A 41,431-nucleotide genomic window follows, 5' to 3' on the forward strand; every position below is an offset into this window, starting at 1 on the left:
GCTAAGTACTTATGGTTGGTTTATAGTGGGATTTTTGATAATAAGGTTGAAACAAATTTAACTGAGGTTAATAAAAATAATTTAGTTAAAAGTAATGATGTAATTTTAAATGCTGTTACACCTATAGAGTTAAATGTTGATAATAATCTAAATTATAAAAAAATAATTAATAATATTAATGTTGAAGAAGAGGGAGTTTACTTTATTGATGTAGATAGTTCTAGATATGCAACTGACATAAAATTAGTTGGGAACAATATAAGTTTAGATATCTCAAGAAATCAGCTAGGAAAAGTTCAGTCATTTTATCTAGAAAAAGGTCATTATCAGCTTGTCATTAACAAAAATATTTCTGAAGAAATCAAACAAAAAATAACTATTCATTCGGAAAAAATAATTGATGAGTTACAACTAAGTAAAAATATTTCTGTCGAATTGCCCGAGGTACAGAGCAATAAATACTTTTTAAATGTTGAAAAAAATAAAAAATATACGATTTCTTTTGATCAAGCATTATCTACTGATTTGGATGTCACCGTATGGGATGGCTTGGGTAATGTACTCGCATATGGTAGTAAAAATACAATTAAATTAGACTTTTATACGTCTTACCATGAAAAGGTTTATATTGGATTTACAAACTATGGAATAGGCATTCAAGACTTATCTGTAAATATCATAGATACCGTATCTCCAGTGGTCGCTCCTGTAGTGGCTCAACCTATCCAATTGAATAAGGCAAATAATATTTCTGCTCAACAAGTCGTAGAAAATTTGGCTTTTGAATTTCAAGTAGATCAATCAGATACCTATGCATTTACTTTCACTAAACTACCATTTAATTATGGAAAAATTATTGATCTTGATAAAGGCATTGTTTTTGAAGGTGGTATAAATACTACTGGGTTTATGCAATGGTTAATCAAAGGAAATTATCGTATTGAATTTTATGGAATTAAACAACCAGAAAACTTTACTTTTAGTGTTATAAATCAAACATCAAATTTAGTGGAGAACACTGTAAATACAGTTGATTTCGCTAATCAACCTACCTTTATATATAATTTTAGCACTCAACAAGAAAAAAATTATTATATTAAAGCTCAGAATGCCACAAGTTGGGATGGTTTAAATTATCGACTTTATAATCTAAAAGGTCAACTAATACAAAATGGTATTTTAAATAGTAATATTGTTGATTTAGTGTTAAATGAGTATTTTACTAATTATAAATTAATTATTTACACTGTTAGTAGTAGCGCTATCATTAATAATTTCCAGTTCTCTTTAGTAGGACAAGCTACTTCAGCGATACCAGTTGTTTTAGAGTTGGATTCAGTAGTTGAATTTTATAAGCAAAATCAAACTAGAAGTGTACAGTTTAATGTTGAGTCAATTGGTTTGGTTGAGTTTTTACCAAATGAAACTGAATATACTTATCAATTACTTGATGAAAATGGAAAAGATATTGCCCAACAACTTTATTGGTATGGAAATAAAAAAGCATATTTTTTAAATTCTGGTCAATATACGTTAAAAATAACAAATACACAGCTTATTACTGATCAGCTTCGGAAGCTTAATTTTAAAATATCTAAAGTTAAACCTGTACAAGATATTAGCGAAAGTATAGATGCTACCGTAAACTATACCAATAGTATCCCAGATAAAATTTTAAAATTAAATTTAGTGAAAGGCCAAGAATACGATTTAAATACAATTTTTGGTTATTCGTATTCTAGTAGTAGTGAAAGCTATTTTTATAGCTCAAGACTAAAATACTATTTATTTAATAAAGGTGGAAGTTTAGTTTATACATTGGATGGAAATAAGGGGGCGAATTTAAAAGTTGATATAAGTGGAGATTACTATTTAGTAACTTCAGGCCAAGAATATTCATATGCTAATAATTGGCAGTTAAGAGGTTACAATAATAAAGTTCAATTCTCATTGAAAAATAAACAAGCAATAAATAATTATAGTGTTGGTGATTTTGTTAGTGATTCAGTTAATTATGTAGATAATAACCAAAAAACATACCGATTTACTATTACAGAGAAAACTCAAATAAATTTGGCGACCTTGGGTAATGGTATAGATTTTATTTTTAAACCAACTTACTCAACTAATATATTGTGGAGTTTAAGTGCAGGTAATACTTATGGAAATAAAATACTTACTTTGGATGCAGGTAGCTATGATTTAGTTGTTCTTAATAGTTTTAACTATTCAAATACAGCACGCCAATTTAACTTCACTATTACTGATTTAAAACAGGCAATTGAACTACCTTTAGATCAACTTGTGACTAAAACTGTAAATCAAAGTGCTGAAACAACGGTTTGGAAAATTACTGGTCAAGCTGGTCAAAATTGGGTTATCGATCCACGTAATAGTAATAATCTAGCTCAATATGCAGCTTGGTATTTATATGATGATTTAGGTAATAATATTACTTTCAGTAACCAGTATTATAACTATGATTATGCTGTGAAAGTTAACCTAAAAAAAGATGGTATTTATTATTTATCACTTCATGGATCTAATGAGTCACAGCGTCAACAAGCCAGATCTACAACAATTCGAATTAGTACACCACAAACAATTACTCAAGAGATCCAGCTTAACCAGTCTATAGCAGGTACTTTATCTGAAGCAGGTGAAGTACATCGTTATAAATTACATTTGGAACAAACTCAAACAATAATTTTAGACTCTATTTCGGGTAACGTCGGTTATGCATATCTAAAAGATGTAACTGGTCAACAAAGAGGAATTAGCTTAACTTCAAATCAATATCAGGTAATTTCTTTACCGGCTGGGGATCATGTATTTGAGTTTTATTCAGATCGAACAGCATTAGGTAGTTATCAACTTAAGTTATTGTCATTGCAAGATAATTCACAAATTTTAAATAGTAGTGAAGCCGTATCTGCAAAGTTGGCAGTAAATCAAAAATTAGCAATTTATGTATTAGATTTTGAAGTTGGTAAAAAATATAATATTGATTTTTATAATTCAAGTAATTTGTATTATTCTATTTTTGATGGGTCGGGAAGTATTTTAGTTAATAATAGTTATTCTGATAATACTGCGCCTTCATTTATTGCTAATGCTGAAAAGTTATATTTATTAGTAAAAAGAACAGATAATTCCGTAGTAGAAAAAAATATTACTGCTCAGATTTATCCTGTAGAGAATACAACTACTTCTATAGTTTTTGATCAACTTACGTTAGGTACATTGTATACATCAGATAGCACTCATTCTTATCAGTTTGATTTAGAAAAAGATGGTTGGTTTAGCTTAAAAGATTTAAGACTTGGTCAGTCTTCAATGTATCTAAAGTTATTTGGACCAAATAATAATCTACTTTCACAGTACAATAATTTAACGACAAGCCAAGTCGCAAAGATTTATTTGAAAGCTGGGCAGTACCGTTTAGAAATTAGCTCAAATAACGATAATGATAGCGCTTATCAATTTTATGCCAATTATATTTTTGATGATAATTCTGGAAGCTTAAGTTCTAATATTTCTGAAGCAAGAGAGTTATTTATTGATGGTAAAAAGACACTTCTTGTTGATCAACCCGTTTCAACGGAGCGTTATTATCGTGTTATGCTTAATCAGGATGATCAATTCTTTGTAAGACTTGAAAATAGTGAAATAGCACTTTTAGGAAAAAATGGTGAACAATTAAATGTAGTAAATCAGGAAGGTAGTTTTTCTATAACCTCTACTGATATTTATTATGTAAAAATTACCAGCCAACAAGAATTAGTTCAAAGAGAGCTATATTTTGAACGCAAAAATAGTAAACTAACGACGGTTTCAGATGCAGGTGAAACTCTAAGAACAGCTCAAGAAATATTTGTACCTCAAGGTGCGTTGTATACAATAGAAACATATATAGGTGATGGTGCCAATACAAATAAAGATGTGGATATGTATCAAGTCATGCTTATAGCTGGCGATACTTTGGCAATTAACGCTTATACTAACTATAGTTTTCTTACGCGTATTTTTAATGCAAATGGTCAACAAGTATATAGTACCCAATATGGAGATGCGTATAATAATTATCGTTATATTGTTCCAACTACGGGTGTTTACTATATTGGTCTAAGTGCATCTTCAAATAATAATTATAACGCAAAGGATAATTCTAATCTTATTGCAGGTACAGTTGGGAAAAACTCTATCCAGATTGCACGTCGTTTGGGAGCTTTAAATCCTATTGTAAACTTTGTATTACCTCAGGTTTTTACTAAAGATATAGTTTATGAAAATACATGGAATGGCACAGTTTTAAATGGTATTAATGATCAGGACCTATTTTATTTTGAAGTTAAAGAAGATGGTTTGTATTACTTGGATCGAATTAACTCATCTTATCAAAATTTCTATAATGGTACATTTAAAACTATTAGCTTAAAAGATGGTAGTCAGGTTTTATCTGGTTCTAATGGTTTAGTATTTTTAAAAGCAGGTGGTTATGTTGTAAGAGGTAATTTAACTAGCTATTCATCAAGTACAGTGAGTCTAAAATGGATTAATATTTCAGAAAATAAGACTCTTATTGATATTGGACAGTCGGTTACAACTTCTAATAGTTTAACGCGTCAGGCTAATAATATTTATGAATTTAATGTAGAGAAATCAGGTTATATTCAGTTTAATAGTCTTTTGTATTCTGGAAATATCCTAAATTATAAAATATATAATCATTTTGGACAATTAGTTACATCTATTAATAATTCGGCTAATGTTGATTCTAATGCTATTTATCTAAGTGGTGCTGGTTATTATTATATAGTTTTTGATTCTAATGGAAGTTATTATGATGAAGTTGATGGATTTAACTATGCGGGGCAGGTAACTTTTCAAATAGATTGGTTAGGCGACAAGAATTCTACTAATATTCATACTTTTAATATAAATGAAGTAACAAGTGGAATTTTAACTGCTAGTAATCAAAGCCATTTATATAGTTTAAAACTTGATAAAAGTACTACACTTTATTTTGATCAGTTAAATTATATTAATAATAGTGGTGTTACTCTACAAATTATTAATCAAGCTGGTACTACAATTGGAAACTATAGTTTAAATTCTTATTATAATCCAATTATATTGGGTGCTGGTAATTATCAACTTAGAATTTTTACACAAGAATTTAGCACTAAAAATTACGGATTTAAATTACTTGACCTTACTCAAACAAAAAAAATTGAGAGTGGAAAAGTCATAGAAAATCGTTTAACTCCTCTAGGTGAGAAACAGGTGTATCAAATAGAGGCTAATACAGGTGATCGAATTTTCATTGATTTTGAAGATGTAATTGCACCATCTTATGGATACTACAATGGGCAATGGAGATATAATTACTCTACTAATTTAATAGTTATTGATCCTTATGGGCGGTCTCAGGTAATTTCTCGATCAGATTTGAATAATTTAGGATCAGAATTTGTTGCTACTGTTTCTGGAAAATATACGATTTTATTAGATGAATCGGATGCTCGTGATATCGAATTACCTTACCGTATGACAGTTTATGTTCATGCGCCGTCTCAACCGCTTATTATTGACCTTAACAACACTGAAAGAAAAGCGGATTTGAATGTAACCAATATCGTAATAGAACCTTATCAAGAACAAAATATTCAATCTGGTAGTTTATTGGAAATACAGTGGACGCTCAGCAATTTAGGTCAGCAAGCGTCTTTCGGAGATTTTACTGATCGAGTTCTGATTAAGCGTAAATCAACAGGTGAAATTTTAGCGCAGAGCCTTATACCTTATATAGAGCAAGAATCAGGGGCTTTATTACCTCAGCAAAGTGTATTAAGAAAATCTTATATTCGTATACCTGAAGGTAAATTAGGTGCTGGGGAATTTGAAGTAATTATTGACAGTGATTATTTTAATTCGCAAAAAGAGACTGTCCAGACAAAACAAAATAATCATCTTAGTTCTATTTTTAATAGTACGTTACGTGATTATCCAAACCTCGTTGTTGATCAGCTTGCATTAACGCCAAATGCAAATTGGCAGGCAGGAGATTTAGTAACCCTAAACTGGATCACGAAAAATATAGGACAAAGTACTGCTAAAGGTTCTTGGGTTGAGCATGTAGAAGTGACTAACTTAACTACAGGTGCGGTTATTACTCGTCAAGATATTACTTACAACTCTCAGAATCTTGAAAATGGGGAATTTGCTTCTCGACAAATAGCATTTAATTGGCCATCAGAAAATAATTCAATTGGAAGATTTGTCGTTACTGTTAAAGTTGATGCGCTGAATACGATTGCTGAATACGATGGAACTGGTTCTTTAGAGTTTGATAATAAAGCTCAGCTAGAGGTAGTTGCTGGTCCTGATTTGATTGTTAAAAATTTAAAAATTGAACAACAACAATTGCAAGCAGGTGATCAGGTTACATTAAATTGGCAAGATGTTAACCAAGGTAGTGTTGTAACGCCAAAAAACTACCAAGATCGTATTATTGTTAGAGAGAAAAATACTGATGGTTCAGCTGGAAAAATTGTCCTTAATTTTGCAGTTGCCTTTACTGGCAAAGAAGCAGAGCCATTGTTAGCAGGTGAAACAAGAAATCGCCATTTCAGTTTTAATTTACCAGAAGGAATTTCTGGGGTTGGTCAATTTATTTTAGAGGTTATTGCTGATAGCAATATTGTAGGTCAAGGTGCTATTTATGAAGTCAATAATCAAGCTGATGCAGAAGCCAATAATAGTCTAAGTACACAATTTTCTTCTACAGCACAAACTTATGCAGATTTGAAAGTCTCAAATATTGTGGTACCCACAGAAGTTGCTTCTGGGGCATTTACACAAATTCAATGGAATGTCACGAATCAGGGGAATAGAGCTGCCTCAGGTCAATGGGTTGATCGAGTAATTTTGAGTCGTGATGCAATTATAGGTAATGCAGATGATATTGTACTTGCTAACTTTAATAGAGTTAAGGAATTAGCTATAGGTGAAACTTATCAGCAGAATATATCTGTAAAAATTCCTTCTCGCTTAGAAGGTCAATATTCTATTGCTATCATTAGTGATATTAATCAAAGTATTAAAGAGCCTGATACGAGAGCTAATAATCAGTTAATCTCAAATACGATAAATGTTATTAAGACATTTACTGATCTTATTCCTGAAATTTTAATATCTCCTAATAATTTAAGTATCAATGAGTCTGGAAGAGTAACTTGGAAAGTAACCAATAAAGGAAACTTACCTACGGATACTAATCGTTGGGTAGATACAATTTATATTTCGTCTAAGCCGATATTAGATTCTACGGCTGTCGCTTTAGGGTCAGTCACTCACTTAGGATATTTGGGATTAAATGAGTCATATGAAGCATATTTAGATATTCAGTCTTCATTAGCAGCTGGAAATTACTATCTATTTGTGAAAACAGATAGTTTTGGTTCAACTTATGAACCTGAGCATACAGAAAATAATATTGCGAAAACTGCAATTACTCTAGAAGCGGAAAAACTTCCAGATATTCAAGTATCTGATATTTCAGTCGAGACACAATGGCAGTCTGGAAATCAGGTTCAATTGATTTATACATTGACTAACGTGGGTACAGCTGACTTTACAGGTTTTGTATATGATCATCTCCGTTTAGTAAATATCACAAACCCTACCCAAACTTATGTATTAGCAACACCTTCTTTTAATCGCAGCATTCAAAAAGGAGGAAGTATTAAACAGCAAATAACGATAAATGTACCTGCGCTTAGTTTAGGAACTTGGTGTTTAGAAGTTATTTCTGATGCTAATAATTATGTTCGTGAGCTAGATTTAGTAAGCCATCAAGGTACACAAAACATTGAAATTGTGAGCCCAGATCTTGTTGTTGGTAATGTAAAAACAACAGGGCTTTTACAAGGTGGACAAAATATTGATATTTCATGGACAACGTATAATCAGGGAACTACAAAAGCTGCTCAGGTTAAAGATATCGTTTATTTATCACTTGATGATGTGATTGATTATAAAGATATTAAAATTGGCGAAGTAGTTCACTCAGCAATAGAGAGTCAGCAATCTATTTCATCTATTTTAAATTATAAAATTCCTGAAAGTTTATCTGGACGTTGGCGTTTACTTATTGTTACTGATGCTGACAATAAAAACTTTGAATACAATGCTGAACAAAATAATCAGTATCAACAAAGTCTAGAGATTGCTAAAGCAGAATATGCAGACTTGATCGTAAGCAATATTAAGGCTCCAACCCAAGTTATTGGTGATCCTGCTTCTTTAAGTGTTGAGTGGACCGTGTCTAACATTGGAACAGGCACTGGATTAAACACGACATGGACAGATACCGTTATTTATTCTACTGACGATATTATCGGTAACTCAGATGATATTGTTTTAGGCAAAGTTGTACATGATGGAGCTTTGGAAAAAAACAATAGTTATACCTCGTCTATTCAGTATCGTTTTGGTCCTAATTTTACTAGACATGGTCACGTTTTTGTTCAAACAGATAGCTTAAAGCAAGTTTGGGAAAATGATCTCGAATCGAATAATACAGTGGAATTCGATCATCTTGTTGATGTAATGCCAAAAGCTTATGCTGATTTACAATTAACTTCGTTATCAATTGATAATGCAGAAAATTTGATGAGTGGATCATCAACAACTGTTCGATGGGCAGTAAGTAATAACGGTATTGGTATTACAGACAAAGATTTATGGTTAGACCGTGTATGGCTAAGCAGTCAGGCAGATGGGAAAGGGCAATCATGGGATCTTGGATCAGTTCAACATTTAGGTTACTTGGCAGCTAATCAGAGTTATGAACACTCACTTACAGTTACACTACCAGATGGTTTGTCAGGAAATTATTATTTAAACGTCGGTACGAATGTTAGTTCTAGTGTATTTGAGTTTATTCATAATGATAATAACCAAAAAACTGGTTTAGTTATTCCAGTACAACTTGCTGAATATCCTGACCTTGTTGTAACAAGTATTACTTTACCTGATACGGCAACTGAAAGTTCAGAAGTTGAGTTTACATGGACTGTTAATAACCAAGGTCCAAAGAATGCAAAGGGTAGTTGGACGGATAGTCTTCGCCTGATTTCTCTCGATGGCAGTAAACCAGCAATTTCTTTAGGTAGTTATACTTATACTCAAGGTTTAGAGTCAGGTAAGACTTATAGCCGCACTGAAAAAGTTCGCCTGCCTTCTCGTATGGAGGGAGCGTGGCGTTTAGAAGTTGTCACTAATGCTGAACTAGGTAAAAATTCAGCGAGTCAAATTTATGAGTATGCTACCGCACGTCAAAATAATAGCTTGGTTTCAGATGATATTTTAAGTATAAACCTAAATCCAAAACCAGATTTACGAGTTACAGCAATTGAAGCACCAGATAAAGTTATTGCTGGTGGTAAAGCAAGTGTAAAATTTACAGTAAGTAATATGGGTCCTTTAGTGACGAATACTCAATGGAGTGACTCAGTATACTTATCGCTTGATGGAACTCTCAGTTCAGATGATATTTTAGTAGGCCGTTATAGCAGTGGAGCAGCTTTAGCGCCTACTCAGAGTTATACAACTATTACTGATGAATTTACTGTACCTTTACGTTATAGAGGTGATGTTTACATTATTGCGGTAGCAGACTCTGGTAATGTTTTAGATGAATATCCAAATGAAAACAATAATATTCGAGTAGAAAAACTTTATATTGAACCTATACCTTTTGCTGATTTGGTGACAAGTGATGTAGTTGCACCAGATCAAGCAAGTCACGGTAGTAAAATTACAGTTGACTACAAGGTAACAAATAAGGGATCGGCAAAAACTCAAGGCGATCAGAGCAATATTAATAGTTGGGTAGATAGTGTTTGGTTAACTGTAGATAAACGTCAACCTAATCCATCAAAAGGTGACATTAAGTTAGGTGATATTCGCCATACTGGTCATCTTGAGGTCGGTGAAGATTATCTAGGGCAAGTCACAGTAACTATACCTGAGGGAATATATTCAGGTAAGTACTATATTACTGTCTGGAGCGATACTTACGATGCAATTTTAGAAGATACGCTTGCGACGAATATCAATCCTGATGATCCGAATCAGGTTGATAACAATAATTTTAAAGCCAGAGCTATTGATATTTTAGGTTTTGCACCTCCAGATCTCTCTGTAATTGATATTCAGGCACCTCGAGAGGCAGTTGCTGGAGGAAGCTATCAATTTAGTTATACGGTTAAGAATCTTGCAGATGAGTTTGACGGTTCTTGGACTGATGAAGTTTGGTTAGCTGACCAAGCTGATTTATCTAAAGCTACAATAAAATGGAAGTTAGGTGAGTTTTCTCAAAAGAGAAAATTAGGTTATAACGAAACTTACACTGTTGAGCAGACGGTTCCATTATTAGCGCCATCGGTGACAGGTCTTCACTTGGTTGTACAAACTAATGTAACTGATTTAAAAGACTCTAATGGCAAATCAAAAATAGAAAAAAACAAACAGAATAATACATTTGCTGTTACTTCACAGGTGACAGCATCTGCTTCAGATTTGGCTATTACTCAGGTTGTAGTCGATCAACAGGTATTTTCAGGTGAAGCTATTAATGTTACTTGGACTGTAGAAAATAAGGGTGCAGATGTTTGGGCTGGTACAAGATCATGGAATGATTATATTGTTATCAGTGCTTATCCAGAATATATCCCACAGTATTCAACTCTAATAGGTGCTGTGCAGCATTCTAATACACAAGGTCTAAAAACAGGCAAGAGTTATACTGCAACTGGCCAATTTAAGGTACCGGTCGGTTACGATGGGCAATATTATATTTTTGTATTAAGTGACGCTAAATTAGATTTAGATCAACCCTATTTTAACAGAGATGTTTTAGAAGGTACTTATAACGAAATTGCTTCAGGGCTTTATCAAGAAACCGTATTTGAGAAGAATATTACACAGAACAATGTGTCTGGAGCTTCATTAAATATTGTTTATCGCGAACCCGATCTGGTTATTAAAGATATTCAGATTTCTAATCCGAATCCAAATGCTGGTGATACTGTTACAGTTAGCTGGACAGTTAAAAATGAAGGGAGTCGTGATACACGTGTATCCTCTTGGTTTGATGGTATCTATCTATCAAATGATAAAACTATTGATAAGTCAGATTATCCAGTAGTTGATCGTGGTAATGAATCCGAAGTTAGCCTGAAAGTTAAGCAAACACTTATTCGAAATGCAGAAGGCAAAGTAGATGTTCTAAAAATTGGTGAGAGTTATACTCAAGCGGCTACCTTTACCATACCATCGGCAATCGGTGGGGATTTTAATATTATTGTTAAAGCAGATACTAACTATGTTTTTGGATATTCTGCATCTTCAAGTATTCGAAAATCACTACATACACTTGATAAGTTATCTAAGTATGATCAAGGAGCTGTTTTAGAGTTTAAAGACGAAGCGAATAATGAAAAATCAATTGCTTTAACAATTAATTATGTTAGTCCACCTGATTTACAAGTTGTAGACGTTACTAGCCCAACGAGTGTCATTTCGGGGCAAAAGGTTGATATTACGTATAAAGTCAAAAATCTTGGAGGACGAACGCCTTCAGATCAAGGTGCTTGGACTGATCTCATTTATTTATCTACTGACCGAGTATTAGATTTAAGTAAAGATAAACTTTTAGGTTTCGTGGATCATAGTGGTGGATTGGCTGAAAATGCTGAATATTCAGCTTCTATTCAAGCAAAAATTCCTACAGAACTAAAAGGGACATACTATGTATTTGTGGTAACAGACCCCGCTTATTATCGAGGTGGAGCAACAGGTAAAGTTTTAGAGTTTGAAAATGATTTAAATAATACGCTTACGTCTGAACAGCCATTATTAATCATTCAACCTGATCCAGTCGATTTACAGGTCACTGATGTTTTATTGCCTAAGCAAGTAAAAACAGGTGAAAAAGTTCGTATTGAATACACTGTAAAAAATGTAGCTGATTACCAAGCTCATGGTCAGTGGTCAGATGCGGTATATCTGTCTAGAAATAATAGCTGGGATAACCAGGATATTTTGTTGGGAAGATTTACACGTCAAGGTGGTTTAGATGCTCATCAACAATATACTGGCTTTGTTGATGCACTTTTACCAATGATTCAGGATGGGCAATGGTACATTGTTGTTCGCCCAGATATTTATAACGAAGTATATGAAGGCGATATTGTTTATACCGAAACAGGTTTAAATATTGCCCCTGCTGAAGCGAATAATGAAACCGTTTCAGCCACTACTTTTAGCGTAACAGTTCCTAACTTACTGTTGAATACTAGCACTGACTTGGTATTAAGTAGTGGTGATCAGTATCTTTACAAACTTCAGGTTGGACAGGGTGAAACACTTCGTGTTCGTCTAGACTCTAGTGCATTGAAAGGTTCTACGGAGCTGTATATCCGTTACGAAGCCGTACCGAGTGCAGGACAATATGATTATGCTTATACCGTACCTAATTCTCCTGATCAGGAGTTGATGGTTCCAACTACACAGGCGGGTACTTATTATATTCTTGTAAAAGCGAGCAACTCTCCTAAAGATACTGTTGCAACAATCCTTGCGGAAACTTTGCCATTATCTATCACTAAAGTGACGCCAGATCAGGGTGGTACAGGTACAGATACAGATGACTATCGTTGGGTAACCATGGATATTTATGGTGCTCAATTTGCTGCTGGCGCCTTAGTCAAGCTCAGCCGTCCTGGTGTTTATGAAGTCGAACCAGAGCGTTGGCAAGTTTTAGATGCTACACATATCCGTGCAATATTTGATTTACGCCAAATACCACATGGCTTATATGACATTATAGTGACTAATCCAAATGGTGACCGAGTTGTTGAGCCATATCACTACTTAGTTGAACGTGCGATTGAACCAGATGTCACTATTGGTTTAGGTGGGTTAAGCCAAATCGCCCCAGGTGAAACAGGTATTTACAGTGTTTCTCTTCAAAGTTTAACCAATGTTGATACACCCTATGTCCGTCTAGATATTGCTGCTGTGGAGATGGGTTATAACGAATCACTGATTGAAGGATTAAATTTACCTTTCTTAATTTTTGGTTCAAATGTAGGGGGGCAGCCGTCAGGTATAGTCGTTGGCGATCAGGCAAATACACAGCAATACGGTGTTACTCCAACTGATAAAAGTAAAATTAATCAAATTCCTTGGGCAAGCCTAGATGGAACATTAAATACTGCTGGAATTAACTTAGCACCTGGCTATGCTTTTGATGTTAATGCTGCTGGCTATACTGGATTTACCTTTAATATTAAAACTTATCCAGGTTTGGCAGAATGGCTAAAAATGGATTTTGAAGGGTTACGTGAGCAACTCTATATCATACATCCAGAGTGGAGATCACAAGGTCTATTAGATGGAGGAGTTTTAGATCTAAATAAAATTCGACGCGGGCTTGCAGAACGTTTCTTAGATACAGAAAACCGTCTGACTGAGACAGAAATGCTCGCATTAGACTTTCGTTTTAATATTGCTGCAGCGGCAACACCGATTACCCGCAATGAATTTATTCAAGATCAAATCAAACATGCATTAAAAATGCGTAATGCGATTTTACAAGATAAGTCTGCTAGTACAAATTTGAAAGCATTAGCAGCAGATGAAACTCAATGGGCACAGGGTTGGTTAGCTGCTTTAGAAGATGCAGGCTTATTACGACCTGAAAATCAGGCGCCTGCTATTAAAGAAAGTATTCAAGTCCTTAGTCTTACTGCAAATTTAGCAACTGGCATTTTATTATCGAAAGCTGGTGAAAGTTACCAAACGAAAGCAAGCGTATTATCTTTCTTTGAGCAAATGCAAAAATGGTATGGTGATACTTCTAAATGGGCTGGTGATCCAAATGCGTTAAAGGCTCAGATTGATTATTATGAACTGCGCCAAGATGATTTAGGTAATTCAGCCACGAGTCCTGTTCCAAAAAATATTACTCAAGAAGATCTTATCTTAAATAATGAGAGCAATACGCATTTTATCAACTTTAATATTTTCGCTGGAGACAAGGCTCAATCAGAGTACTTACGTCATTTAGGATTATTGGATGAGAAGTTTCGTCCAATAGGTGCACAGGCGCTTGCTTTGAGTCAATATCTTCAGCAAATGGCTGCTGTAAATACTGATGTGGTACATGTACAAGGCCCATCAGTAATGCCACATACTGATGGTAAGAGCTATGTCCCAGGTGAGACAGCATTACCATTTAAACTGAATTTCCAAAATACAACCGAGCAGTCACTTCATGAAATCCGTTTAGTTACAGCGATTGATGAGCAGCTAGATCCATCTAGCCTACGTTTAACGGATATGAAAATTGGTGATATTAATATTCATGTGCCAGAAAATCGTAATAGTTTTAGTAGCGACTTTGATTTTACAGGTAGCTTGGGCTTTATTTTACGAGTCAGTGCAGGTGTTGATACTGCAAGCCATATCGTTACATGGTTGATTCAAGCGATTGATCCAAATACAGGTGAAGTCTCAACGCAAAATTTACATCGTTTATTAAAATTGAGTGAAAATAACAAAGGTTTTGTTGGTTATACCATTCAAGCAGCGGAGACGGCAAAATCTAATGAAGAAATTATCACGCAAGCTCGTATATACCTAAATAATACACCACCTGTTGATAGTCAAAGTTCAACGTATATTCTAGATAATCAACATCCTGTTACTACAGTACAGGTTATATCTGAGCAAAGCACAGTTGAAAATCAAGTGCATTACAAAGTCAAATGGTCTGCACAAGATGATGTAAGCGGCATTAAACATGTGACATTGTATGTTGCAGAAAATGGCAGAGACTTTAAGATTTGGCAGAAGCAGCTGACACAAGCCAATGGTGAGCTGCTATTTGTAGGACAAACAGATACCCAATACGAATTTTTAGCAGTTGCTACAGATGTGGCGGGTAATCAGGAAATTGCTAAAGTATCTAATGCAGTAATTCCAGATGATGGTTCACGTCAACAACTACTAACTCAAATTGGTAGTAATGAGGCATTGCAACAAACTGCTCAAATCCCTCAAGCAACGCAAGATCGTAGTTATTTAAATAACACTATTTTTGCAGAGGCTCAAAAAGGTCTAGTGGGTCAAACTGATAAAAATCAAAACACCGATTTAAATATAGTTTTATCTCCATTTACTTTAAATGCATTTGCTAGTGGTTTTAATGCTAGCCAAGGTGAAGTAGGCGCACTCGCCATGGTTGAGTTGCCTGACTATCGTATTTTAGTCAGTGCTGGGCAATATCGTAATCAGCTGTTTATTTATGGGGAGCATGGAGGAACCCAACAAAAACCTCTCTATACTTTTGAACAGCCAATTATGGATATGGCCTTAGACTCTAAGGGTCAACTATGGGTATTAACTGGTCAAGAGTTGTGGTTATTGGATTATTCAACCGGTCAGATTATTGAGCGTATTAAAGGTCCTGCTAATGAACCTTTAACACATGCTTTGACAATTGAACCTGAAACTGATCGTATTTATGTTTCGTCTGGAAATGGTATTGAGATTTTTGACTCTAATGCACCAAAAGGACAGCAATGGACACACTTCTCTAATGCATTAGTCTCAGATCTAAGTTTCGCACCAGATGGGCGTTTATGGGCTGTACGTTGGACGAGTGCTAATGTTCTTTCTCATTTAGGTAAAACCGATATTATTAGTTTGCCACTAACTGGGAAAACGAAAGGCCGTGCTGAAGTTGAATATACGTTAAATGGCTTAATTGATAGCTTAGTCTTTGGTCAAAAAGGTACTGCATTTGAAGGTTTGCTATTTGCTTCTGCAAATAATAGCCAACAATTAAGCAATAGTAGTAAGTCATTGCCAAAACTGGATAATGCCGCTGTTTGGATGATTAGCTTGGCAAAACGTCAAGCGATTCAATTGGCACAAGGCGGTTCTCGTGGCGAATCAATCCTGATTACTCATGACCAGCGTATTTTAGTTGCTCAAACCAATCGCATTGATGAAATTGCCTTACTTAAAGCACCAACCATTACTGCAAGTTCAATTCAGGATGGGGCGTATATTCCATTACCACTCGCTAATGCAACTATTACTTTTGATCAAGCAATGTGGTTAGGAAATAATGGAAATGATAGTACGGATATTGCGAGTGTTTTAAATCCAACAAATTACCGATTTGTTGGGATGGGTAAAAATGTTAATCAAGTCTTGTCTCCTGAGTCTGTGCGATGGGATAACGCAACCAATAGTGTCATTTTAACTTTGCCAAATATTGCAGCTGGACAATGGCGTCTTGAAGTGTCATCCAATGTGCAAAGTGCAAAACAAACTCGCCTAGAGGGAGTGTACACCGCAGCTTTCACTACCGTGACCGATTACAGTGCTTTCGTTAGCATTGAGTTTGATAAAACTCGTGCAGACCGCTTAAATGGTACAGTGAGTTATGATGTAAAAATCACCAATATCGGTCAGGATAATATTCAAGGTCCATTGTTGTTATTACTCGATCCAGGGCATTATTTTAATGGCGGGATTGTCTCAGCAACCCAAGGGCAAGGCATCCAAAATGAATTGTGGTTACTCGACGTCAGCAGCTATTTACAGGCTCACGGTGGATCTCTAAAAGTTGGAGAGAAACTCACAGGCATTACTGTATCTGTAGTTAAAGCTGAAGATTTAGCATTATCTAATGATGCAGCTCGCTTATTAAAATTTGATCTTACACACCAAGTTTATGCACTTCCTTATGACAATCAGCCACCTGTAATTAGTTATGATGAAACTAAACTCAAGGCCAAAGTAAATGAGAGCTGGAATTTAGATTTAACAGCCACTGATCAGGATGGTAAACAGTTCTACTGGAGTATTGTAGAAGCACCGAAAGGTGTCAGTTTCGATGCTGTGACTACAGGGCAAGCTTCTGATCAAGGCTATCAATCACATGCGCAGTTGCATTGGACACCAACGGCTCAAGATCGCATAGATAGCGAAATTCTAGTCAAAGTCGTTGATAGTCGTGGCGGTTTTGCACTTAAGCGACTTAAAATTCAAGTTGATGGTGCGAATCATGTGCCAGTTATTACTACCATACGAGATATTGACTTAACTGAAGGACAAAGTCTCAGTCAACAGCTATTGGCTGCAGATGAAGATGGTGATCGTATCAGTATGGTGGTACGTAATTTACCTGCTGGAGCTGAGTTTGATGTGACTACAGGTATGTTGACTTGGACACCTGCTTATGATCAGGCCGGTAAATATGAAAATATCGAGTTAGTTGTATCTGATGGAAAACACGAAAGCCGTTATCAGTTTAATATTACGGTAAAACAAGGATATGAAAAACCTGTGTTATTGCCAGTGGCAGCACAGCAATTGCGTGAAGGTGAGCGTTTTAGTTTGCAGTTAGCAGGAAGCTTACCACATGGACTAATGCAGTATGCTGGTCAGGATATTAAACTGAACTATAGCGCTGAGTGGTTACCGAATGGTGTGATCTTAAATAAAGATACAGGTTGGTTGGAATGGACTCCAGGTTATGCGCAAGCGGGTAGTTATGATATCCCAATTCGCTTAGTGGCAACATATACCCCAACTAATGGCGGTATTCCTGTTCGTACAGTTGCAACGCAAACATTATCTTTGGTGGTCGACAATGTTAATGCTGCGCCTCAATTTGAATCTAGTCCAACATGGACTGTGCTCGAAGGTGCAAGTGTTCGTTTAAATATATTTGCTTTTGATCCAGATAATCCAGGATTTGAACCTGCTTTTAAATCGCATCCGCAAAGCAAAGCAATTCAAATGTCTGATGTTCCAGCTTCTGTAAGTTATGAGGTAACAGGTTTACCAGAAGGGGCGACATTTGACCCTGAAACACTAGAAATTGAGTGGAATCCAAATTACCAGCAATCAGGCATTTACAAGATTAAAGTAGTCGCAACTGATGATGGTAACGGTACTGGTCAACCACTTTCTACAGAACGTACTTTTACGATTAACGTACTTAATGCGAATCGTACACCTGAAATTGGTGATGTTCAAAGTGTGATTGTGGATAAGGGGGCTGTGATTGAAATTCCAATTACAGCAACAGATAAAGATGGCAATCCAATTGAATTGCAAATTGAAGGTTTACCAAACTTTGCTACATATATTCAAAGCCAGTCGGGTAGTAATGTTAAGGGAGTAATCCGTTTTGCACCGCAAGCAGGTCACCGAGGTGATTACACGATTACCGTGACAGCAAGAGATAATGGTGACGGCGATATTAATCAAGTACAGGTAGAGCGTAAGAGTTTTGTCGTTACAGTTAGAAGCTATAGTGAAGCCCCTAACCTCAGTGTGCCTACACGAAACGTCGCTGTAGTTGGGCAACAAATACGTGTACCAATTACTGTTTCGGATTTAGATCAGGACACGTTAAATTATATTGTGCAGGGTTTACCTGCGGGTGCACAACTTGTTCAAAGTGCGAAATATGGTTATGCAGAAATTGTCTGGACACCAACGGCAAACCAAGTAGGCCAATATGATTTAAGTGTTCAGGTATCAGATCAGGGCTTACCGCCAAAAGATTTAGGTTATCCAGTTCCAGAAGGTTTTGTCGCTGTACCAAATGTAGTTGCACAAGATATTCGCATAGTAGTACGGGCAACTAATCTTACGCCAGAATTACTTGATGTACAGGTACAACAAGGTGGAAGTGTTGTACAACAAGCGGACCAAATTATTCTTCAGGCACAAGAAGGACAGCCGCTTACATGGACTATGACGGTTAAGGACGCTGACCTAGATCAACTCTATTGGTCATTTAGTGCTTTACCAAAAGGTGTCAATATCACCACTCAAGCATTAGGTAATGGACAAAGCCAGCTTGTATTGAAGTGGTTGCCATCTATGTTTGCTGCACAAAGCAGTTTGGGAAGTAGTCAGTTAGGTAACTACAACTTTACCGTAACTGTAACCGATGGTAGTGCCAAACTTAATCGCAATGTCCAGATACAGGTTGCAAATGTTAATCAACAACCTGTATTTACAAGTCTGCCATTACAACTAGTTTATGAAGGTGAAACCCTTTCATTTAATTTATTGGCACAAGATGGTGATAATGATGCGCTACGTTACCAATTAGTACATGATGCTAATACGCCAGCAGATATCTATGTTGATGCAACGACAGGCTACGTCGAGTGGACACCAGCGAATAATATTGTCGATAACCAATTTGGTGATCAAAAGGCCTTTGACTTGACCTTTATGGTAACTGATGGACAAACATCTGTTCTCAAAACTGTACAGGTTCGTGTTCTTGATGTGAATAAGGCACCGAAAATTCAAAGTAGTAACCGTACTTTAGTGGTAGGCCAACAGTTCCAACTTGACGTTGTGAAGTCGGCTCAAAATAGCTTAAACAATAATAGAAATATCTATGTATCTGATATTGATGGGCAAGCGCAGACACAAGGTTTGATTGTAAGCTTTGACCAATTGCCACAAGGTACAAGCTATGATGCTGTTACAGGACGCTTATCATGGACACCAAATGCAGGACAAATTGGTAAGTTTGTAGCCTATGTTAAAGTTTCAGATGGCTATGATACGGTTCGTCAAGCAATTACCTTTAATGTAGTTGCAGACCCTAATGCTTATGAACCTACTTTACATATTGAAACTACCCCGGCAATTCCAGTGGTTGCAGGACAAATTGTAACAGCGACGGTACGAGCAGATAGCTTTAGTACTATTGCTAATACTATGGTTGAAGTTCGAGGTAGTGCGTTAGGAACTGATCAATGGCAAGTAGTAAGCTTGGATTCTACTGGGCGAATTAAACTGACTGGGCAACAGCCAGGACTTATAGAAATCCGTGCAACTGCTATAGATATTGATGGTTTTAGTCAGCAACAAGTTCAGACCATTCGTGTTAAAGATCCGCAAGATAATTCGGCACCCGTTTTAGCATGGCAAGGACAACTTAAAGGTGCAGCAATTACGACCGCACCTATTGTGGTACAAAACATCACTGACCTGACTGCATCAATTAAAGAACAGCAGCTTATGGGCTATAAATTAGAAATTGCCCGTAATACGACAGGACTATTGCAATGGCATACCTTGCAAGATGTGTCGTTGAAAGCAAGCTATAGCAATCAAACGCTAGATATTTTTACAATTGATCCAGCATTGTTTGTAAATGGAGCATATCAATTACGCTTAACTGCATGGGATTTGGTTGGTCGAGTTGAAGAACTATATGCCAATATTGAGATCAATAGCAGTACAAAACAACTGAACCAAGCAACACATGTAGATGCTAGCTTACAAATTGGTTCACAGAAAATGGATCTGGTTCGCTCAATTACGACAGATAGCCATGGTGATTTCTCCAACTGGACAACTGGATTATTTGATACCCAACTGACTCATAACCAACGTTTAAATAACAGTGTTGGTACTGTTGCTGCTTGGCAAACTGGAGCAAAAGTCTGGTTGCAAATCCCACAAGGTTTAACAGGTATAACTGCAATACAAACTCAATATTTGAACTTTACGCTGAATTTGCAGACGCAAGATGTGATTAGCGAAAATACGGGTATTCATCAATTCACACCACAGTTTAGTAATGCGCAAGGTTGGAGTTTGACTGCACATAGCTCGGCCGATCTTCATATCGATAACTTGATTCAACAAGGTCAGAGTTTATATAACGAAAGTACAGGTCTGGCTTGGGTTCCGAGTTATTTCAATTTGACGGCACCAGATGGTACACGTTATTTACTAGACCAAGCAGGCAAAGTGCTTTCTATCCACTTTAATACAGGCGAGCAATGGCTTGTTAGTCAAAATAATATTGTGTTGGTAGATGGAAAAACCTCTCAAAGTATTGAGTTTAAACGTGATAGCCAAGGCCGTATTAGCCAGATTCTTGGTCAAGGTAGTCAAGGTGAACCAATCAGCTTGTTGTATAAATACAATAGTGCCAACCAACTTGAGTTAGTACGTAATCTAATCACGGGAGAAGTAGTTCAACGCTATAGTTACACTTCAACAGGAGAAGTCCGTCTAGAAAAAGCGATAGCTTATTTAGGTGCAAGTGTTGATTGGTTGAATCAAAATCATTCTGCACCACAATGGCAAGGTGATTTGAATAATCAAACTCAATATTTTGATTTTGCTATTCGTGAATCAGAACTGGCATCAACCATTAAAGCGATGGGTGCAACAGGAGCTGTTTTAGTTGCAGTTGAAACTCAAGGTAATGTTCAAAATATTAATGTTGCTGATGCAACTATTGTGTCACAACAACGACATGGTGAGCATACAGTTACCTTAGTACGTATTACGTCAGCAGGCTTTAAGCAATTAGCTATAAGTGGAGTTGGTGCAGTCGCCGTCCGACTGTCTATTGTTGGGGATCTTAACCATGATGGTAATGTCGATGGTTTAGATAGTACTTTGTTGCAACAAGCTCAAGAAGGACAAAATCAGTTTGACCTAAATGGTGATGGTCTTATTAATAATGCTGATCTACAAGTTTTGTATGCAAACTATGGTTGGAAATCGAATCAGGCACCTGTCAACGTTGTAGCACAAGGGATACAAGCTTTAAAAACACATCGGGATTTATCTGTAACTGGTCAATTAGACCAGATCACAGTTGATCGCGAAGGTGATGCAGTTTATTGGAATATCTTAGGCAGTACTCATGGTGTTGCTCAGCTTTCATCTAATGGTAAAAATTTAAGTTTTAAACCTGAAGTAGGTTTCTCAGGTTACGCAACGGTAACTTTGCAAGCCGATGATGGGTATAGCAAAGGACAGCCAATTGAACTGAAAATATATGTCAGTGATGCAAAACTTGTCTTAATTCATATTGAGCGTTTAGCTGCTATCGCTTTGGGCAATAGTGCAGGCTTGCATGTAACGGGTGATTTTGCAGATGAAGATGGCGTTACTTTAACTGCTGATTATTTACAGTTTGTAAGTGATAACCCAGATGTGCTTACGGTAGATGCTAAAGGTAATATCACAACGAACAAGGCAGGTATTGCCACAGTCCATGTGTCTGCTAGAGGTATTGAGGGGGTGAATGTCATCTCTGTTGATCACAGTATTTATACTCCTTATGCTGACCAAGATGGTTTTGAAGTAGATGTTTATCCAAGAGCAGTAAATTTACCTCTTTCTGCTACAAGACAGCTCAAAGTTCATGATGCTGATGGTAATTATATTTCTCAAGCAACTACAGGGATTAAATACTATATTAGTGATAGTAATATTGCTGATATTACAGCAGACGGTTTAGTGATTCCTAAAGTACTTGGAAAAGCAAAAATCACGATTATTTATCAAAACATGCAGACAGAAATTGTACTTAATGTTCAACAGGAACTCTTGGGTACAATTAAAGTATCGAATAAAGAGGGAGGAATTACATCTGATTCTTCGGGGAATATTCTTATGGTTGCCTCAGGATCCTTACCTGATGGTACAGCCGTATCAATCGAAAAAGTTGCTTTAGATAGCGTTGGTATTCCATTGCCAGCTAAAGAATATTTAGCTGGTTTAGGTGCTTTCACAATTGATTTATCGGGTGAAACTGCAACTAAACCATTACAGCTCGGAATCAAAGTTGGTGATTCTTATATTGATCCTCAAACAGGAAATACAGAACAGTTGAATGAAGGAACAGAGGTGTTGTTTTGGAGGAAAGGTATATTTACTGATGCCAATGGTGTTGAACGTGAAACATGGTGGTTACTGGATAATGGATTTGTTGATGCGAATGGGATGGCAAGAACAGCAAGTCCGCCATTTGGAGGAGTGACAGTTTCAGGAACAGTGGTTATTACAACACGGATAAAAAATGTGGATAAAAAGACTGGAGCAATGACAATTGTTCAGTCATCTACTGATTATTCCTTCATATATAGTATGGCAGCTAATGCTGTGATGAGCGTTGGTCGTGGTGGTCTAGTAGGTTTAGTAATAGACTCAGCTTTCACACTTTACAATAGTTTCTCTGTGGTGACTTATACGCTTGCAGGTAGCTATAGCAAAGAAGTGCCAGTAAATAAAGATGATGGTGGAATAACCATTAATAAAATTGAAGTTCCAAAAAATAATAATGTAGAGGAACCAAGTATTTCTGGATATTCATTTAATGCAAATACAAATGAGTTAACTGTCGATGTACAAAATGTATCTAATGCATTTGATCTAAATATATGGCTGGTCCCACAAGGTGATCAACTTGACCATCCACGTGATAAAGCAGAACATGGGCTCATATGGAAGTCTTATAAAGCTAATTGGAAAAGTGGAAATACGTATTCAATTGTAATAGATGATGGTATTGCTCTAGGTTTACATAATATTTACCTCGAGAAGAAATTATATACTTACACAGATAATGGTATTCGAATAGCGAGTGATTATTCTGAGTACTCAGATTTTGTAAGTTTAAAAGTTCAAGCACCAAAAGTTTCAATAGCATTGAGTAATAAAGAAATTATTATTACAGAGCAAGGTAAGCAAACTTCAGATTTTGGAGTTAAGCGTATTGTTAATGCTGATGAAAAAGGCAATGGATTATTCTTATATTTGCCATCAAATAAAACTGATCCAATTACATACAATGAACAAGGAACCTTAGCATTTATTGCGGGGAGAAACACAATTTATGTCTTAGATATGATTTCTTATAAAATCGTAGATTCTATCGCTGTTAATAGTTCAGGCGAATACATCTCTGCACTTCTATACAATGACGGTTGGTTGTATGTCAGTAGTTATGGACCGTCACCACTGATTCGTATTAATGTTGATGAGTTATCAACAGAGTTTCTAAAAGTACAACAAAGTTTAAATATTTCGACTGCTGCTGTAACTGGCTTTGGAGATATGGCAATTAGTCATGGACGTTACTTGGCGGTGATTGCATCAGTTTCAAATCGTGGTGTTCTAGGTGGGATAGGCGGAGCGGTTTATTGGACAAAAGACCCTGTTGGTGATATTTATGTAATTGATTTGAATAAAATAAATTATCAAGGTGATTTTACTGACAATAATGGGGTAGATGTTATTAATGCCATTGACCTAGGTAATATAGGTCAGCGTCCAATGCGTATTGCCGAAGGGTTATATGCAGGTGAGTTTATAATGACGAGTTTGCGAGATGTAAATCAAGGGGTAAGCACCATTAAAGTTGGTTTGGATAACCAAGGTAATCTCACGCAATCTTCTGTGCATAAAAAAATTAGACTAAAGCCAACCTATACTCAAAAAGACTATAATCCAAGAGCTAGAACAAATAGACAGGAAATTCAAAACTCCTCTGATGTCGTTTTAGTCAATTATAACAATATGATGTATGCTTTGGTTGCTGATTATAATTTTTGGTTTAATGATACCTCAGTATCAGAGTATGGCATGTGGGGTGTAAACAAAAGAATAGGTGGGAAAATAGGGATTATCCAAGACCCATTTGGGTATTATGGTGAACCAATGTTTATTGGTTCAACAATACCTATTATTGGTGCATCTATAGAGACATTGACGATTACTGATAATGGTTTATTACAAGCTAGTGTCTGGATGGATGAAATGGGAGGCCCTGATGATAGCTATTATTCAAGGATGTTTAGAAGTGTTTTTGTCTGGAATGTTCAAGACTTATTAGATTCTGCTGATAGGTTTATTAAAGCTGGGAAGGTGGATACTCAAAAGCCAATTGATGCGGCTTTACCTTCTCGATTTGATGATTTAACAGGAACTAATGTTTTCTATAACTCTGTGAAAACTATTCAAAGTTATTCACATGAGCAGAGTTCTATATTTGATTTAGATAGTTATCTACATTCTGAATCAGATAAGGATGATCAACCAACTACACCTTCTTCAGAAAAACCTGATTATAGTGGTCTTGATATTAAGTCTATGGGGTCAGTAGGAAATTCTCTAGTCAGAGAATATGCAAAAAATCTATATATTTCATCTATGGTTCAAGCTGAGCTTGTAAAGAATTTGTATGGTTCTGCGACTCCAGAATTAGAAAAAGTAGATATTGCTAAGCAGCTATTCTTATCAACATTTGCTGATGCTAAAAGTGCTGAATTTGCTTTAACTACAGCTGATACCGAGTTATTTGGTGTATTCAGTCAGCTCATTAATATGTCAATTCAAGAGATTGAAGTTACGCTAAGACTTTCAATTTTAGGGGAGCATCTATTAAATAAAGATATGAAATGGATGTTGGATCAATTAAATATTGTTTTTCCAATTCCAACAATTTCAATTGAGGCATTAAACGACTCAATTAATTTAGAATCTTTAAATGGTTTATTAAACGGTGAAGATGTAGAAATCCAGCTCACTGATAATGCGATGTCATTAAAAGGAGCTGGGCAGGCTTTGGTTGTGATCTTAAGTTTAACTAAAGGTGCTCCGCCAAATACTATATATATGGCTTCTAAAGCAGAAACGGTGGTGGCGACTAATATTGTCAGAAGTTCATTCCGTACTGCTGCTCAAATCGCAAAAGAGGTTAGTCCTCAACTCCTTAAACAGAGTCTACAACGATCTAAAAATTTAGCTGCAACGGCTGCATCTGTAGCAAGTAAAAATGTTTCAAGTATCATTAAAGAGCAAAATCAGATTGTAAAAATACAAAAGAGTGTTGCTACTGCTATTAGATATGCGATCGCAAAGAATGCGAAGACGATTAAACAAGTTGCAGCGACTACAGCAGCTATTGCATCTGTATCTTCAATAATTTCTCAATCAAGTGGTGTGACTAACCCTGGTTCAGGTACTTCAAGTGGTTCGGAGAAAAAAGAGCAAAAGCGTAAAAATACAGATTCATATTTTGTTGGTGGTAATTCCATTCTAACTGACGAGACTTACAAGAAATTTCAAGGTCTGATAGAGAGTAGCGATGGCGTTAAATATGATTCTGCAACGCAAGCGAGTTTACTGAAGGAGTATCTAGAAGATTTAATCAGCCGCAAAATTTTATTTGCAGGTTGGAGTAATCTCGTTGAAGCGAAAGTTGTAACATTATCGACAACTGGACAGAAAACTAGTGATAGTAAAGGTTTTGCTCAAATTGCCATAGAACTATATTTACCTATGAGTCCAACAGGTAGCAAAAATGAAGGTTTAGTGGTAGAGAGTAATGTTGTTACATCATCTAAAGTGCTGTGGAAAACGATTCAGATTAATACCAGGAATTTAAGTTACTTATTTGATCATTACATTACTAAGAAAGATTTAAAGGGAGAAAAATATCAGTACAACTACACCTATGATACGAGTGCTTTAGAAAATAAAAATAAAATTATGGCCGGTTTCACAATTAATGTGAGATCTGAAAATAATGAAGTTGTATTTGATGCAATGTGGAGAGATACAATTGAAATTGACTTAAATCTTAAGGCTTTAAGAGATAAAAATTTATTTGCTTCTGTAATTCAGCACGAGCTTACGGAAATAAGTCAATTATATATGAAAGCCAGTAAGTTGAAGTCAAATGCTGCTGCATTAAAACTATTGTTGACAGACGAACGTTATGACGAGCATGAGACTGCAAAGCGTGCTAGCGATGAATTGTTGGCAGAACAGTTAGCTGTGGAGTTTGATGATGGCACAACATTACATCGCTATTTAAATGATGAAACCTCTCCTTATGGTGAATCTAAATGGATGGGCAGCCTACATGAGGAAGCTGTACAAAAGCATATACAAGAAACGCATAATCTTTCAAATGGTGAGTATTTTGGACAGGTTAATTATCAGCTATATGTCAAGTCAAAAGATGCAGACGGTAAAGATATTTATGTACCAAAAGTATATAAGTTTATAGATTCGAAAACAGGCGCGTATGAACAATCAGTTCGTGGCTATTTTGATGGACTTTACTTTGATGCTAAAAATATGGCTCTGCAAATTGTCGAAGCAAAGTCTTCATTACAGCAATATATGGAAGATATATTTAAAGACGGCGTAAATAGTTTAAATGCACAACTCTTAGATAATCTGTATGAAGAAATCAAGAACTCAATTGGTTATCAACCAAATCAAAAATATCTTTATCGAGATATTTTAAAACAGGACGATGAAAATGAAGAAATCGTCATTCGGATATTCAATGATGATTTAATTAAAGCACTTCAGAAAATTGAGTCTAACAGCGGAATTAATATAGTTACTAAGGCTGAGGATGGGGGCTTCTATTTAAATAAACGAGGAAATTTAGCCTCTAATAGTGGTTCTGTTGGTGTAAACCAAAGTCTAGAATTGTATTTACGTTTTTATGAAAAAACCACTTCTTCTGATACGGCTGAGCAAAACATTAAAAAAGCGAATCCATATGATAAATATTATATTGTGAATAGTAGTAACTATACTCAATTTGCAGATGGGACAGTGAAGCGAGCTAAAAATCAAGATCAGGCTATGCAGATACTTCTTTCAAGTGTAGTTGAACAACAGTATCAGCTTAACCGTGTGTCAATAGAGCATTTATTAGAGTCGGCTCAGCAATATTGGATTAATTTAGGTGTAGATGCCGCATTATTTGATCAGGTTAGCCTATCTATTCAAGATATTAATATTAATGGAACAATTGCTTATGTAGAAAACGGCAATCACATTGTTTTATCACCAAATGCTGCAGGTTATGGTTGGTTTATAGATGAATCTCCATTTGAACACACTGAGTTTGCAATGAATTCCAACCAAAATTATGGAGTGGCTTCAAACAGTCAGATATCGACTCAAATTGATTTACTTACGGTACTTATTCATGAGTTGGGCCATACAATTGGTTTGACTGATACATTTATTAGTCAAGATTTAATGGGTGGATTCATTCAACAAGGTATACGTTTATTACCAACCCAGCAAAACTTACAAGGTTGGCAAGCGCAAAAACCATCAAATACTCAACAAGAAGATAATGAACCAACTCATTATTTTGTAGTGGGTGCTTTGAGTATTAACCCTAAAACGGCACCTTTATGGAATAGTCAAAATTTACAGATTCAGCAGATGTTCCAAAATACCAATGCTGGATTATCAAGCTGGACAACTTTTGGAGAAATAAAACAAAATCAAGAAGATATTGTTTTAAATGAAAATCAGCAACAACACACAAATCTTTCACAAGCCTTTAAACTGGGTACACAAGATAAGGTCTTAACGTTCACTGTAAAAGATCAACATTTAACAGACTATAACAATAGTCCAGATGATGCTTTTGAGGCGGCATTGTTAGATGCTCATACTGGCGAAGCATTGTTTAAGGTGAGTGACCTGAACAATACTGATGCCTTGTTTAATCTACAGGCAAATGGTGAAAACTATTTGGCACATGGAATTGAGAGAGTAATCAATAGCGATGGTAGCCAAACTTTCTTTATTAACTTAGACCAAGCGCTAGCAGGTAGAGATGTTTTATTATCTTTCGACTTACTTGGCTTTGGTGCAGCAGATAGTTCTGTCACACTCAACAATATCCGTTTAGTCGCTGAACCATTAGCAGTGAATGATCACTACCAGTTTGATGAAGATACAACCATTACAGGCAATGTATTAAATAATGACTTATTGATTGGGAAATCAATTGAAAATGTCGTTTTAGTAACAGCACCACAACATGGCGAATTAGTATTACTTGCCAATGGTGAGTTCAGTTACGTACCGCACGCGAATTATTTTGGTCAAGACCAGTTTAGCTATTATTTTACGACTGTTGATAGTCAACAATCTAAAGTTGCTACAGTGCAATTAGAGATTAACGCAGTAAATGATGCGCCAGTATTCAATACACAACCGCAATGGGAAATTGTGGCAGGTGAGCCATTGGTATTAGATTTTGATGCCTATGTTCAAGATGCTGAGAACAACCCGATTACTGTACAAATTGCCCAGCAGCCACAGAATGGCTTGATTAGTTATGATGCAGCAACAGGGCATTATGTTTATTTGGTTGATAAAGCATTTGTTGGAGATGATGCGTTTAGCGTTGTGTTAACGGATGGTACAGAATCTTCACAACCTTATACTTTTACTATTCATGTATTGGCATCAAATACAGCCCCTGTGTTACATGAACAGATTATAAGTACTGATGAAGATCAAACTTTAGCTTTCGATCCATTAGTAAGTGCTTATGATGCAGAGGGCGACCAACTGACTGCTCAATTCAGCGCGTTACCACAGCATGGTCGTTTAGAGCAGTTAGCAAATGGCCATTACCAATATATGCCAGATACAAATTACTTTGGTAACGATAGCTTTAGTTACTTTGTGACTGATGGCAAATTAAACTCGCAAGTAGTGAATGTGTCTATTACAGTAAATGCGGTAAATGATGCACCAGTAGCAGTTCCGAAAACTATTTATGGTTCAGAAGATCAAGCTCTGCCACTGCACTGGAATGATTTCTTGGTAAGTGATGTCGATGGTGATTTATTAACTATTAAAATTACTGAGTTGCCAGCCAATGGTCAATTACAGCACTTAACTTCAGAAGGTCAATGGGTTGCCGTTCAAGTTAATGATGTATTTACTCGGTCGGAAATAGAGTCAGGAAAATTGAGATTTATACCGGAGCTTAATGCTTCGGGTGGTCAAGGTTATCTCACACAAGGTTTGGGTAACAAAAAACAGCACTATGCTCAGTTTGTGTATGTCGCATTAGATGGCAAAGCACAAAGTCAAAACACTGTAATGACTATTGATATTGAAGCTGTTGCCGATAAACCAGAATTAGTTATTGGTGAATCTCAAACAGACCAAGAGGAATTGTTCCGCACTACTTGGGAAGCTGCTCCAAATAAAGATAAGACATCTACACTTTTAGAACGTCGTTATTTGGATGGCTGGCGCTTAATTAAAACGCCTAATCGTTCGCAAACAGGACGTGATGGGTTTGAAATATGGAGTAATGGTGATCAAATGCAAAATGCAGCTGATCAGATGATTACTGTATATGCGAATAAGACGGCAGCTGGACAAAACTGGTTAGAACTCAATGATGCTGACGCATTTGTTGCACAAACTTTAGGGATTGAACGTGAAGTACAAACTGTACTTGGTCAAAAATATACGCTGACTTTTGACTATGCAGGACGTTTAGGTTTCAGCCAAAGCTTTACTCAAATTGGTATTTATGTCGATGGCAAGCGTATTGCAAGTTATGCCAATACGAGTCCAAATGATCAACTGAACTGGCAAAATATTCAGTTTAGCTTTATAGGAACTGGGCAGATACAAAATCTTCAAATTATCATTGAGGCTCCGCTCACTCATGCAAGTGGTCGAGGAGCAATGATTGATAATATTGTTCTATCTAAATCTAAGCTTTTAAACCATGGTAAAGAAGATCAGCCAATTGCGCTCTCAAGTATTCATGCCAAGATGACAGATAACGATGGTTCAGAACAATTGAAACTTGCGTTAGCAGGCTTACCATTAGGTAGTAAACTTAATGATGGTGTAAATGAATTCACAGTAAACGAACTGCATACGGTAGTAGATATTACTAATTGGAATCTCGATGCCTTGAAATTGACACCACCAAAAGATTTTAGTGGAGAGTTAAAGTTACAAGTCATTGCAAGTAGTATTGAACAATCAAATTCAAGTATTGCTACATCTACTCAGGAGCTTACTGTATTTGTAGAAGCAGTTGCAGATGCGCCAAGTTTGGAAACTCATCAATCGCAGCATGCTTTAACGAGTCGAGAAGTTTTCCATACAGAATGGCGTGGAGTGTATAACTCAATCTTAAATAAGAATCCGACCGTTGTTTATGGTTGGAACTTGGATGGTTGGACAACACACAAAGAGCAATTGTTTAAATTAGATGCCTTTGAGGTGTGGCACTCTGGTGACCAACTCAAAAATACTTCTGGCCAAAACATTCCTTTACAAGGTTTAAACTCAAATATCTGGATTCGTTTAAATGATGGTAAAGATACGCTATATCAGCAAACTGCAATAGAACGTCAAGTAAATACAGTCGCTGGTACAACTTATAGCTTAAGTTTTGATTTAGCTGGTCTGTTAGGTCAAGCAGCAAATATGGGGCGTGTCGGAGTTTATATTGATGGTCAGCAGATTGCGGTATTTGATGCTGCTAGCGGTCAAAATGCATTAAATTGGCAAGAGCAACAGGTTGCTTTTGAGGGGAATGGTTGTAATCGTACAATTCGTTTACAGCTAGAGGGTAATATATTTGGTCGAACTGCTTTTGTAAGCAATATTCGTTTAGTTGAAACTTACACCTCAACTGAAAATTTGGTCTATGCAATGATTGGACAAACCAGTTATCTACCAATAATTGCTGCTCGTAGTAATGACCAAGATGGTTCAGAGCAACTTAAGCTAGAGCTTAGTGGTTTTAACCAAGGTACGGTGCTCACCGATGGAACACATTACGCTACTGTAAGTTCAACTCAACAACTGGTGGATATAACATTATGGGACTGGACTCAAATCCACTTTGCAAGTGATCGTAATCAGGATATGACTATTCAGATTAAGGCCACATCAATTGAGCAAAGTAACCAGCAAAGTGCGAGTACTCTAAAAACAATCACAGTGAAAATGCTAGGTGGACAAGCATGTGTAAGCCCTTGGCAATTGGTAAATGGTTTTGTTTCTACATGGGTGAACCATGTAGAATCAATTCCATTACAGGTCAAAGTGCATTGGTCATGTCAAATTCCTCTGCTTTCAACCCAGTTAGATTTAAATATTCTGCCAAAAGATGAAGACGAAGATCTGATTATACTTGGTCAGGAAGAGCAATCTGACGCATGGTTAAAAGCGTTGGAGCAAACTGCACAACAAAACTGGAAACAATTGTTTTAATTAAAAAAGTAGGGATGATCCATTCATCCCTACTTTATCTATCTATAATTTAAATTTAGAAAGGGGAATCACGTGTCATCATTATTTTATATTTGGGATGCAAATGAGCATCATCCTGATGTAAAAATTACTACATTAGAACAAGCAGAATATTATGCAACTCATGCACAAGTAACGGGTTTAACAGACAAGTTAAAAAACTGGTTATTGGCAGTTGAACGTATTGTGGGGCAACCAGAACTAGCGGCGAACTTTGATGAAGAAATTATCAGCTCATTTACAAATGTAAGTACATATTTTGATTATTCCGAAAATGTATTTTGTATTGAACAAGGTCTGTTGGCTAAAAGTAAATATTTATATAAAGTTTTAGTTGAAACTTTACGCCAACATGATTTGGTTGCCTTTGATGCAAGATCATATATATTTTTCAGTCGCGAAAAAATATTCCCTGATCAGCAAAGCATTGAACAAATGTTAGATGCGGTAAAGTCTGTTACTAAAGAAGAACTTGAACAGTTTAAGGCGATTCCTCCTACAAGAGAAAAATTGAGTATATTTGCAGATCAATGGTTAGAGTTAAATAAGCAAACTTTAAATTTTTCAAGACAAATTAAAAATAATCAATTTAATCAGTTGAATAGCTATTTTAGAGATTTTGATTTACAACTTTATGAAGGTATTTTAATTCTATGTTCAGATAAAACAGAAGTTTTAGCTTATCACGACATTAGTTTATTAACTTATATTCAAGTCTCATCTAAGAAAGCTATACGTATACCACGTGAGCATAAAATTGATGGTTATACTTTACAATATTTACCAGAAGTTCATGGTATAACAGGGGAGCCAAGCCATTTTAGTGAACCAAGCCAACTAAAACATGTTTTAGACCAAATGCATGATTTTCTAATCTACGATGCAAAGAAACATCAAGATATAGAAACATTAAATCAATGGCTGAACCATGGTGATGAAAAAGAATATATTACTGGATTGGGAGCAATCTCTCGTTTAGTGTTGGCAAAATATGTGAATGATCCTTTATATGACCAATTGGTTAGTGAAGCTATGCCTTATGTAAATAGACATAGGTATTTTAAAGATATGACGGTAGAGCAGTTTCATGAAAGACTGGAACAAGAAATTCAAAATATTTTAGAAAGTTAATATACTGAATGAGTATAAAAGGATATTCATGTCTTTTTATACTCATACATTCAAAAGAAGGTTAACGCAAAGTTATAAATACATCTTACAGCGAATACCACTTGGAAATTTTACGCTATTACTTTTTATGGTTGCGCCTGTACTAAAAGTACCTGAGCTTGCATCAATGACTTGATCAACGTGGTCAAGTTGAATGGTAGTAGTAAACTTCTCAAACGGGCTTTCAGGGACAATTTTTACTTTTTGACCTTTTTTAATCTGATTAAAGTACTTTAAAGGCACAATTGCATTTATTTTAAATTGGTCAGTTTGAGCAATTTTTAAAATTGGATTTTTACCTTCGGTTGGGCTGACTAAGCTACCTGCATGAATGTACTGTTGTATAACTACACCATTAAAAGGACTATAAATTTTTCTACGGTTTAAATCAGCTTGGCTTTGTTTGTATTCATATTCTGCTTGCTTGATATTTTCTTGAGCTGATTGTAGCTCTGAGCGAGCTTGTTGTAGCTCACTATAAGCATCTTCATATGCTTGGCGGGAAACAAAATTTTCTGCTAATAATTGTTTCATGCGTTGCACTTTACTTTCAGCATGTTCAATTTTAGATCTTGCTATATTGGCTGAACCTTTAAGCTGGGTTTTATAGTAAGCAGATTGAGTTGCAGATTTTTCAACACTCGATTCGATTTGAGCAAGAATTTGTCCTTTTTTAATCGGACTTCCTGCTTTTACAGGAACATTTTGTAAGACCCCCGTAATTGGACTTCGTACTTCAACAATTTTTGCAGGTTGTATCATGCATGCGAAATTGATAGCTTCTGCATAAGTCGTACCTGATAAAAGAAGTGTAATAGGAAGAATAAGAGAATATTTCATTTAATAAATTTTTCCTGCAAAGCCAATTTGAGAATTTAATTTTTTGTCATGTTTAAACATAGATATACGGTTTCGGTAAGCACGTTTCTGACATTTTTTTTGCATACGTTTTACCGCAAAAATTAAAAAAATATATTGCAAATAAATGAAGGGAATAAAGTTTATAAACTTTATAAGCCATGGGATATTTTGCTGCATTAACTGATCTTCACCAGAAATATAGGCAACACATGACCCTTGATCTCCTTGACGACCAGCTCGACCATAAAGTTGTCGGTCAATTCGAGCCGATTCGTGAAACTCCGTCAAAATGACATGTAGGCCACCAGCTTGTTTGGTTTCAGGACGCAATTTAATATCTGTACCACGGCCAGCCATATTGGTGGCTATTGTAATTCTGCCACTGTGTCCTGCTTCAGCAATAATTGAAGCTTCATGAGCATCTTGGCGGGCATTTAAGACAATATGTTCAATGCTAAGTCGGGCAAGTGCTTCCGAAATAGCTTCGGAGGCTTCAATACTACGTGTACCAACTAAAACTGAGCGCTTGGTATCGGCAATTGCTTTAGCATGTTTTGCAATTGCCTGATATTTCTGTTCATTATTTTTAAAATATCGGTGTCTAAATTGTTTACGTTTGGACGGAATATTAGGAGGAATCTGACATACTTTTAATCGGTAGATCATCCACAGCTCCCGTGCAACTTCTAGCCCAGTTCCTGTTAAGCCTGATAAAAGTAAATATCTTCTAAAGAAACGTTGAAAGGTCATTCGGGCTAGAGTGTCTCGGCCTTTGGTGAGCTCAATATTTTCTTTAGCTTCGATGAGTTGATGTAATCCTTGTTCCCATGAGCGATCAGCCATAATTCGGCCTGTAGACTCATCCACAATCTGAATTTTATTATCCTGAATAATATAATGCTGGTCTTTATGATAAAGATATAAAGCAGTAAGTGCTTGTTTAACCAGTAGCATTTTCCATGCATGGTTATACCAGATTGGTCTGACATCTTGAGGTAAGGGAACCTGTTTTTCTGGGGAAATCTTTTCTATTTCTACATGGTGCTCAGCCTCAAGTATCGTGAAATCGACATCTCGAATAAGTTCTCTTGCTTGGGCAATTGCCCAATGGATAACTGGGGCTTCAATAAGCCCTTCGGTTTCTTGCGAAATCACCATTGGTGTTTGGGCTTCATCAATAAACACGCTGTCAGCTTCATCTACAATACAAAAGTGTAGGGCTGGTACAATCATCGTATCATCAGCGACTTTTCCAGTTGCCAATGAACGTAAATTTTCAATTTGTCTAGGTTGAGTACCTTTTCCAGAAATGTGGTCTTTTAAGTAATCAAAAACGATTTCATTTGCACTGACATAGCAAATTTGCTTTTGATAATTTTCCTTCCTTTCCGGAACTTCCATTTCACTATGAATTGCACCGCTGCTGAGTTGGAAAAACTCAAATAGGGGACGTAATTCTTCTTCATCACGCTGAGCCAAATAAGCATTTGTAGTTAAAACATGAACGAAATTACCAGTTGCAGCCATAATAGTTGCGGCCATACTTGCGACAAGTGTTTTCCCTTCACCTGTAGGCATTTCAGCAAGTCTGCCTGTTAGTAATATATATGCCCCCATAAATTGAACAGGATGCGGATAGATATTAAAAACACGAGAAATTGCTTCTCCAACACATGCAAATATTAAAGCGATAGACTGATTATGATTGGTCTCGCGTGATAATAATTGAACAGTATGCTGAAATTTCTGTACAAGCTGTGATTGGTCCAGCTCTTTTAAAGCATCTTTATGAACTGCTATTGCTTGTGCAAATTTATGAATATGCCTTCTAGAAACTTTATTTGCGGGAATCCAGCCTAATAAGTTTGCAAAAAATATTTCAAGCTTATGTAGCTCTATATCTTTTTGTTCTACTCGCGCCACATTTGATAAATAAAAAGGGTGCAGAGACATATTTTTGATGGCACGTAGATTAGACATAGAATTGCTCCAAAAATAATTGACGCAATTTTCTAGTCCACTGCCATGCAAGAGGCGAGTAGCCTAAATGATAACGAACATATGCAATATCACCGAAAACAGAAGAGTCTAATGGTTGTGACAGTTGAATATCTAAATCAAAATAATTCTGTAAAGCTGTTTTGCCTTCCTGATCATTAGGATCAACTGTAATATTTCCACCCGCTTGACTACCTAATGCTGAAGATAAAAGTTTCTTTTGTGTTTGCGGGGTACTTCTAATGATTTTCCCTGTATAAATCACATCAAAATGATTTTTAAAGCGGATTTCAATATTTTTTAAGCGGTTCTGAATTAAATCATAATCTTGCTGTAAAACCGCACTACGAACAATTTGTGCCGGTTGATTAATAACATAACCAATAATGTCACCACGTTTATAGTATCTTTGCTTGATCTCAATAGCATCTTTAGCAAACCATTTTCCGGAAACTGTGCTCGTGACTTGAAGCTGTTCAATTTTATATTGGTACTGTTGAAGCTGCTGAACGGCACCTTGCTTTTGATATTCTAATTTGCGGCGTTGAGTCAGATCATCCAAAGAGGCTTGTCTAAGCTTGTAATCTAACTCTTCAACTTGAAGTTTTTGTAACTCATATTTTTCAAGTAAATCGGGGTTTGAAAGTTGAAAAAGAATTTGGTTTTGTTGAACCTGGCTGTTCTTAAAATTAATGCCTTGGATATGTCCTGACTCATTCGCACGAATAATCGATTCTTCTGGCATCCATACAATGGCTTGTTGGGTACTGTAATATGGAAACGGGATAATAAAAAATATAAGAACAATTGCCGCAATAATAATCCATAAACGTTGAATGGCCTGTTCACGATATTTTGACAAGGTCGCTCCTTGATAAATATGTTTTATTCCTTTGTATAGAGGTAAAACAATAGTCATAAAACCAGAGATAGCAGCCAGTATCACACCAAAGAAAAAGTACTTTTGTGCTATAAACCAGACTAAACTGAACATGATGGTGATGCGGTAAATAGGAGACAGCAAACCGTAAATGAATAACCAAAATCTTTCATTTTCAGTTGCATAAGGTGGCTGTACTGTTTTTGCACCAAACAAATAATGGTCTGATAAATAAATCCAATATTTAGTCGCTCGACCTGCCAAATTGGGAATCTCAAGCAGGTCTGACAAAATGTAGTAACCGTCATAGCGCATGAGTGGGTTACCATTTACTAATACTGTAGAAATAGTGGCAATAAAAATGACGTTATAAGCAAATGCATGAATCAACCCTTGTTCAGTCGATAGCCAGATATAAATTGCGATTGCGCCCAGTAAAAGCTCAGTGAGGATTCCGGCAGCCGATACCACAATCCTTTGCCATTTAGAAACAAAGTGATAAGAAGAGGTCGCATCCACATAGGGAATGGGAATGAACATAATGAACATAAGTCCCATTTCTCTGACATTTCCATTCCAGGCTTTTATTGCTAAACCATGAGCAAATTCATGGATTAATTTAACAATTGGATATGTCAGCCAAAGGATAAAAAGGTTACTGGTTGATAGCACTCGATCCGATAAATTACTCGTTAAACTTTGCCAGTGCTCACTCAGCAATAAAAGTGCAGGAGTTACGACTAAAAACCAGAGTAAAAATCCCCATACACTAAAAATGGAACGCGCTAATTTACTTAATTGACCAAAAAAAACATCGGGATAAAGCAGAGGTATTTTTAAACTAATTGGGTTTAAAAATGATTGTTTTAATTTATTAAATTTTTGTTTTTTATAACGCTTAAATAGTTCTTCAGAGTCAAAAGATACCTCAGTTTGTAATAAGTCATTGTTATAAAGCTGAGTGAGTAATTGTACTAACTCATTTTGACTAATTGCTCGGTAGTGTTGGTCGAGATTGATATTTTGTTTTTCAATATATTCGGCCGCTTTATCCCATATTTGTTCAACATTAGTTTTGCCATCTAAAAGAGTAATCACATACCATGTTTCGGGGTTAACTCTGACGAAGCGTTGTGACATCGGTTCAAATAATAAAAACCAAGCACGGCCTCGTAAAATACGTGGTAAAACCTCAACATTCTGTCGCAATTGAGGTTTTAAATGACGTACAAGATGCCAGTGTTCTGAAAACAAACTTTGCATGACTTTACCAATTTGACCAGATCTTTAATTTCATCCAGTTAATGAAATCTCGTGACCAGCGAAAGAGTAGATTGGTTTTACCCACTGTAATTTTCCCAACACCTTGCATACCGGGGGTTAGGGCAGGTGGAGAACCTATCCATGCAGCCTCAACTTTAAAGCCATTTATATTGTTTTGAACTGAAGCAACCGGAGTAATACGGGTAATACGAATTGGAAAAGTTTGATCTGGTAAGCCTGTTAGCTTTAAAACGCCGTTCTGGTTTTTTTGAATGAAGTGAATGTCTTTATCAGCAACATGCAAAATGACTTTATAGGCATCTTGTGATGCGATCTGGAATAATTCCTTACCATCTTCAACAGGCGTGCCAATTTGTTGAGCCCAGTCGCCGTCAATAACGGTTCCAGTAATTGGCGCAGTTACTTTAGTTTGATTAATCTTTCTTTGAATGGTCTGGATTTTTGCCTCTTGTTGCCTAATCTGATTGGCCGCTAAACCACTATCTGTCAGGTTCTGATCTGCCATAGCCACACGGAACTGATGTTGTGCCTGATCAAGTAAACTTTGTTGTTCAGCAATTTGTATTTTTAGATCAGTATTATCGAGTTGGATTAAGGCTTGATCTTTCTTAACTTTATCTCCAGGGCGGACAAAGACTGTTTGTATAAAACCTTGAGTTGGTGCAGAAATAATCCAGCGAGTTTTCCCTTCAACATTTAGGTTAGCAGTGACTAACTTATCAACCGGAATTAAAGTAATACACAGTAGAAAGACAACAATAAGGCCTGTAATAATTTTCCAAGCATAGTGACCTTCAGTACTGTATTTTTTTAATATATTTTTTCCAGACTTGAAACTATGTTGAAGAAGGCTTTGTTCGGATTGATACCAATGTTGTAAAAGCGGATGAATTAAATCGATATTGCTTTTTAAGTATAAGCTTAACGCATTATGTACTTCATATTGTTCAAAATCACGGTCCTTCGCTACTAAAATAGCCTGAATTTTTCCATGATGAAAAATAGGATAGGCGAACCACTGATATTCTTTGAGGTCATGTTGTAAAAATAATGCTTGTAATGCGATTTCATTGAGTTTTTGCATTTCTGCTGCTCCTTTTTCTGTCCATGACAGTTCAGAGGAGACAACCCATTTCACTTTATGAGCATCTTTAACTAAGAAATAATTTAATTGAATATCCTGATATTGCGTAAACTGTTTACGAATTTGAGTCGTGGTTTGATTGACCCATTCTTGTGCCGCAATTTGGAACTGTGTTTGATTAATGACATGTGCAAAAATTTCAAGAAGTTGTTCTGCTTGAATCGCATGTTGAAGCTTTTGACTTTGTTGCTCGTAAAATAACCACCCCATGCTGGTTCGTATAAGTTCCAGCGTCGTTTCATGAATAGGTGGTGTGATGGATAACCCAAGATACGAGGATGAGCTAGAATTTATCAGTAAATAGCCAATAAGATAACCTTGTTCACTTTTTTGAATAGCAACAGGTTTATCTAGTGTTAATTGTTGTTTGATTACATTCCATAACTCATTAATTTGAGAGTCTTCAAAAGCATGACTACCAAAATCTGTTAAATTTTCATAACAAACAGCCAATACATTAATATTCAGACGTTTAAGGTTAAGTAACCAGTGCTGAATAGTATCTGGTAAATTTTGTAAATTATTATCTGTCATAACGAGAACTTAATTGGGAAGAGGTTGAATAAAAAATATGGTCTATATCAATGATTTGCTGTTCAGTTAAAATACCTGTCGTAATTTTCAGTTTGATATAGTTTTGCCAAGCCTCATACCAAGCACTTAAACGTTCTTGTTTGTTTTCAAAATATTTTGCTTGTGCTTCCAAGACCTCAGCATTTACTCGCATTCCTACTTCATAGGCACGCTTATTGGCAATCCATGCTTTTTGAGATGAATCTTCGGCATCTTTCATGCCGTTTGCTTTATTAATTGCAGATAAAGTGCTGTAAAAGGCATCGAGCATCTGTGCTTTTTGTTTTTGAGTTGAGAGTTGTAGTTCATATCTACTTTTTTCTAAACTTGCTCTTTTCTCCTTAATTTTATAAGACGTTTCAGTGTTATACATTGGAATATTTAATTCAAAGCCATATAAGTAATCTAGGCCATTTTGTTTGCTAGTAAACGCAGAATCTTGTGAGTCCAGATTTCTAGTTAATTTCGCAGAAAAATTTAAAACAGGATATCTTTCTGCTTCAGATTGTTTAATCTCACCTTTAGCTACATCTAGATTGAGTTCTGATAACTTAATTTGATTATTCTTTTCTAGTAGTAACTGATTGTAGTGTGCCTGATCGGTATATGAGAGAGGAGGGAGTTTTTCTAAAGATGTTTTATTTTCAACAAAACTGATGGCATCAGTTCCTATAAACTCGGCTAATATACTTTTTTCTTTCGCAATTTCATAACGCAGACTATTTTCTTGACTTTGCAGGGTAGATAGCTTTGCTTCTGCTTCTCTTAAATCAGTAATAGATACCATTCCCTGATTAAAATTTGCAGTTGCCATTTTCTTTTGTTCAAGAACTAAAATTTGCTGTTGTTGAATAAGGTTAAGCTTAGAGTTGAGATTTAAAATTTTAAAATACTGCTCCACAATATTTTGTAAGAGTTCATTGTAGTTTGCTTGAAACTGTTCTAAAGCAATTTTCTCTCCAATTTTATTTGTTTTAATTGCTTCATCTTGAGATTTGTTATAAACGGGAATTGAAAACTGAACCGCATAATTTCTTAAACGATAATCGGTTTCTTCGTGGGCTGGTTGTTTATTAAATCCCTTTTTCTCTTGAGCTGTAAAATTGATTTTTGGATCTTTACTGGCAAGTGCTTGGTTTGTTTTTTGTTTAGCAATTTCACTTTGAGTATAGGCCAGTGGTAAATGTGGAGAATATAACTTTGCTTTATTGAATAATGTATATAAATCATCTGCTTGAGCAGAATTTATTGCTAAAAGAGAGAGTGCCCCAGCAAATGTGTTTTGTAAAAATAAAGTGGTAAATTTGTTCATCATGTAAAAAATTGTATGTTTTTGTAATTTTCTCATAAAAATAATAAACTTGGTAGAGGGATTGAAAATTGTTTTATTAAAATTATTTTGGATTATCTTGGTATTGAAATAATTAAATTAAAAAGGAAAAATGAGTAATTAAAAATCTATTTAAGTTTTAATAAAATGAGTCATTGTTCTTATATTAAAATTGAATTTTAAA

7 protein-coding genes are annotated in these 41,431 nt (G+C 35.8%); 2 read left to right on the forward strand and 5 right to left on the reverse strand.

Translation table 11 applies throughout. The annotated features are described in order from the left end of the window. Positions 1-15: 15 nt before the first annotated feature. Both ACIF8R_RS17635 and ACIF8R_RS17640 read left to right on the forward strand, forming a co-directional pair. Entirely contained in the window at positions 16-31,968 is a 31,953-nt protein-coding gene (locus ACIF8R_RS17635) for a CARDB domain-containing protein (protein ID WP_396482288.1), read from the forward strand. A gap of 72 nt (positions 31,969-32,040) precedes the next feature. Then, positions 32,041-33,138, forward strand: coding sequence for a hypothetical protein (locus ACIF8R_RS17640; protein ID WP_396482290.1), 1,098 nt, complete (start codon positions 32,041-32,043; stop codon positions 33,136-33,138). Between the two features lie 72 nt (positions 33,139-33,210). Here ACIF8R_RS17640 and ACIF8R_RS17645 read toward each other — a convergent pair whose 3' ends face one another. From ACIF8R_RS17645 to ACIF8R_RS17665, 5 genes are read right to left on the reverse strand one after another with little or no spacing between them, the layout of a single operon-like run. Beyond that, the gene (locus ACIF8R_RS17645) at positions 33,211-34,017 is read right to left on the reverse strand and encodes an efflux RND transporter periplasmic adaptor subunit (RefSeq protein WP_396482292.1); all 807 of its coding nucleotides are present in this window, start codon (positions 34,015-34,017) and stop codon (positions 33,211-33,213) included. Further along, entirely contained in the window at positions 34,018-36,018 is a 2,001-nt protein-coding gene (locus tag ACIF8R_RS17650; protein WP_396482294.1) for a hypothetical protein, read from the reverse strand. Next, positions 36,011-38,179 carry a site-2 protease family protein gene (locus ACIF8R_RS17655; protein ID WP_396482296.1) on the reverse strand — a complete coding sequence of 723 codons (2,169 nt, stop codon included), beginning with the start codon at positions 38,177-38,179 and terminating at the stop codon, positions 36,011-36,013. Before ACIF8R_RS17655 ends, ACIF8R_RS17650 begins: the two co-directional genes overlap by 8 nt. Before the next feature lie 4 nt (positions 38,180-38,183). Beyond that, entirely contained in the window at positions 38,184-39,878 is a 1,695-nt protein-coding gene (locus ACIF8R_RS17660) for an efflux RND transporter periplasmic adaptor subunit (RefSeq protein WP_396482298.1), read from the reverse strand. After that, positions 39,868-41,265 (reverse strand): TolC family protein, encoded by a 1,398-nt coding sequence (locus ACIF8R_RS17665; protein ID WP_396482300.1) that lies wholly within the window; start codon positions 41,263-41,265, stop codon positions 39,868-39,870. Before ACIF8R_RS17665 ends, ACIF8R_RS17660 begins: the two co-directional genes overlap by 11 nt. Positions 41,266-41,431 lie beyond the last annotated feature (166 nt).

The sequence above is a fragment of the Acinetobacter sp. ABJ_C4_1 genome, assembly GCF_044538495.1.
GTDB classification, from domain to species: Bacteria; Pseudomonadota; Gammaproteobacteria; order Pseudomonadales; family Moraxellaceae; genus Acinetobacter; species Acinetobacter nosocomialis_A.

Coding starts and splice junctions, on each gene's coding strand:
- ACIF8R_RS17645 (WP_396482292.1), bottom strand. CDS start 34,017: ATGAAATATTCTCTTATTCTTCCTATTACACTTCTTTTATCAGGTACG.
- ACIF8R_RS17650 (WP_396482294.1), bottom strand. CDS start 36,018: ATGTCTAATCTACGTGCCATCAAAAATATGTCTCTGCACCCTTTTTAT.
- ACIF8R_RS17655 (WP_396482296.1), bottom strand. CDS start 38,179: ATGCAAAGTTTGTTTTCAGAACACTGGCATCTTGTACGTCATTTAAAA.
- ACIF8R_RS17660 (WP_396482298.1), bottom strand. CDS start 39,878: ATGACAGATAATAATTTACAAAATTTACCAGATACTATTCAGCACTGG.
- ACIF8R_RS17665 (WP_396482300.1), bottom strand. CDS start 41,265: ATGAGAAAATTACAAAAACATACAATTTTTTACATGATGAACAAATTT.